This window comes from Bradyrhizobium sp. Ken01, from assembly GCF_055807355.1.
The window spans coordinates 1-57,671 of record NZ_JBVVPC010000020.1 but is presented as its reverse complement, the minus strand read 5'-3'; the positions used below and the strand labels follow the sequence as shown (position 1 = coordinate 57,671).

43 protein-coding genes, 1 tRNA gene and 2 pseudogenes (1 of these 46 running past the window's edge) are annotated in these 57,671 nt (G+C 61.7%); 26 read left to right on the top strand and 20 right to left on the bottom strand.

The features are described from left to right. From AC0L3S_RS19880 to AC0L3S_RS19855, 6 genes and pseudogenes are all read right to left on the bottom strand, one after another. Nucleotides 1-200, bottom strand: partial view of a TolC family outer membrane protein gene (locus AC0L3S_RS19880; protein ID WP_473280700.1) — the beginning only. 1,147 nt of this gene lie to the left of the window's left edge; the window shows 200 of its 1,347 coding nt (coding positions 1-200); its start codon is at nt 198-200; its stop codon lies off the left edge, out of view. Between the two features lie 68 nt (nt 201-268). Beyond that, the gene (locus AC0L3S_RS19875) at nt 269-3,427 is read right to left on the bottom strand and encodes an efflux RND transporter permease subunit (RefSeq protein WP_473280697.1); all 3,159 of its coding nucleotides are present in this window, start codon (nt 3,425-3,427) and stop codon (nt 269-271) included. A gap of 19 nt (nt 3,428-3,446) precedes the next feature. Further along, a pseudogene (locus AC0L3S_RS19870) lies at nt 3,447-3,722 on the bottom strand (efflux RND transporter periplasmic adaptor subunit); the annotation flags it as partial. Nucleotides 3,723-3,942: 220 nt separating this feature from the next. Next, nucleotides 3,943-4,707, bottom strand: coding sequence for an ImmA/IrrE family metallo-endopeptidase (locus AC0L3S_RS19865; RefSeq protein WP_473280695.1), 765 nt, complete (start codon nt 4,705-4,707; stop codon nt 3,943-3,945). A gap of 4 nt (nt 4,708-4,711) precedes the next feature. Then, the gene (locus AC0L3S_RS19860) at nt 4,712-5,140 is read right to left on the bottom strand and encodes a hypothetical protein (RefSeq protein ID WP_473280693.1); all 429 of its coding nucleotides are present in this window, start codon (nt 5,138-5,140) and stop codon (nt 4,712-4,714) included. Beyond that, nucleotides 5,140-5,667: a hypothetical protein gene (locus AC0L3S_RS19855; RefSeq protein WP_473280692.1), complete on the bottom strand. Its 528-nt coding sequence runs from the start codon at nt 5,665-5,667 to the stop codon at nt 5,140-5,142. Before AC0L3S_RS19855 ends, AC0L3S_RS19860 begins: the two co-directional genes overlap by 1 nt. A 144-nt stretch (nt 5,668-5,811) precedes the next feature. Between AC0L3S_RS19855 and AC0L3S_RS19850 the strand changes: the two genes are divergently transcribed. From AC0L3S_RS19850 to AC0L3S_RS19815, 8 genes and pseudogenes are all read left to right on the top strand, one after another. Beyond that, entirely contained in the window at nt 5,812-5,988 is a 177-nt protein-coding gene (locus AC0L3S_RS19850) for a hypothetical protein (protein WP_473280689.1), read from the top strand. After that, nucleotides 5,985-6,272, top strand: a pseudogene (locus AC0L3S_RS19845) (cyclic nucleotide-binding domain-containing protein); the annotation flags it as partial. The gene AC0L3S_RS19850 and the pseudogene AC0L3S_RS19845, both read left to right, overlap by 4 nt. Nucleotides 6,273-6,422: 150 nt before the next feature. Further along, nucleotides 6,423-7,097, top strand: a complete 675-nt coding sequence (locus tag AC0L3S_RS19840; protein ID WP_473280830.1) for an adenylate/guanylate cyclase domain-containing protein — start codon at nt 6,423-6,425, stop codon at nt 7,095-7,097. A 10-nt stretch (nt 7,098-7,107) separates the two neighbouring features. Beyond that, nucleotides 7,108-8,589: an adenylate/guanylate cyclase domain-containing protein gene (locus AC0L3S_RS19835; protein ID WP_473280686.1), complete on the top strand. Its 1,482-nt coding sequence runs from the start codon at nt 7,108-7,110 to the stop codon at nt 8,587-8,589. Between the two features lie 9 nt (nt 8,590-8,598). Continuing rightward, a complete protein-coding gene (locus tag AC0L3S_RS19830) occupies nt 8,599-9,366 on the top strand; it encodes an E2 domain-containing protein (RefSeq protein ID WP_473280684.1) in 768 nt (255 codons plus the stop codon). Next, nucleotides 9,300-10,574, top strand: coding sequence for a DUF1488 family protein (locus tag AC0L3S_RS19825; RefSeq protein WP_473280681.1), 1,275 nt, complete (start codon nt 9,300-9,302; stop codon nt 10,572-10,574). The genes AC0L3S_RS19830 and AC0L3S_RS19825 overlap by 67 nt, the downstream gene beginning before the upstream one ends. Then, entirely contained in the window at nt 10,571-11,704 is a 1,134-nt protein-coding gene (locus tag AC0L3S_RS19820; RefSeq protein ID WP_473280679.1) for a DUF2235 domain-containing protein, read from the top strand. The genes AC0L3S_RS19825 and AC0L3S_RS19820 overlap by 4 nt, the downstream gene beginning before the upstream one ends. Next, complete coding sequence (locus AC0L3S_RS19815; RefSeq protein WP_473280677.1) at nt 11,701-12,474, top strand: hypothetical protein; 774 nt, start codon at nt 11,701-11,703, stop codon at nt 12,472-12,474. The genes AC0L3S_RS19820 and AC0L3S_RS19815 overlap by 4 nt, the downstream gene beginning before the upstream one ends. Nucleotides 12,475-13,487: 1,013 nt before the next feature. Here AC0L3S_RS19815 and AC0L3S_RS19810 read toward each other — a convergent pair. Beyond that, nucleotides 13,488-14,009, bottom strand: a complete 522-nt coding sequence (locus AC0L3S_RS19810; RefSeq protein WP_473280675.1) for a hypothetical protein — start codon at nt 14,007-14,009, stop codon at nt 13,488-13,490. Between the two features lie 147 nt (nt 14,010-14,156). Then, complete coding sequence (locus AC0L3S_RS19805) at nt 14,157-15,413, bottom strand: hypothetical protein (protein ID WP_473280672.1); 1,257 nt, start codon at nt 15,411-15,413, stop codon at nt 14,157-14,159. 219 nt (nt 15,414-15,632) lie between these two features. Between AC0L3S_RS19805 and AC0L3S_RS19800 the strand changes: the two genes are divergently transcribed. From AC0L3S_RS19800 to AC0L3S_RS19790, 3 genes are all read left to right on the top strand, one after another. Beyond that, nucleotides 15,633-16,304, top strand: coding sequence for a recombinase family protein (locus tag AC0L3S_RS19800; protein ID WP_473280670.1), 672 nt, complete (start codon nt 15,633-15,635; stop codon nt 16,302-16,304). 2,116 nt (nt 16,305-18,420) lie between these two features. Continuing rightward, the gene (locus tag AC0L3S_RS19795) at nt 18,421-19,338 is read left to right on the top strand and encodes a hypothetical protein (protein ID WP_473280666.1); all 918 of its coding nucleotides are present in this window, start codon (nt 18,421-18,423) and stop codon (nt 19,336-19,338) included. 917 nt (nt 19,339-20,255) lie between these two features. Then, nucleotides 20,256-22,205, top strand: a complete 1,950-nt coding sequence (locus AC0L3S_RS19790; RefSeq protein WP_473280664.1) for a DEAD/DEAH box helicase family protein — start codon at nt 20,256-20,258, stop codon at nt 22,203-22,205. Between the two features lie 296 nt (nt 22,206-22,501). On the opposite strand, the gene AC0L3S_RS19785 is transcribed toward AC0L3S_RS19790, so the two are convergent. The 3 genes from AC0L3S_RS19785 to AC0L3S_RS19775 form a co-directional block, all read right to left on the bottom strand. Then, nucleotides 22,502-22,972, bottom strand: a complete 471-nt coding sequence (locus AC0L3S_RS19785) for a CC0125/CC1285 family lipoprotein (RefSeq protein ID WP_473280662.1) — start codon at nt 22,970-22,972, stop codon at nt 22,502-22,504. A gap of 506 nt (nt 22,973-23,478) precedes the next feature. Next, the gene (locus tag AC0L3S_RS19780; protein ID WP_473280660.1) at nt 23,479-25,311 is read right to left on the bottom strand and encodes a DUF6538 domain-containing protein; all 1,833 of its coding nucleotides are present in this window, start codon (nt 25,309-25,311) and stop codon (nt 23,479-23,481) included. 469 nt (nt 25,312-25,780) lie between these two features. Then, nucleotides 25,781-25,981, bottom strand: coding sequence for a hypothetical protein (locus AC0L3S_RS19775; protein ID WP_473280658.1), 201 nt, complete (start codon nt 25,979-25,981; stop codon nt 25,781-25,783). Between the two features lie 178 nt (nt 25,982-26,159). Here AC0L3S_RS19775 and AC0L3S_RS19770 point away from each other — a divergent pair, with 178 nt between their 5' ends. After that, nucleotides 26,160-27,674 (top strand): DUF2235 domain-containing protein, encoded by a 1,515-nt coding sequence (locus AC0L3S_RS19770; RefSeq protein WP_473280655.1) that lies wholly within the window; start codon nt 26,160-26,162, stop codon nt 27,672-27,674. 224 nt (nt 27,675-27,898) lie between these two features. Here AC0L3S_RS19770 and AC0L3S_RS19765 read toward each other — a convergent pair whose 3' ends face one another. Further along, a complete protein-coding gene (locus AC0L3S_RS19765) occupies nt 27,899-28,183 on the bottom strand; it encodes a hypothetical protein (protein ID WP_473280653.1) in 285 nt (94 codons plus the stop codon). Between the two features lie 144 nt (nt 28,184-28,327). Here AC0L3S_RS19765 and AC0L3S_RS19760 point away from each other — a divergent pair, with 144 nt between their 5' ends. Together AC0L3S_RS19760 and AC0L3S_RS19755 are read left to right on the top strand one after the other, a co-directional pair. Further along, nucleotides 28,328-28,861 carry a recombinase family protein gene (locus tag AC0L3S_RS19760; protein ID WP_473280651.1) on the top strand — a complete coding sequence of 178 codons (534 nt, stop codon included), beginning with the start codon at nt 28,328-28,330 and terminating at the stop codon, nt 28,859-28,861. Between the two features lie 8 nt (nt 28,862-28,869). Then, nucleotides 28,870-30,120, top strand: coding sequence for a recombinase family protein (locus tag AC0L3S_RS19755; RefSeq protein WP_473280648.1), 1,251 nt, complete (start codon nt 28,870-28,872; stop codon nt 30,118-30,120). A 256-nt stretch (nt 30,121-30,376) separates the two neighbouring features. Here AC0L3S_RS19755 and AC0L3S_RS19750 read toward each other — a convergent pair whose 3' ends face one another. After that, on the bottom strand, nt 30,377-32,530 hold the full coding sequence (locus AC0L3S_RS19750) for a 3'-5' exonuclease (RefSeq protein WP_473280646.1): 2,154 nt from the start codon (nt 32,528-32,530) through the stop codon (nt 30,377-30,379). A gap of 352 nt (nt 32,531-32,882) precedes the next feature. On the opposite strand from AC0L3S_RS19750, the gene AC0L3S_RS19745 reads away from it, so the two are divergent. Together AC0L3S_RS19745 and AC0L3S_RS19740 are read left to right on the top strand one after the other, a co-directional pair. Further along, a complete protein-coding gene (locus AC0L3S_RS19745; protein ID WP_473280644.1) occupies nt 32,883-34,028 on the top strand; it encodes a ubiquitin family protein in 1,146 nt (381 codons plus the stop codon). 1,168 nt (nt 34,029-35,196) lie between these two features. Beyond that, nucleotides 35,197-36,723 carry a site-specific integrase gene (locus tag AC0L3S_RS19740; RefSeq protein WP_473280641.1) on the top strand — a complete coding sequence of 509 codons (1,527 nt, stop codon included), beginning with the start codon at nt 35,197-35,199 and terminating at the stop codon, nt 36,721-36,723. Between the two features lie 163 nt (nt 36,724-36,886). Here AC0L3S_RS19740 and AC0L3S_RS19735 read toward each other — a convergent pair. The 7 genes from AC0L3S_RS19735 to AC0L3S_RS19705 form a co-directional block, all read right to left on the bottom strand. Then, nucleotides 36,887-36,962: transfer RNA gene (locus tag AC0L3S_RS19735), tRNA-Lys, on the bottom strand. A 188-nt stretch (nt 36,963-37,150) separates the two neighbouring features. After that, nucleotides 37,151-37,786, bottom strand: coding sequence for a Spy/CpxP family protein refolding chaperone (locus AC0L3S_RS19730; RefSeq protein WP_473260400.1), 636 nt, complete (start codon nt 37,784-37,786; stop codon nt 37,151-37,153). 194 nt (nt 37,787-37,980) lie between these two features. After that, the gene (locus tag AC0L3S_RS19725) at nt 37,981-38,985 is read right to left on the bottom strand and encodes a TRAP transporter substrate-binding protein (RefSeq protein ID WP_354128132.1); all 1,005 of its coding nucleotides are present in this window, start codon (nt 38,983-38,985) and stop codon (nt 37,981-37,983) included. A 293-nt stretch (nt 38,986-39,278) separates the two neighbouring features. Beyond that, nucleotides 39,279-40,841 (bottom strand): 2-isopropylmalate synthase, encoded by a 1,563-nt coding sequence (locus AC0L3S_RS19720; RefSeq protein WP_473280639.1) that lies wholly within the window; start codon nt 40,839-40,841, stop codon nt 39,279-39,281. A 373-nt stretch (nt 40,842-41,214) separates the two neighbouring features. After that, nucleotides 41,215-42,045, bottom strand: coding sequence for a hypothetical protein (locus tag AC0L3S_RS19715; RefSeq protein ID WP_473280637.1), 831 nt, complete (start codon nt 42,043-42,045; stop codon nt 41,215-41,217). Between the two features lie 182 nt (nt 42,046-42,227). Next, nucleotides 42,228-42,455, bottom strand: coding sequence for a hypothetical protein (locus AC0L3S_RS19710; RefSeq protein WP_473280634.1), 228 nt, complete (start codon nt 42,453-42,455; stop codon nt 42,228-42,230). A gap of 476 nt (nt 42,456-42,931) precedes the next feature. Then, entirely contained in the window at nt 42,932-43,192 is a 261-nt protein-coding gene (locus tag AC0L3S_RS19705) for a hypothetical protein (RefSeq protein ID WP_473280631.1), read from the bottom strand. Nucleotides 43,193-43,471: 279 nt separating this feature from the next. Here AC0L3S_RS19705 and AC0L3S_RS19700 point away from each other — a divergent pair, with 279 nt between their 5' ends. The 10 genes from AC0L3S_RS19700 to AC0L3S_RS19655 all read left to right on the top strand — a co-directional run bounded on the left by AC0L3S_RS19700 (nt 43,472) and on the right by AC0L3S_RS19655 (nt 57,501). Further along, nucleotides 43,472-44,692: an SMP-30/gluconolactonase/LRE family protein gene (locus AC0L3S_RS19700; RefSeq protein ID WP_473280629.1), complete on the top strand. Its 1,221-nt coding sequence runs from the start codon at nt 43,472-43,474 to the stop codon at nt 44,690-44,692. 198 nt (nt 44,693-44,890) lie between these two features. After that, nucleotides 44,891-46,075 (top strand): calcium-binding protein, encoded by a 1,185-nt coding sequence (locus tag AC0L3S_RS19695; protein WP_473280627.1) that lies wholly within the window; start codon nt 44,891-44,893, stop codon nt 46,073-46,075. A 10-nt stretch (nt 46,076-46,085) separates the two neighbouring features. After that, nucleotides 46,086-47,189 (top strand): NAD(P)/FAD-dependent oxidoreductase, encoded by a 1,104-nt coding sequence (locus AC0L3S_RS19690; protein WP_473280624.1) that lies wholly within the window; start codon nt 46,086-46,088, stop codon nt 47,187-47,189. A 252-nt stretch (nt 47,190-47,441) separates the two neighbouring features. Then, nucleotides 47,442-48,683 (top strand): ABC transporter substrate-binding protein, encoded by a 1,242-nt coding sequence (locus tag AC0L3S_RS19685; RefSeq protein ID WP_473280621.1) that lies wholly within the window; start codon nt 47,442-47,444, stop codon nt 48,681-48,683. A gap of 100 nt (nt 48,684-48,783) precedes the next feature. Beyond that, on the top strand, nt 48,784-49,659 hold the full coding sequence (locus tag AC0L3S_RS19680; RefSeq protein ID WP_007601104.1) for a branched-chain amino acid ABC transporter permease: 876 nt from the start codon (nt 48,784-48,786) through the stop codon (nt 49,657-49,659). 1 nt (nt 49,660) lies between these two features. Continuing rightward, nucleotides 49,661-50,587 carry a branched-chain amino acid ABC transporter permease gene (locus tag AC0L3S_RS19675; protein ID WP_473260415.1) on the top strand — a complete coding sequence of 309 codons (927 nt, stop codon included), beginning with the start codon at nt 49,661-49,663 and terminating at the stop codon, nt 50,585-50,587. Further along, a complete protein-coding gene (locus tag AC0L3S_RS19670) occupies nt 50,587-52,068 on the top strand; it encodes an ATP-binding cassette domain-containing protein (protein ID WP_473280619.1) in 1,482 nt (493 codons plus the stop codon). Before AC0L3S_RS19675 ends, AC0L3S_RS19670 begins: the two co-directional genes overlap by 1 nt. Nucleotides 52,069-52,107: 39 nt before the next feature. Further along, nucleotides 52,108-53,349, top strand: coding sequence for an ABC transporter substrate-binding protein (locus tag AC0L3S_RS19665; RefSeq protein ID WP_473280617.1), 1,242 nt, complete (start codon nt 52,108-52,110; stop codon nt 53,347-53,349). Nucleotides 53,350-53,523: 174 nt separating this feature from the next. After that, nucleotides 53,524-56,037 (top strand): excinuclease ABC subunit UvrA, encoded by a 2,514-nt coding sequence (uvrA, locus tag AC0L3S_RS19660; protein WP_473280614.1) that lies wholly within the window; start codon nt 53,524-53,526, stop codon nt 56,035-56,037. Nucleotides 56,038-56,190: 153 nt separating this feature from the next. Further along, complete coding sequence (locus AC0L3S_RS19655) at nt 56,191-57,501, top strand: ABC transporter substrate-binding protein (protein ID WP_018457488.1); 1,311 nt, start codon at nt 56,191-56,193, stop codon at nt 57,499-57,501. Nucleotides 57,502-57,671 lie beyond the last annotated feature (170 nt).

Here is a 57,671-nt window from a genome sequence, read left to right as displayed (position 1 = left end):
CTGACGGCCTGCAAGCCGGCGCTCAGGCTGGCCACGACCTGGGGCCGGTAGCCGACGAGAGCCTGTGGGACGTTCTCGTCCGTGCCGCGCTGGCGCGCCCGATCGGCGTTGAGCTGCGGGCTCGACTGGTAGGCCTTGACCATCGCCTCGGATAGCGTTTCCGCGCGCAACGGTCCGCAAGCCAGGAGCATCGCTCCCATCACGACGGCTCTCACTGTCAGCCCGCACTCCATCACGCGCCTCGTAACGCTCCCACGCACGCCCCACCTCATTCCGCCGGCGCCAACTGAGGCTGCGCCGCAAGCCCCGGCCGCGTCCGCCGCGAGAACATCGCAATCAACGCCGGCAACGTGACCAGGATAACGATCGGCGCGAGCATCATGCCCGCCACAACGACGACCGCGAGCGGCTTCTGCACCTGCGAGCCGATGCCACTCGACAGCGCCGCGGGCAAAAGCCCGATGCCCGCGACCACGCAGGTCATCAGCACCGGACGAAGCTGCAGCTCACCGGTACGAAGGATGGCCGCGCCGCGCTCCATGCCCTCATCGATCAGCGCGTTGTACTGGGACAGGATGATGATGCCATCCATCACCGAGATGCCGAACAGCGCGATGAAGCCGATCGCCGCCGAAACGCTGAAGGGAATGCCGGTCACGAGCAGGCCCAGAATGCCGCCCAGCACGGCCATCGGGATCACGCTCATGGTGAGGATGGTGTCGACCACTGAGCCGAAATTGAACCAGATCAACATCGCGATCAGCGCGAGGCTGATCGGCACCACGATCGACAGCCGCTTGATCGCATCTTGGAGGTTGCCGAACTCGCCGACCCATTCGAGATGCGAGCCCGGCGGCAATTGCACGTTGGCCGCGACCTTCTGCTGCGCCTCCTGGATGGCGCTGCCGAGATCGCGCTCGCGCACCGAGAACTTGATCGGCAGATAGCGTTCCTGCTGCTCGCGATAGATATAGGCGGCGCCGGAGAGGACCTTGACTGTCGCGACCTCGCTCAGCGGCACCTGCGTGACGCCGTTCGGCCCCTGCGCGCCGATCCGCAAATTCTGGATCGCCTCCGCGCTGCGCCGGTACTGCGAGGCGAGCCGCACGATGATCGGGAAATGGCGGTCGCTTCCCGGCTCATAGAGATCGCCGGCGCTGTCGCCTCCGATCGCCGTCTTGATCGTCGTGTTGATGTCGCCCGGCGACAGCCCGTAGCGCGCGGCGCGGGCGCGGTCGACGTCGATCTGGATGGTCGGTTGGCCAAGCGAAGTAAAGACCGCGAGGTCCGTGATGCCCTGCACGGTCGCAAGCTGCGCCTTGATCTTGTTCGCGGTATCCGTCAGGGCCTGGAGATCGCTGCCATACAGCTTGATCGAGTTCTCGCCCTTGACGCCGGAAACAGCCTCCGAGACGTTGTCCTGGAGATATTGCGAGAAGTTGAACTCGACGCCTGGAAACTTTTCCTGAAGCTGCGCCAGCAACGTGGCGGTCAGCGAGTCCTTGTCCTCGCCATCGGGCCACTCCTTGGCGGGCTTGAGCGGCGCAAAGAATTCGGCATTGAAGAAGCCTGCCGCATCGGTGCCGTCGTCGGGCCGGCCGTGCTGCGAGACCACCGACTCGACCTCCGGCCGCTCGGCAATCAGCTTGCGCATCTGGTTGACGTAGGAGTTGCCCTCCTGGAGCGAGATGGTCGGCGGCAGGGTCGCGCGGATCCAGAGATTGCCCTCCTCCAGCTTGGGCAGGAATTCCAGGCCGAGCAGCCGCACCGCGAAGACCGTGACCAGGATCAGCACGGCACCGCCGGCCAGCACGACCCGTCCATGCGCGAGCGAGCGCCCCAGCACCGGCATGTAGAGCCGGTGCATCCATCGCATCAGGAACGTCTCGGTTTCCTCGACATGCGCCGGCAGGATGATGGCGCTGAGCGCCGGCGTCACCGTGAAGGTCGCAAGCAGGCCCCCCGCGAGCGCGTAAGCATAGGTGCGCGCCATCGGGCCGAAGATGTTGCCCTCGACGCCCGACAGCGTGAACAGCGGCAGGAAGGCGGCGATGATGATGGCGGCGGCAAAGAAGATCGAGCGCGAGACGTCGGCCGCAGCGGTCAGGATGGCATGATGCTTGATGCCCATGATGGTGTGGGCCGAGATCGACGCCTGTTCGCCGGCCGTCAGCCGTTCGGTGTGTGACAGCCGGCGGAAGATCGCCTCCACCATGATCACGGTGGCATCCACAATCAGGCCGAAATCGATCGCACCGACCGACAGCAGATTGGCGGATTCACCGCGCAGAACTAGGATGGTCACGGCAAAGAACAGCGCGAAGGGAATGGTCGCGCCCACGATCATGGCGCTGCGCAGATCACCGAGGAAGATCCACTGCAACAGCACGATCAGGCCGATACCGACCACCATGTTTTCCAGCACGGTATGGGTGGTGGTCTGAATCAGGTCCTTGCGATCGTAGATGCGCTCGATCCGCACGCCAGGCGGCAGGATCGTCGAGTTGTTGATGGAAGAGACGAGCTCCTCGACGCGGGAAATGGTCGGCGAGCTCTGCTCGCCGCGGCGCATCAGCACGATGCCCTGGACGATGTCGTCGTCCTGATCCTGGCCAGCGATGCCGAGCCGCGGCTGTTCGCCGACGGTGACCGTGGCGACGTCGCGCACCAGCACCGGCGTCCCGCCGTTCGAGACCACCATGGTACTCTCGAGCGCGTGGATCGAGCGGATCAATCCGACGCCGCGCACCACGGCGGATTGCGGCCCGATATTGACCGTGTTGCCGCCGACATTGACGTTGGCATTGCTGATGGTCTGAAGCAGCTGCGGCAGCGTCAGACCGTTCGCGACCAGCTTGTTGAAGTCGACCTGCACCTCGTAGGTCTTGGTCCGCCCTCCCCAGCCGGTAACGTCGATGACGCCGGGCACGGTGCGGAAGCGCCGTTGCAGCACCCAGTCCTGCAACGTCTTGAGATCGAGCACCGAATAGTTGGGCGGACCAACCAGCCTGTAGCGGTAGATTTCGCCGATCGGGCTCAGCGGCGAGATTTGCGGCTGGGCGTTGTTGGGCAGCGGCGGCAATTGCGAGAGCCGGTTCAAGACCTGCTGGAGCGCCTGCTCGTAGGTGTAGTCAAACGAGAACTGGAGCTTGACGTCCGACAGGCCGTACAACGAGATGGTCCGGATCACCTTCATGTTCTTGATGCCGGCGACCTGGGTCTCCAGCGGGATCGTGATGTAGCGCTCGATCTCCTCGGCCGACAGACCCGGACTTTGCGTCACGATGTCGACCATCGGCGGCGTTGGATCGGGATAGGCTTCGATGTTGAGCTGCTGGAACGCGATCAGGCCGCCGACCAGCATGGCGGCGAAGAGGCCGACCATCAGGAAGCGGCGGCTGACTGCGAAGGCGACGAGGCGTTCCATGTGATCCGGCGATCCTTCGCTAGCTGCCGGAAGCGGCGCGGTCGATGAACAGGCTTCCGCGGGTGATGATCTTTTCGCCGACCTTCAGATTGCTGCGTGCCTCGACGAGGTCGCCATTGGTCAACCCAACCTGGATTTCGCGCAGCTCGACGGAACCGTCGTCGCGCGCCACCCAGACGCGCACGCGCTCACCCTCGTAGATCAGCGCCTGCTTCGGCACGCCGACCGAGGGTCGGTTCGCGCCGGCATAGACGGTGACGTTGGCAAACATCTCCGGCTTGAGCCCACCATCCTTGCAGCGAACTCGCAGCCCCCTAGGTCTCCGCCACAAGCATCAGACATGTCGGTCAATCGAGTATTCGCCGAACGGACGTTAGCTAATTTGTTCCAATCGTATCTAGTTCACCTCGATCATGCACTCCTTTCGAGGCCCTGCTGACTTGCGGACTCTACAAGCCGCGAGCGCAACAATGCGCTTCTGAAACTTTTTAGATGCCTCTCTCGGCCAGTCAGCGCTACCCATAGATATCGATCATCTTGGGATCCAAGATCCGCAGAAGAGTCAACGCTTCGCCCTCGATCGTCCGGACGCTTTGAACCTTGACATCGAATTGCTCGATATGTCGGCGATCAAACCAATAGCTCGCGGACTCCTTCTTGACAGGTCCGACCCGGTTGACGCCTGCGAGCGATAGGCTCACGCTCGATCTCAGGTCGATATCGTCCCGAACTCTTAGACCCCCAACCATGATCCCCGGCCATTGCCACTTCGTGCCTGCCAGATCCTGTGCGATCAGGATCAAAGGCTCTCGTGTAATCCGCATGATTCTTATGCCGGTAGCAGCCAGGCTTGCTTTGAACTCTTGAGAAAGCCCGACTACAGCGTCGAGCGAAATATCTCCGATCGCTTGAAGCTTCGGCTTGATGAGGTACGGAGGAAGGATGAGATCGGAGGAATAGACGTCGGCCATCCGTTCGGCATTTCGCGAGCGCTCGTCCAAGGGACGACCGATGTCGTCGGAACGGCAAACGAACGATTGACCTCGGTGATGATGCCAATGTCCAAGCTCATGACCGGTGCTGAACCTTTTCCTGTTCGGTTTAGCTCCGTCGCTCACATAGACGATCGCCCGGTCCTTAAAGCCGATGATCTGGGCTTCGCAGCCGACGAGCCGCCTGTACAAGACTTGCACGCCGACACAATCCGCGATGGCGAGGAGGTCGATTTCCTTGGCCTCGGAAATGCCGAGTTCGACGAGGAGCTGTTCGGCCGGGCGCAAGCTATCATTCCTTCAGCTTGCCGGACTCGTCGATAAGCCCGAGTCGCAGACAAGCCTCGAGGAAGCTGTCGAGGTCGTTGTCTGATTCGATACGCCGATTGCGTGCCGCAATGGTCATGTCGCCGGTGAGGTCGACCCTTTTGGTAACGGCAGAGTGGATCTCACGCTTCTTCGCCGGGTCGAATGATAGGACCATTGCGCTGAGGGGTGCTTGAGATTCGCGCGGACGCTGCCGGGCGGCCGCGAATTTCCGGCGCTTCGCAGCAATTTCGGGAGCCTGGAAAACCGCGTCGAAACTTTCCAGCAGATCGTTCGGATCCATGCCCAAGGTGATCAGATACTCGTCTAGTTCGGATCCTTCGAGCGACAGAATCTCCTGCTGGATCTCTTCCAGGAGCTCTTCGCGAAACGAGAGTTCACGATCGGTCTCCATCACAATTTCCCTTCCTTATAGAGGGAAGCACCCCACTTCTTCATTCTCTTCCTGACAGTTTCATAGTTCGTTACGTCCCATCCGGTTTCGGCAAGGATTTCCTCCCGCGTCGCGTTGTCGTCCAGGAGGAGCAGCAGCGTTTTTGCCTCCTCGTCGTCGCAGATCCGGTAGATCTGCTCGCGGAGGAATGCGGCATCCTGGGGAGGCCCCAGATCCTGCGCGAGTTCGATCGGGTCGGGCGCAGCGGCCGACGCGGCTACGAGCCGCTTTCCCTCGATACGGCGGACCGTTGCGCTTCGGCGCCGATCGTTTGACGCAATGCTGTTCACCGCGCCCAACAGAACTTCGAATGCATCGTCTCCGGCCTTCGAATCCGGATTTAGCCAACGTGCCCGAGCGCTCTGAAGGAGGTCATCCACTTGCAAGGTGGTGCCGCGCACCTTCACCCGCGCCAAAGCGACCAGCTTCTTCCGCTGGTCCGCGGTAAGCGTCAGCAATGCCGCCGCTTTTGGGGATTGATCGGTCAATCGGCTACCTCCGAAAGCCATAGCTCGCGAATCGAGCGAAGTCGGAAATAAATTTAGCGGAATTCCGCTTCCGACTTCTCACCGGTCGCGAGCTTTAGAAGGTAGGGGCTCACTTCGAGCCGGAATACATTAGGCGAGGCGAATATGACAGCCAGGCTGACCTTTTGTCCCCTTGTCAGCGCTGACCTCACCCGCATCGACATGGCCAACGGCCGCAAGATGCTGGTCGATTACACCGAAATGCGCAATCCCGCCGACATGTCGGATGCCCGCATCGACCTGCCCGAGGTGCTCAAGGCCGACCCGCGGGCCGCCATATGAGCCTTCCCGTTGCAGCAGAAAAGAAGTTGAGCTTCTTTCTTGAGCAATTTTGCCCAGATCCGGTGGCGATCCGGAAGGCGTTGGAACGCACCCGTCTCTGCACCGAGATCGACCGGCTACCGGGTGAAACGATCTGCAAGAGGGGCGACCGTGTCCAGGGCTGTTGGCTCGTCATCGATGGCCAGGTCGAGATCCGGGCCGACGATCAGATCGTTACCTTCCGCGGGCCAGGCGAACTTTTCGGTGAGCAGGGTCTGGTGCACGTCCTGTCCGGCAAGGATGGTGCCCGGACCGCGGACGTCAAAGCGATCGGGCCCGTCAAGCTGCTGTGCATCGACGCCTCGTTTCAGGAGCGACTCGACGACCGAGAGAAGGTCATCTGGACGCCCACGCTTGCGGGCGTGATCAACCACAAACTCGAGCAGGCAACCAATATGCGCTCCGAGTTGCGCAGCCTGGCCGCGCAGCATGAACTGCTTCTCCGCCGGTTTTCGGACGGAGACGCCCTCGGCCTCGTCAAGATGGCGACCAGCGGCGAAAGACCTTCGATTCAGAACCGCCGCGCGATCGTCCTGTTCAGCGACATCGCCGGCTTCAGCATCTGGTCGGCCTCGAAGGCCACGATCGAGGTCGCCGAACACCTCCGCAAGCTCGCGGCGATCCAGATCAACGCGATACGCGGATCCGGCGGCCAGATCGACAAGCTCATGGGCGACGGCGCGATGGCCTACTGGTTCGTCGACTCCGACGACCGTGAGCGGTGCGAGCCGACGTCCGCACTCGCCTGCGTTCTGAAGATCGCGTCGGAATGCAAAGCCTACTTCGAGCAGCATCGCCTCCCACTTGGCCTGCGGATCGGGCTGCATGCGGGCGACGTCTCGTTCGGCGACTTCGGCGCGGAGAACAGGATCGCCGTCACGCTGCTTGGCGCCGCGGTCAACACAGCGGCCCGGTACGAACAGGCGAAGTCGCCTGAACTCGGCGACATCAGGATCAGCCCGACCTTGCGCGACCTGATGGTCCGGTCGGGCACCAACCCCAACACCTTCCGGGGCCCGACGAGGGTGGCAGTGAAGCACGACGTCGAACTCGACGTCTATTCCATCTGAGGAGAAGGTCATGCCCTGGAATCAAGATCGCGCTAAATCGAGAATCCGCGAGCACCTGAAGACGGTGCCCGAAGTCGATCGCCAAGTTGCGCTCGACAGCGCCGTCCTGGCTAAGCGCGGACTGTTGAGCCGCATGCCGAACCGCGAGGCGTTCGTCGTCGAAGGCGCGCACCTGTACGGCCAGCTTCTCGACTTCGAAGATCTCGTCACGGAGCATGGTCAGGAGACTGAGGCGGCACACCGCCGCCTGCTGCGCTTTCTGAACATGCACTACCGGGTCTGGGACTCCATCGTCGACGGCGACGACGGCGACCGCATCGACTATCACGGCGCCCGTCTTCACGCGGTCATCGCATCCCCGCTCGGCAACCCCGCGGCGCAGATCGAGCGCGCCGTAGCGCTTGCCCGGAAACTTACGGAAGCCGCTCGGAAGGTCGGCGACGCGCACGGTTTTCCCTCGCGTATCCGTTTCGGCATCGATCACGGCAAATGCCTCGCCATGACCACCGGCCGCGGCGCGCACGAAAAAGACACCCTTTTCCTGGGGCGGCCCGCGAACCACGCCGCCAAGCTGGTCGCTTCGAGCTCCGAGCAGGGCGTCTTCCTCACCGACACGGCCCAGAAGCGCGGCGCCGCCGGGGCAATTCAAAAGCGCGCGGGTACCATGACGCTCGACGAGGCTTACGTCGAAACCGCAGCGAGGAAATATGCCTTCGACAGTCTCGATCGAACCGCCTCGGCCGTTGCGACGGATTTCTCGGAGCCGATGTTCCGCTTCAATCGCCCGACGCTGCCGCTTTCCACCGTCAAGTTCAGCGAGTTGTCACCAGCCAACTCGATCCGCATGGGCATGGCTTCGATCTTCGCGGACATCGACGGCTTCACCAACTTTGTTGACCAGTCGATCCTGGGCGGCTCCGAAAAGATTCGCGAGGCGGTCAAGGTCGTTCACGTCATCCGCGAGGAGCTCAACTCGGTCTTGAAGGAGGATTTCGGCGGCAAGCGCGTGCGCTTCATCGGCGACTGCATCCACGGCTGTGTGGCCGAAGGCGAGCGCGCCGACGATGCGGCGAAAAGCGTGCGCGAGGCGGTGCTGTGCGCCTCCGCCATGAGGTCTTCGTTCGATCTCTGTCTGGAGACGGTGCGTTCGGACGCCGCAATCGATTTGGCGGTCGGCATCGAATACGGCCCGACCCCGTTGACCCGACTGGGCCACCGCGGCGACGAGGGCGTCCGCTGCGCCGCCAGCCGCGCCACGATCGACGCCGAACGGACGCAGCAGGCCATCGAACATGGCGGCGTGCGCCTGGGCGCGGCCGCGGCCGCCGTCGCCGACCCAGCCGTCCGCAAGCACTTCTCGGCAGGCCGGCTGATGTCATTCGACTCCGCTTCGGACCTGCTTTGGACGGCACACGCACCCGCGGTGCAGATTCTCCGTAGCGAGCCGGCGGCGCGCTCCCATGCAACGCTTCCGAAGTCGCCGCGGGGATAGTCGCCGGTCATGTCGCTCGCCGCGCTCGCACAATGCTGTCCCACATGGGCGGAATTCCGGTCAGTAGACCGTCGCGAGGCGCACCTCGATGTCGTTGCGGTGCGCGCCAGCAAGACCTTCACCAGGCTCTTCGAGCTCAAGTTGCTGCACCTCGGCAGCGACGTCAGCGTGTTCGAGCGCGAGATCGGCAAGACACTGCCGTCGTGCTGCCCCGAGCGGCATATCAACCCGGACGGCTCGTTCTGCATTGGCCTGCGTGCCGGCGAAGGCATCACGGCCGAGACCGCACCGGCGTGGTGGGACAAACTGCATGCGTTTGCGCTCTGCCAGGAGACCGCCGAGGAGACCGGTTTCTGGCCAAACGAAGCTCAACTTTCCCACGGAGAAGCAGGCGAAGTGGAGCTCGCGGCGGAGAATGCGGCTGATCAACTCGGCTTGCGCGCGATCTATCGCGAGGCCGTCGCCTTCGATACTGGGCTCATCGCGTCCGGATTGCGCAAGATCGACCCTAAGACCGGAGCGTTGCGGAACGGGCGCAGCGCGTGCGTCTGCGGGCGCGCCGATCGGCACGGACGCGTCATGCTTCGCCGGGATTGCCGTCGTAGCGGGCTCGGCTGCCCGATCGTGTTCGAACACCGGCGCCGTGCCCTGGTCGACGGATTTTGGCGTAGCCTTCGGGGCCATGTGACCTGCTGCGGCACCATGCAGGAATGCCCGCTCAGAAAGACCGACGGCAGCGCCCGTCCCGTGACCGCAGCGCAGGGGGTTACGACGTGACCTCCTTCTTTGTGCTCACCTCGGCGGAGGCCATGGCTACAGCCGAGGCCATCGAAGCACTACGGCCGCTGTCGTGGTCGGCCGCTCTGCTCGAACGCGCGGGCGAGCGCGGCGGCCTGTCCACCAACAACATGGCGACGCTGTTCGAGGTCCGCTTCGGTCGCGCGCTGCACGATTGCGGCGTCGCGCCCATCTACGAACACGGCACCGGCGTCGGCGAAACCAGCGTTGACTTCGCCTTCGAGGGTTGGAACGTCGAACTGTTGTCGTTCGACGAGACCGACGCAGCGAAGGCCTCGACCTGGGAGAACGGGCCGTTCTTCGGCAGAATGCTGACCTCCCCCAAACCGCCGACGGCCGACGAGACGTCCCTTGACGAAGCCGAAAGACGGCGACGAAGCGACTTGAGGAAGCAGAGCCCCGAAGGCGAGACGTTGAAGGCGATCGAGAAGATCGTCGGCAAAGCGCAGAACAACGCGCGGCCGTCCAAGTTTCCCGTACCCGGCGGGCCGTCGAGATCGATGCTGATCGTCGATGCCCGCGCCCATGGCAGCCCCGACCGCATCGATTGCCGTCAGATCGCTTACGGCACCGGCGCCGTGCCAGAGTGGGCCGGATACCGCTGGATCGGCGACGACGGCAGAGAGTTTCCGATCGTCGGCGCCTTTGACCCGCGCAATCCGCTGCGGGGAGCCCGGCACTTCCGCGAGCGGGTCCATTTCCTCGGCATCGTGTCCGAAGAAACCTTCGAGCGGGAGGAGCTTCAGTATTTCATCCGGTTCTACCACAATCCCTCGCTGTTCGCCTCGGAAGACGATGCGCACTCGGTGCTGAGGACCTTCCCTCTATTTCAGCCGGAAACGACGCGCGCTCGCCGGCCCGATCTCTTCTTGCACGAAGTCTTCGAGGTGCAGGGTCCGATAGTAAAATTCGGCACGGTGATCGACGGCGCAATCACGATTTGCCGCGTCCACTGCGACCTCCTCGAGGACATTCTACAGCAAGGGCTTACTGCAGGATCCCAGCAGATGGTCGATGCGTTCCATCGGCATGAGGGACTGCTGCGCAGTCTGGCGCTGGAGAAGGCCGCAAGGGGCATGACTGAGCTTGACGGCACCATCTTCCTTGCGCCCAAGGATCTGGAACTGCGCGAGAGTCATGAGGTCATGGCGCGGCCGCGATCGGCGACGGTTCGGAGGCAACCATGAGACGACTTGCGATCTTCCTGGACGGCACCTGGAATACGCTGAACAACAACACGAACGTCTGGCGGCTGAAATCCTTGACGAGCGAGACCGCGGATCAGCGCGTCTACTACTCGCAGGGCGTCGGCACCAGGCGCAGCGAGTCCGCGCGCGGCGGCGTCTCGGGATGGGGCATCGACGACGAGATTATCGAGGCCTACACGTGGCTCATTCAAAATTTCGACGATGGCGACCAGATCTTCATCTTCGGCTTCAGCCGCGGCGCCTACACGGCGCGCAGCCTGTCGGGGCTGATCTGCAAATGCGGAATCCTTCGGCTCGGCGCGCCGCTATCCATCGAGCAACTTTACGCGCGATACCGCATATACGACGCGCCGACCATCAGGTCGCTGTTGGGCAAACCGTTGCCGGCAGATGCCTCGATAGAGGAACAATGGCTCACGAAATTCTCGCGCCCCACAAAGGTCCGGTTCGTCGGCGTTTGGGACACGGTCGGGTCGCTCGGGCTCCCGCTGGCTACCGCGGCCGGCAAAGTGCGTAAGTACCACTTCCTCGACACCCACCTCCGTCTCGACAACGAGTACGCCTTCCATGCGCTCGCGCTCGACGAACATCGCAGGAATTTCGAGCCGACCCTGTGGACCAGGACCGATAGGATCGGGCACGAAGCAGCCCCGGAACGAAAGATCGACAAGGTTGAGCAACGTTGGTTCGTTGGCGCGCATGCGAACGTCGGCGGCGGCTACGCAAGCGATCCGCTGGCGCAGCGCCCCCTGAAGTGGCTGATGGACAAGGCAGGCGACTTGGGGCTCGTCTTCCGCGACCAGGTCTCAATCGACATCTCTCAGATCGCGCCGCCCATCACGGATTCTTATCGCGACTTTGCTTGGGGCCTCTATCGCTTTGTCTCGCGACCGTTCTATCGTCCTGTAGGACAGGCACCTAACAAGGGCACGCAGGCCACGACTTCGCGAATCAACGAGACGGTGGATGGATCGGTGTTCGATCGCTGGCGTGCCGACGAGACGTATCGTCCGCCAAACCTCGCCTTGTGGGCGAAGCAGAAAGGCGTCGATTCCGCCAAGCTCGCCGGCGCTGTCCGGGCCGACGATCCGAAGGTGAAAGTACCGTGACACTCGACATCCTCAGAATGGACATCACGAAGAATCTCCTTCGCAAGATGGCGAAGGAGGAACGATGCCTCTTCCTCGCACTCGGTCATGCATCTAACCAGGTGAACGCGCTCTGGAAGCTGGTGATCGTCCTCACCAACGGCGACGAGACCGATCCCGTGAAGCAGCGGCTCGAAGGCGCACAGACGCAGGTGTATGTGAGGCTCGCCATTGGCGCGATGAGGGAGGCTTGGCGGCTCGTTGAGGACCGCTTCCTGAAGAGACCACTGGGCCGCGAATTCGTTCCGCTGCTGGATGCGCCGGCGGCAGCGGCGCTTGAAAGGCTTAAGCAGCGTTTCGGCAAGCTGAACCGAATGGCGATCATCCGCAACAACTACGCTTTTCATCATCCGGAGACTGACGAGATCGATGCTGCATTCGAAAAGGCGGCGGCCGCGGAAGGAAGCGAAGAAGCGGACTGGGCGATCTATTTCAACACCGCGCTGCTGAACACGTACTTTTTCGTGTCTGATTTCGTCCTGGTCCACGGCATGGCCAATGCCTTGTCCGAAGCCGACGTGAACGAAGCGCACCGCCAACTGCTCGGCGAGATGGCGCCGGTCGCGAACGATCTGTCCGAATTTACCTTCGGGTTCGCCGCCGCCGTCTTTGGGCGACACGTTGGAGCCGAGCTGACCATGACGCTGGTGGCGAGACTGGGGGACGCACCTGACATCGACGATATCCGATACCCGTTCTTCGTCGAAACGCCGGGTCTGCGAAGCGGCTAGGGGCTAAGCAAATACTCAGAACCTTTCGGTGGTCGAAATCGACTGAGTCATCGGGCGGCAGTGACGATCGAACTTGTCTCCACCAAACGGGAGTTTTTCGGGAAACGGCCGGAGACTTTCCGCGATTTCGTCACCGGTGTTAGGAGACCGGGTGCCCAGAGACCAATTCGATTGGGGAAAAAGCCGAGATTTCCGGCCTATTCTCGGGTCTATTCAGGAGCACCGTTGAACGCCGGACTGCCTGGCTGGGGCGGCAGATATCGAACTATCAGGTGTCGGATTGGGGACGTGGCTCCCTTAAGTCGCGCGTCCATTAGTTCGACATGTTGGTGTCAAGGAGCGCCAGAAGTGAGCGCACCACTACTAGTCGCCGGCGTCCGATCGTTGTCGTGACGATACGCCCAGCTCCTATCAACTCATAAAGCTTCGTGCGTCCCAAGCTGGTCGCTTCGCATGCATCGTCAATCGTGCAGGTGAGCCGCTGGGCGAACGGCATCGTGCTCGGTTCTGCGGCATTCGGAGCGGATAAACTGACTTGTGACTGTTGCCCGCCAGCTTTCTCTCGTCGATTGTATCTCACGTGGCCCTCCTGTTCGCACAAAGCTCGCAGAAGGGTTGATTGTGCGAGGAGCAACGTCAATGCGAGCATCCGAGGGCGCGCGCGTACGACAGCGCACGTCAGCGGCGGTTTGAATATTTCCGGGCACCACATGCGACGAGGAAATTTTTCGCGAAATGCGCCAGCGACAGTGAGGCTTTGCGCCGAGGCTAGTCTGCTAATGTCGGCAGCAAATTCCCCAAGCGTTCGCCGCTGTTCACCAGCGTCTTATTCAACCATTATTCAACGAACGCGGCTGACCGCAACCTAAGTGCCTGAGTTTGCTGGCGCTCCCTAGGGGAGACGAAGGGCGACCCGGCAACGCGCTGTAATCCAAACACAAATCGGCTTTGCTACTGCGCGGACGCTACCACCGTGTGCTACCACCAAGCAACCCGGAAGTGAAAGTGTCATGCTAGAGAGGTGGGAACGGATTGACGAATATTTCCGCGAGGAGCGTATCGATCCAAGGAGTAATGACTTTTGGGCAAGTAACGCGAAACTTGGCCTGCCTTTCGAAATAATCGATCGGCACCGCAATCTCTATTCTCTGTTGGCGCTGAACGTCACCTCGCTCGATATTGAACTTGCTCTTTTCGCTTTCAATCGCGAGAGGCTCCTTGGTGAAAAGTAGCTGACCGATACATCCTCGCAGTTCCGCCCCTCCCGACTTATCAATTACAAACACGATCCCGACCAGAACGTTGTGACGTTCCTCAGCGGACCATGCCCTTTGTTCGCTCTGCGTCCCGCGTGCATCTCGAATAGCTAGCCGGGCAGGCGACTGATCGCCCAAAAAGAGGCTAGCCGCACTTGTTACGGCTTCCTTGATATTCTTCAGATTTGTGGTGACACCGGCGATAGCAGCCAGAGCGGTTGCCGCCGCAGTCCATATCGCTACTAATCGAAACCGACTGCGTTTCGGACGTTCGCGCATTGCCCCTCGCATGATGCGGCTTATGTAAAGGACGAAATCCTTTTATCAACTCGGTTGGAGACGAGCCTTTTTAAGCCACGCTACCAAAGTGCCCGTGAGTTGGCCAATACTTGCGATGATAGCCCGTCAGGTCACCGCGAACACGCCTCAGCTCAGCTTTTCCAACGGTTGAAGTCTTCGAAACACCGCGAATTCGTTCGCACCCTTTAGCGCCTTCTCATCGGCGAGAACCTTACGAATAGCAGGCAAGTTTTCTTGTACTTTCCCGATCCCCCAAGCCGCGGCGGTCAGGGCTGCGGCGCTTAGACTCAATGGGAACGCAACGTGGAAGATCCCTCCGGCCGCGACTCCAGCTCCGGTCGTAGCTGCGATTTTCCCAACATCGAGAACCATGCGCCAACTGAGGGCCGAACGCTCAGTACGCAATTCGGCCAGCTTCTTGTCATACGCAAGCATCCTCTCGCGAACGCGCTCTCGAAACCCTTGTAGATCGAGGTTGGTCGCTTCGCTCGCCATGTCTCGAACATCGGCAAATAACCGCGTCCGCTCGTCGGCGGCACTAAACATCGCTTTCGTACGAAACCTGAGCAATTCAGCGGTTGGAACTACCGCTAACCGGTCATCCGGCATGATTTCTGCGACAACCATATCGAGAATGGCGGTACGGCGCGCCCAGTATGGATCATCGTCCGTGCTGTCGACTGCAGCCCGCGCGGATTGCCCCAGTCGGTCGAGAATCGAAGAACTCGGTTCTGGCAGGACCGGGACAAGCCCTCGCTGTTCAGCGACACCCCAAAGCTTCAGAGCGGTGGCAATTCTTGCTCGTGCGATAGTAGTGAGCGTCGCGCGCGTTCCCTCACGCTGCAAGACTCCTTCGAAGAGCGGAAGCGCCGGATCATTATTTATGCTCCCGTCCGCCTGACCCTGCTCGGCGAAGGATTGAGCATCGTCGCCGGAAGCAAGGTCGACCGCCAGCCGGTCTATCGCGTCGGTCAACAGTTCATTGTTGCGCGCCAACGCGCGGTAGTAATTCAAGACCGATTGGACATTGAGCTGGTATCCGCCCATGGGCACCATACCAATCGTTAAAGTGCCGTTATCTGTTTCAGCCCGATCCCAGGAGCTGGTGACCTCAAGAACACCTGCGTCAACAAGTGGCTTACAATCGCTCATCAGGGCGTCGAAATCCGAATCGTAGGTAGACGTTTTTCCCATCGGCCTAACTCGGCCTTGGCCGGGCATGGACATGATAGGAGGCATGCCCATTGCCATTCCCATGGCGGTGCCGGGAAATAAATCTCGATCACCTTGGTCCAAGATGAATACCTTCTCATAAGTGAGCGCTGCCCGCTTTATTTCGTTGAGGTCGTAGCCGCTTTCAGTGGGAGCAATCAGCGCCTGCATTCTCTTATCCTCGACTCATGCGTGCTGATGCTACCCGAGGGGCCATCACCAAGCGATAGGCGGACAAGCGCAAAAGCTTATCGGGTAAACCGATCCCCATCCCGGATGCCTAACTTCAGATATGCGCAACGGGAATCCCTCCGATTCTGAATTGTGCGTTGTATAAATCGTAAATGGTCGTATAGGTTCTTTACAGACCCGCTCTGGAGGACCTTCGACGTGCCCACGGCTCCCCTGATCACCTACATCCGCGTTAGCACCTCGGGCCAAGGCCGCTCAGGCTTGGGCATTGAGGCCCAGCGGCAGACGCTGGCTCACTTCGCGTCCTCCGAGGGATACGAAGTCGCCCGCGAGTTCGTTGAGGTAGAAACGGGCAAGGGCTCGGACGCCCTCGACCGCAGACCGCAGCTCAAGGCCGCCTTGGCCGCTGCACGGAAGCTCAAGTGCCATGTGGGCGTGGCCAAGCTCGACCGGCTCAGCCGTGACGTCCACTTCATTTCAGGCCTGATGGCGCACAAGGTGCCTTTCGTAGTAGCTGAGCTTGGCCCCGACGTAGACCCGTTCGTGCTGCACCTCTTCGCCGCCCTGGCCGAGAAGGAGCGCGCGCTCATCTCCACCCGCACTCGGCAGGCCCTCTCGGCCGCTAAGGCTCGCGGGGTCAGCCTGGGTAACCCAAAGCTCCACGTGGCCCGCAAGGGGGCCGTGGAAGCGGTGAAGGCCGAGGCAGAGCGCTACGCGGCCAATGTGCTGCCGACCATCCGTGAGGCGCAGAAAGCCGGTGCGAGCACACTCAGGCAGCTGGCTGACGCGTTGAATGCGCGGGGTATCCCTACGGCTCGCGGTGGGCAGTGGTACGCCCAGTCGGTAGCGAACGTCCTTGAGCGGGCATAGGGAGCGGACGCGATGTCATTGCTTGGAACACTGTTGGTGTTTTTCGGCTCGGTGAGTGTGGCATTCCAAGCGAGATGGGCACCACCGATCTGCATCATCGGCGGCCTATGGCTGATCTACCGCGCGGGTTGAGACCTGCCCGGCGCCTACGAGACACCACGCGAAAACTTTGGGTCCCCTTTCCGGTTAAGGGATCCTAATCTGGCACCAAGCCCCACCCCGACTTCAAGCTTCTTCGGCTTAAGGGGCGGCGGCGGCGGAGCTTGCGACTGTCGGGTGTTCGAAGCGGTGCGCAAATTACGAGGAAAGCAACCAATTGATCAGGCGCCAACCGGCCCATCCAATGGCGCCAACCCAAGCCAGCGTGGCTCCCCCGGCGAGGCCTAGGATGGCGACTCCGAAGAAGTAGCGGCCAATATTACTGTTAGCGGGATCCGTTTGCGCAGGGCTGTGAAACATGCGCTCTTTTCCCTCAGACACGTGCATATTGGATGCTCCTCGACGCAACAAACGCGGCGGGAAAAACCGGCAAAGCCCAGGGAGTTCCTATTTTTCCCGATGGGGTAGGGCACCGAGTGTTGTGCCAGTCGTTAAGCGGTGCGGCGGCGGAGCTTGGTGGCTGCTGGATCTTCTCTCCACCGCTTCCGCGGCCTGGCGTTGAGCCTCAATGGTCCCGGAGGTAAGGTTGCCACGGACCGGCTTGTGGGGGCGCACGTGGGCATTGGCATTGCATTCTGCCTTATACTTGGCTGGATTCTGCTGGAGGTGCTTGGCTATTCGAAGACTGAGATTTTCCAGAATCTCGTTTACTGGTCCTGCTTCCTTCTGGTCTGCGCCGTCCATGAGCTTTCGAAGCGGAGGGATAAGGCAGCCATGGAGATGAACGCGCTCCGTGGGGAGATTGAGGACGCGCGTGGCGAGATCCGTCGCCTTCAGTCCGATCTGGGGGGGCTTCAGGGCTCGCAGCCCAATGCCCTCCGGCTTTCCCCCTGGTCACCCGGGAAAAGCGTCCCTAGTGTCGCCTTGGCGGCCATTGCCTTGCCGCCTTCTACGGCCGCGGGCCCACGTGAGACGGCAGTGAAGGCAGCGTCCCCCACGAGGTCGTTTGAGGCATTGTGGGGCCCCGCCCTACTGGCTCTATTTTTCCTTCTGATCAAATTCTGGCCTGAAGTCGGCGCCTTGGTTCAAAACGTGCTCCAGGGTCCCGTGCGGTGAGCTGCTGTGTACGCTTCGAGCCCTATGGGTCCCCTGTTCAACGCTAGGATTCCTCGCGGGCCCCATCGGCCTCCGCTTGCACATAGGGCCCATTGATTTCGTTGGGTATCTCCGAGGCCATCAAGGACTTAGCGGCAAGTCACCACCACCTACACAGGAAGGCGCCTAGGTATACAGCGCCCACGACCGTCAGCCTCGATGCTCGACGTGCGGAGTAATGTTCTCTCGATAGCAGTGTAAGATGAAGGCGAACGCCGCGTTCCAGCTCATGAAGCGGAAGGCCGTGCGAGCTCCGCTGCACTCCTCCCAATGCTCTGTTGAGCCGCCAGCCCCGTGTGCTGCCGCATAAGCGTAGTTGCGCAGATCTTCGAGCGTGTCTTCATTTGCCCTAACAACTACCGCGTGGGGAGCTTCCGACATGTCCCTATTCTACAGGGAGCGGCGTTGAAATCATTGTCGGATTACACCAGCCATCAATGGGTTAGCGGTCAAGCACCACCACCTACACAGGAAAGCACGGCTACCGCCCCCCCGATGGGCACCAAAGGCGGCTCCTCGCTCTCACACTCCCCCTCAACTTCAGACGTGAAGACAGAACCATCGATGCCCACATCTACCGGGACTACAGCGGTGCCCGACTTCAAGAAAGTCCGCTCATATCTCCGCACCATCCAGCAACGTGAAGCCCTCGGTGGCTTCACCAAGGCCGGGTGGTCACCTGCTGAACTTGCCGAGTTCGCCCGGCAGCATTGCCCCGCTCCAGGCAAGTCCCAGCCCTCCGCCGCCGCCTATCGATATGCAATCGAGAGAGGCGCCGATCATCCGTCCGCGGTGGAGACCCTGGCGTCCCTCCGCAACCATCATCCGACAACGAAGCTACTTGGACTGACATACTGAACTCATGCCTTTAGAGACTGCCACTTTCATCTCTGATCTTGTTACCTCCAACCCAGCCGCGTCCGACCCTCTAGCCGGTGCCGACGACCACCTCCGTCTGATCAAGGCGGCCGCGAAGAATACCCTCGCCCACACAGGGCCCCTTACGAACACCGACAACCAGCTGATCCCCACTGATGGCACCAGCACCAAGCCGGCCTATTCGTTCGCCTCAGAGCCTACCTTAGGCCTCCAGCGCACCGCGGCCGGCGTTATGTCGGTGGTGGGCGGCAGGCTCAAGGGAGCAATCCCTGTCGGCCTGCTCTGCGTGTTCCCAAAGGAGCCCTCATCGCTCGCGAAGACAACCGCGGACAAGGGCAAGGATTACGTTGAGCTGAACGGCGCGACCTACAACGTTGTGGACTATCCCGATCTGGCGAACTTCTTCGGCTACACCGGATCCACATTCACCGTGCCGGATATGTACACGACAGGACGCTTCCCAAGGTCCCGCACTGCGGCTACCGCGGCGCTCACCGCCCAGGCGAACACCGTAGGGCCTCATACGCATCCCGATGTGACCCCTACGACCGCCGCGGAGACCCAGGAACACACCCACGCGTTCTCAGGAACGACCGGCTCGATGAACCGCAACGCGTCTCACAGCCACAACATCAGCAGCTCCGGTTTGGGCACTGTTAGCGCCTACACCACATGGCGTGGGGGCTCCGGCAGCGGCGTTGGTGGCGGCGGTGCATTCGGGCCCGGTGATACCATCTCCATCGTTGCGGCGAACACGGACCACGAGCACGCCTTTAGCGGCACTACGGCTGGGCGCTCGGCTACGCACAATCACACCGTGACTGTCAGCACCCCTGCTAACACAGGCAGCACCGAGACCCGGCCAGAGGCCATCTCTTTCGTGTTCACCGTGAAGGCCTGACGTCACCTGAGGCCCGCCCAGCGATCAGCCTGGGGAAATTAGCTACCCGCTGGCAGCTATCGGCCTCCCCTCGGCCATCCTGTGGTTCATTGCGGACCTTAGGAAGCCGAGGGGGGCTAGATGTCCGAAGCCGAGGGCCCACGCCTATCACCACAACAACAGCGGTGGACCGCATCGATGATGCTCGATATCGCGGACGTGTTCTACCGGTTGCGCAAGCGGATGCCGATATCATACGCGGCCACGTTCCTCCGTATTGCTCAAAAGGAAGGGCTCACTGTGTCAGAGCTGGCGGCTCGCCGTGGCGTAAGTGGCGCTGTGATGTCCAGGCACCTTGGAGAGCTTGGGGCCCGCAACAGACAAGGCGGGGCTGGCTTAGGCCTCATCGCCGTGGTCCAGAAGATCCACGGGGACCGCAGGGAGCACCGGGTGGTCCTCACGGACAAAGGGATAGCAGTTGCGAACCAACTTCAGAGCGTCGCGAGGGGCGAGGGCCCTTGGGTTCAGCGGCTACGGAAGCGCCGTCCCCCGCAAAAACCGGTGACACCCTAAGTAGGGCACAGGGGCCCTTGGGACACCAATGGCTCTCAGGGTCGCTACGGGAATCCCTGAGGCGTTCTAGGCGCTGGTGACACAGAAGAGGCCCACCGAGACTGAAGCGAATCCTGAGGCTCCCCTGTGAATCCTAGGGGCCACCAAGTGACGGCCCTCGGGAGAGGTAACACCCACCACGTTTGTTATAATACTTGTGCTCAAACTGGAGCACTTTCAGCGGCATCTACACCACGGATGCACACAGTAGTCGGCACGGTCACACCCAGTGACCCCATGTGCCACCCGTCCCCTAATGGGGGGCCAACGTCTAATAGACTATTCTTTAGATGGTTCACCCCCATTAAACTTCCGAAAATTCCTAGATGACAAACCATATCGGCCTGCACGGGCAGTATGCCCTCGTGTCGCCGCAATACTTTGTCGATCGGTTCACCCTTCATTGGACCGAAGTATTCGACATGCCCGCCAGCGAGCCCCTGAGGAAACTCTGGCGCACTATGGCCAACACCTATCAGCAATCCATCATCGCTACCGCTCAAGATCAGCCCTCTAGGTGGCGTGTTCTCCAACCACCTACTGGCTCAGGGAAAACCATGGGCGCTGTGGTCTACTCTGGGCTCCAAGCTGAGCTTAATGCCTCTGTGGCTGCCGGTGTCATGCCGGTGGGGCTTATGATTGTAACTCGCCTCAAAGCTCAGGTTGATGAGGTTGTCTCAGACATCAACGCTTATGTTGGACGTGAGGTGGCCATCGCGGACCACACGGACCATAGGGCCACCCCAGAGCAGCTTCATGGTAGTGATATCGTGGTCATCACGCATGAGGCCTACACCAAGGCGAAGAAGACCCTCTCCGGCGTTAAAGCAGAGCGATGGGCAAGGCTTACCCATTGGCGTGGTGGAAAACGGCTTCTCACCATCGTTGATGAGGCCTTGGCCAATGTCGTAGAGCATAGCCAAGTCAAGCTCGATGATCTCTCCTTCCTGATCGGCCACATACCTCACGAGATGCGACTGGCCCATACTACCGAGGTGGAGGCCTTAGAGGTGCTCAGAGAGAACATGCTGACGCATGCGGGTATCAATGACGGTTTTCAAATCGGCACCTCGCTGGCGTGGTTGGCGGGCGAGGCCCCTGTGTCAGCCGATCTCGGTGCCCTGAGAGCAGCCATGCTCAAGCTGCCCTACGACAAACAGATTGGACGAGAAGACGAGAAGGAGCGACAACGCCTTGCACAGCGCTATGACAAGGTGCTCAGGGACGCCGAAGCGCTCCTGGACCAGCACGCCTTCATGGCCCTCTCAGGTAACCAACACTCGATGAACTCAGCGGCGCTCGCGGTGCCTCTGGAGCTACCCGGGCCTGTGGTGCTCGATGCCACTGCGGGTGTCGACCTCATGTACCAGCTAATGGAAGATCGGGCCGACATCATCCCAACGCCGCCCGGTGTTCGTGACTACAGCAACGTCACTCTTCACGTGGCCCGCACTGCGAGCATCGGTAAGACCAAGATGGAGGAGTTGGCGGCCACACGGTTTCCTCAGTTGCAGGAAAATCTCGCTGAGCGGCTATCGCCTGACCGGAGCGTGCTGTTCTGCGTCCACAAGCGGGTTGAGCATCTTGTCCCGGCGCAGGGAGACCTCGGGGTGAGAAAAGTCGCATCAGCTCATTGGGGCGCAATCGACGGCAGCAATGCTTACAAGGACTTCGACACGGCTGTAATCTTCGGCCTTCCTTTCCGGGACCGCATTTGGGGCACCAACGTGTTCTTTGCGTTCCAGGGGGTCCGCGATGACGATTGGCACGACAACCCGTCTTGGAAAGAGCACACGAACGTCAGAGAGCTGTTGCAACGCCGGCACCTCGCCACGTCCATCATCCAGGCCATGGGCCGTGTACGCCTTCGGAAGGTAATTGACGGACAAGGGCGGTGCGCGCCCACTGACGTGTTCATCGTGCTGCCCACTGGCGAGCGCGGTACGGAAATCCTTCGATACATCCGTCAAGAGCTGCCGAACATCTCGGTGCAGGATTGGGCATTGGATCTCGACGGCCCTAAGATCCGCGTCAAACGCAGCGGGTTGCCCCATGACCGCTTGGTCACCTTCATGGCCAATCGGAGCCCAGGGCGCACCTACATGAACCTCATCGGCCGCGAGTTTGGCCTGAAGCCTCACCAGCGTAAGGACCTCCAAAAGACGCTCCGTGATGAGAACCATGCCACCTCGCTGGCGCTGAAGGCACTGGGGGTCACTTATGGGTCGGAGGGCAAGGGCAAGGGGGCGAAGAGCTTTCTGGTGAAGGCAGCATAAGGGCCGAGAATGTCCTTTCGCTTAGCGACTTGGTTGCTGCCGCGCCTCGTGTGAACGATCCATCAACGAGCGGATAGCCGTTCCTTTCGCTGCCGCTTCTGGCGAGCCCTCGGCCACGTTTTCAGGTGTGCATTTCGTCGATGGAGGACTTCCACACTGGCGAGCCAGAGCTTCCCAGCCAACGCACTTGCCAGATTGGTTTCGGTATCCCGGGCCGCCGTTGTCACCGCAGGCCGCGAGCGCCATTGGCGGCATCAAGGCTTGCACGGCGAGGAGCAACAACACGGCCTTCGAGATCATTTTGGCCGCTCCACACGGGAGCCGACAAACTGCGCTATTTCGGCGGCCGAATAGACGCCCTGCGGCGTGGGGCCAGGCGGCAGCTTCAAGACCCTCACATAAACATCCTGGCCCGGTCTAATCACAGTATCGACGCTACCGGGTGAGTTGGTGGTGAAGGCTTGATTGCCTACGAAAGTTGTTGAACTGGTTCCCGGGGTGACAATCGTGGAGGCACGGCTCGCATCGGCTGCGCTGATGATCTGGAAGTGCGTCCCTCCAGCTGCTTGGGTTGTCTCTGCAGCCTTCAAGAGAACGTAGTCTTGGACGGTCGAAGAGTTGGTGTAGGCATTGCCCCGCGCTTGAATCCGCCATGTGTCGGCAGTCATCTGCTGCGCTGCCACGCCTCCGGTAAACCCCATGTCTTGATATTTGGTCCCGCAGCCACCTACCGCGAGGCACATCCCCAAAATCGCAGCCAAACGCATCAAACTCTCCCCCCAGCAGCGACTATCCAAGCGCAACTTGGGGAAGAGATCAATCAGACCTTCGCCGAACCAACGGAGTAGCAAAACTTCAGCCCTCCTCCGGCGCCATCAACGGCCGCACCAAAGGTTCCTCGGGTGCGGCCATTTTCCCAACTCGCGTTCTCACGCGCGAGACGCGCGGGCAATCATCGGCTCCAACACGTCATTGAGTATGTCGACGCCGATCCTAGGCGCGATGCGGCCCGCGAAGGTCTCCAGTGCCTCACCAGCTGCACTAACGCATGCACAGAGCCTCCACAGGGCCGCGGGCGCCCATAGTGGCAAGGAGGCCAGCCGTGCGTCCCAGCGGACCCCCGCGTTACCCAAGGCCCATCCGGTGGTGAGAGCTGTGCGGACGAACGCAGCGGCGGCGTACTTTGTGGTGATGCTAGTGATCATGATGCGTGATGCTTTCTGTGTATCCCGGCAGCGACCCTACCGGCGGTACGCACTCAACTAGAACCTTATCAGCGCTTGCGGCTTGCCCGCGCTTTGGCTTCATGGCCCGTCTTCACCTTGGACAGGTCGAGGCCAACGTATTCGATGCTAGAGACGGCATCGCGCAGCACCTGCACACCCCAGCGCTCCAGCATCTCGTTGGCCCCGTAGCCTCTACTGACTGCTGACGTAGAGCCAGAGTGCCCCAACAGTGCCTCGCGGGCTTCCACATCCACCCGGCCCCTACGCAAGGCATCCTTCACGCCGTGCCGGAATGAATGAAACACGCGGTCAGTGTCGGTGTTGCCAACCGTTGTGCGTAGGTAGCGGCCCCACCACTTGGACCACGCGGCTAAGGCTCTGCCTTGATCCGGTGCGACGGTAGGAAATAGCCAAGCGTTCTCGCCATGGCGTCTGCGCTCTTCAACGTAGTCTAGGAAGCCCAGGCGCACGAGTTGAGGATGCACCGGGATCACGCGCTCCGAGACCTTCGTCTTCACCCGTTTGCCTGTCTTCCGGTCGGCGACAATGAACAGGAGCGGCGTATTCGCTTCTTGCCTGATGTTCGACGCCTTTAGGCCAGCAAGCTCGCCCTGCCTCGCCCCGTTGAACAAGGCCAGCAGGGGAAGCCAGACACCAGCGGCCCCCTTGGCCCCGGCCGGGCTCTCCTGACGTGTGAACAGCGGCGCATCGAATATCGCTTGAAGCTCCTTGATCGCGAACGGGCCGCGGCCGGATTGCTCTTCCTCCACGCGCATCTTCTGAAACGGGTCGGACCAAGGGACATCATCAGGGATCACACCATTGTGGTGGGCCCATCCTGCAATGGCTTGCACCGCCCCTAACTGCTTGTTCACGGTACCCGAAGAGACCTTGGGCGCCTCTGGGTGCGTCCGGCCCCATTCGCTCAGCTCGGGCAGACTGGCGGTGCGCAACGCTCCACGCCGAACGTTGGGCACCAACTGAAGCGCCTCACGGAAGGACCGTGCGTGGCTCTTCTTGATTTCAGCCACAGGCAAGTCCCCGTGGAGCTGAACAAACATTTCGATTGCGCGCTTGTATTCGTGGACTGTGCCTGGGGGCCGTACCCGCTCCTTTTCCCAGCCCTCCACCGCGCTTTTGAGCGTGCCGCCTGAACCGGGGGCTGCCACAGGTCCAACCGCGAGGGCCGGTGTATCCACGGGCTCCCCTGTGTTGCGCCGTCCGATATCCTGCAGCGCCTTCACGCGGGCTGCGAGCACTGCCATCCCCAGCCGCCTGTACGAGTGGCTCTTAGGGTCTAGGTTCACTTGAAACTCTTCGAGCGTCTCCTCGATGCTGAAGCGCACGTGGGTTATATCTCCCTTGGCCAGCGCTAGCTTCGCGTCTGCCAAGTCCCCAGCTAACGCGTGCTCCCGCTTGAACACCTCGCGGTCCGACAGACCCGCCTCGGGCAGTTCGCCCACTTCGAACGGAGTGTTGAAGGCTATCCCCGCTGCAGTGAGCTGGGCCGCTACACTCTGGAAGATTGGCTCAGAACCTGTGCCCTCCTGCCGCTCCTCATCATCAACGGACAAGAGCGAGGCGTAATAGAAGTCAGCCATCCGCTTAATCAGCGCATCGGTGAGCGACGGGATTACGGGCCGTTCTTTGAGCAGGGCCTCGGCGCTGAAGAGCGTCCTATTGAAGTCTGCCAAGACGTGCGTGGCGACAACGTTCGCCTCTTTCAGCACCTTGGTGCCGAGCGACTTCTTGAGGAAGACCTGCTTGGGCTTGGCGGAGCTGAGGACACGCGCAACGGCTTCTTGGAGGCGTTTGGGCACCTTCCGTTGGACGTAGTAAGTCCCGTGTCTATCCTTGATCAGTCCCGGCATCGCGCGCATCAAAAGCTACTACTTCCTGCTACCACCTGACAGCAGACAAAGCCATGATTTGCGTGATGTTTTTGATATCTCAGCGCTTCTAGAGCCGCTGGCGCTCCCTAGGGGAATCGAACCCCTGTTTCAGCCTTGAGAGGGACAACGGTCTGGTTGCTGGTTGGAGGGGTGCCGCACACATCGGGAAACCGTTCGCCCTTGATTTTCGACTAGACCAGCCTCTTTTACCCCGCGGCTTTGAAGGCGCCATTGCGTCGCACGCTTGAACGCCGCGCAATAGCTCGCCACTAGATGGGCTTCTTTTCTGCTCAGTCTTCCAGGATATTGCTCCGGTCAACCGCCAATTGCGGTTGCCCAGCTGAAATCGTCGTGAGCGCTCAACAACTTCATTGCAACAACAGCGACGAGAACGCAGATGATTTGCAACAACGTTCTGGTCGAGAACACTCTATTGACGAGCGCCATAATGCCGCCTTTAGCGCTGGTGACCGAGTCTGATTCCAAGCTTGAGTGCCTTTTGGCGGAGTGAGCCTTCGGAGCGCTTTGTGAGCTTCGCGATTTTTGCAACGGGCGTCTTTGCTTTCGAATGAGCACGCAGCTCTTTCACGTCAGCCTTCGTGTATTCACGGCGCGCAGTTTTCTTCTTTGTAGCCGTCTTCTTTGCGTTCTTCGCCACTTTAAGCTCCTCGATTCGAGAGTGGGCGTACTAGCACAGCCGCATTGAGGGGCAACTCTCGATCAGTTGTCTCTGAACCCTGGTCCGGGCGCGCTGTCCGCAAGTGGGCCAGCTCACAGTTGGGCTTACGCAATCTGTGATAGATTGGCTTTTTGCGCACTTTTGGGGGATGGTGTGAATGCCGAAGAACATTGTGATCTTTTCCGACGGCACAGGTCAGGCCGGCGGCATCAATTTCGACGAAGCGCGGACAAACGTTTACAAGCTCTACCGCGCCGGCCGCGTCGGCCCGGACAAGAAGGTCGAACCATCCGAACAGGTCGCCTTCTACGATGCCGGTCTCGGTTCTGCGTCTGATGGCGGTCATTTCAAGATTGGCTGGATGCGATGGCTGTACAATCTCGCCAGCATGGCGACGGGCCTGGGGATCACTCGGAACATTGTCGATTGCTACGCCGCTATCATCGCCCTGTATGAGGAAGGCGATCGGATCTTCCTGATCGGTTTCAGCCGGGGCGCCTACACGGTCCGATCGGTTGCCGGGGTCATGACGCATTGCGGCGTCCCGCGCCATATGCCCGATGGCTCGCCCTTGCGCCGCGATCCAAAGAGCATCCACAAGCTGGCCGAGCATGCGGTCAAGGATGTCTATCAATTTTGTCCATCCTACTCGCGTAAGATTCTTGGATACCGGCGGTTCCTGCTGGAGACTCGAGATGCAATCGCTGCACAATTTAGACGGCAGTACGGCAGTACAACCACCGTCAACGGCGCCGAGCACGCGAACGTCTTCCCCTACTTCATCGGCGTGTTCGATACTGTCGCCGCCCTCGGCCATAAATATCTGGGCGCGGCGCTCGTGACCGCCGGCATTGCGCTACTGATCGGGTTGCACTGGCTCGGTGGCTTCCTTCAGCCGGTCTTTCCATGGGCCGGATGGGTGGCCTGGATTCTGAGCTACCTCGGCATCGCCATAGCGCTGATTGCTTTTCTCATGAACTATCTGAAGATCGCGCCATCCTTGCCCGGCTATGGATTATGGAAGCGCCTCCAAACCGTGCATTTCGCCCCGCCGAAGCACAAATTCTACGACACTAGCCTCAATCCCAACGTGGGCTACGCCAAACATGCGATCTCGATCGACGAGAACCGCGCCGATTTCAAGCGGGTCGGCTGGTCGCCCACAGCCGAGAAGCAGGACCAACGAGACGCGCACGGTAATCTTTACTTCGAACAGGTCTGGTTTCCGGGCGTGCACGCCGATGTCGGTGGCGGCTATATCGAGAACGAGGCTCGGCTCTCAGACGTCGCGCTCAATTGGTTGCTCGCCGGAGCTTCGCTCATTCCGGGCGGCCTGAAACACGACGGCAGTGTCCTACGGCTGTCACCCGATCCTACCGGCCCCCAGCACAATGAGCAGGCGGGTGGCTTCCTCAAGGCGGCAGTTCGCGATCTTCCCATCGATCCCGAGACTGAGGAGTCGAGATCACCGATGCATAAATCGGTCTATCAGCGCTTCGAAGCAGGATCGGTTCTGCTCTACGACCGCAAGGCCGCCTATAGGCCGGACAACATGCGGATTCACGTCGACTTCAAACATTACTTCGACGGAAGCTCTGCGCAATTGCCCCAATGCGTCGCCGATGACATAGAACAGAAGTGGGAAAATGCCGGCTATGTCGGGCGGCTCTGACCCAGAAACAACAAGGAAGCGGTTCTGTCGGCCACTCTTCGAGTCGCCTTGGCCTCCGACGTGACTAGTAGAGTAGTTCACAATACCGCGAGTGGACTCGCCGGCCGGCCGCTAAAAACACCGTTTGAAAAACCGTTTTAGTTCGGTCGTCTCAAACGGTTCGCGAGGGTAAGTCATTGAAAGAGTTGGTGGGCGCACCAAGGCTCGAACCTGGGACCCGCTGATTAAGAATCAGCTGCTCTGAAACCGTCGCCGGTGGATTTACCCTGAATCGGCAGCGCCAGGCTGGCTCGAAGCTGGACCTCGGCGACAGCCTGGTCCGGAGACAAGCCGTCCGGAGGCTCCTGCCTCGCGATGTCCAACGCGCGCTCCCGGGCGTGAGGGTCGGCCCGCTCCTTTGCCCAGCCGTGCTCCTCGCATTCGTGGATGGCGCCCAGTTCCTGCAGCACGCTGAGCGCCCATCCGCGCAGCGTTCGGATCGCCGGTCGTCTTTCCTTCGTCATCAGCATCGAGCTTGCTCCTGCCGGGACGAATCCTTCGCCCGTCTTCTCGTTCCCGGCGGTTAGCACGCAGCAGGGATTCGCAATCGGCAGGGCTGAGGTTTGTCCCCGTGTTCCGCGGCGCTGTGCACAGCGCCACCTTCCGGTGCCGGCATGAGGCGCGGCCCAATGCCGTGCAGGCTGTTCGGCATTGCTATCCCGACGGCGGAAGGTGTAATTGCACTCGCGGGTACCCTGAAGTGGCAGGAGGGGTGCATGAGTAATTGGCTGGTTGTTCTAAAAGGGACAAGCTTGGCGAAGCGGACCCGAGCGCGCCGTGCTGCGCAGTACGTTCGAATGTCGAGGGAGCTCCAGCGCTACTCGCTCGCGAACCAGATGGCGGCTAGTGCAACCTATGCCGAGGCGAACACGCTCACGATCGTCCGCACATATCGCGGTGAAGGCCGGAGCGGGCTCCGGATCAAGGGACGGCCTGGTCTGATCGAACTGATCGAAGACGTTCAGTCGGGCCGAGCCGATTTCGACCACATCCTCGTCTACGACATCAGTCGCTGGGGTCGGTTCCAGGATGCGACGAGAGTGCCTACTACGAATTCCTGTGCAAGCGGAACGGCGTCCAGGTCGAATACTGCGCGGAGATCTTCAAGAACGACGGCACCTTTGTTTCCGGGATCGCGAAAAGCCTGAAGCGCGGCATGGCCGCCGAGTGGAGCGGGGAGCTCTCCGTCAAGGTGCACGCCGGACACTGCCGGGTCGCGAGCCTTGGATACCGCGTTGGCGCTCCCGTCGGCTACGGCCTCCGACGCTTGATGGTCGACGAAAGCCAGCATCCGAAGGCCTTTCTCGAAAAGGGGCAATTCAAGGCTCTGCAATCGGATCGCGTTCGGCTGCAACACGGCTCGACCGAAGAGGCCGCCGTGATCCGGGAAATCTTCGATCAGTTCGTCAACTGCCGGAAATCCTACAGCGACATCAGTCGCCAACTGAACGACGCGGGCATCGCCAATCACAACCGTCGGCCCTGGACCGACGGTATGATACCCACCATTCTCGGGAACGAGAACTACATCGGCAACACCGTCTACAATCGCACCTCAAGACGCTTGGGCCAGAAGCTGGTCAAGAATCCGGATAACGCTTGGGTCCGTGGCGCTGCGGTGATCGAGCCTATTGTGGACCAGGGCGCCTTCGCTCGCGCCCAGAAGCTGCTGGCCGAGCGCCGCGTGGAGATTCCGGAAGAAGAGATGCTGTTGCGCCTTCGTCTGACGCTCCGCCGGCGCGGTGAGCTCAACTCGCACATCATCAATACGACGCTGGGTCTCAATCACGTCTCCTCGTACGTGAAGCACTTCGGTTCGCTGCGGAAGGCCTATTCGCTGATCGGATACGTGTCGCCGCGCGACTGCGACTGGATCGATACCCGGGAGTTTTGGGCCGCCGAACAAGCAAGGCATGCCAGCGAACTCGCGGAGGCGCTGCGTGCCGACCTTGGCCTCCAGGTCGATCTTGTTCCGGACGGTATAGGGCTTGATGTCGGAGGCACGCGCGCGGTTTCGTTTCTCGTCGCGCGACGACTGGCGCATCGTGGAAAGGATCACGCTACGCAATGGAAAGCCTACCGAAGGAAGATCTCATCCGGCCTTCTCGCCGTGATGCGGTTGGATGTGGCGAATCGGGGGATCGAGGACTACGTGCTGTTGCCTGCCCCGCTGAGTTCGGGACGCTACGTCTGGCTCTCATCTGATTCCCTTCGTCGGCGTCGGGGCGCGCTTTACGAGGAAAAGGGGGCATTGTTCTGTGCCATTAAGGCAACGCTGGCAAAAACCAACCGTGCCGCCCCAACCAGCTCAGAACCGTCGAAAAAGCGATCGAAATCAGGCCGGCCCAAAGCCAGGGGCTTCGACGGGCGGCGCTCACGGTCCGGAGATACAAAACCGCTCCGATGAGCGTGCCGTAGTTCCTTCGGAAGTCACCATTCAATTTCGCAATCTTCGACAATTCCGAGGATGTATCGACGTCATTTGCCATCGGGCTGGCTCCTTCGTCTTACTAGGACCAGCGTCTTATGAACCACTGTTTTGCCCGACGGAGCAAGTAATATTTCGTCTTATCAGAAATAACATGATCGCAGTGGAACTTGGCCGGAAGCTTTAGAATTCTCAGATCCGGCCGCAGTCCAGGCACCTGCTTGGTTATGAATTGCTACGCTGCTTCGCGGTACCCCTCTTCGCTCCGCTTCTTGTTGATGAGGTTCAACAACTGCGCGGTGGCCCGCGCATCGCATAAGGCTCGATGATGATTGTCGAGCGAGATGCCATATATCTCGCAAAGCTTCCCAAGTCCGTAGGACTTGTGTCCCGGATAGCGCCGCCGCATTCCGGCGCACGTGCAGAGCTTCGGGAATCTGAAGCGCCGCGCAATCCTTTCGAATTCGTAGGCCATGAAACCATAGTCGAAGCTGACATTATGGGCGACGAAAATGCCGTCCCCCATGAACTCCATGAATCCGTCCGCCACCTCCGCGAACAAAGGTGCGTCCCGAACCATTTCGTTCGTGATGCCGGTCAGCTGAACGATCTTTGCGGGAATGGAACGTTGAGGATTGATGAGAGAATGCCACTCGTCGACGACACAGTGATTGCGAACCTTCACCGCGCCGATCTCGGTGATGCGATCGCCATTCGACCAGGAGCCGGTCGTCTCGATATCGATCACCACGTAGTCCTGCTGGGGGTCGAAACGATAATCCACCCGACCGATCTCGGCGATGATGCCGGCCGCGCCGAGCTGGCGGAGACGGGTCAGCTGGTTGCGGCGGATCACGTCCCCCTCGGCCTTGACCTCCATGAAGGACGCTTTGCGGTCCTGCACCAGCATCAGGTCGGGGAAACCGTCCCGCATGCCGCGGAAATCGTCGCACATGCTGCGGATGATGCTGGCTATGGCCGTCGGATCGCATCCCTCGAGCAGCGCGCGGAGCGCCTCGACTTGCACGTGATCCCAACTGAATATCCCATTCGGGCGGCCCCATTTTGCTGCGACGGTGCGGAGGATCAACGGAAGAGAAGCTCCGGATGCGATGGCGGCCAGTTTCTCGTCGATCGGCACGGCGAAGAGCCGACGGAAGCTGCGGTCCTTCAGGCAATGGGGTAGCCAGTCGAACCCGCTGGGCATCCGGGTGCTCTCGAAGAGCTCGTCCCAGAAGAGAAGGCCGAAGAGGGTGTGCCACAGCACATTCTCGGTGAAGAATACCTTGGTGCCTTCGCGCCGCAGAACGCCGGCGACGCCTGCTTCTGGATTGCCGCGATGGGTATCGTCGACAGTGATCGTTCGCCCGGACCGCAGCAGTTCGGTGTAGACGCCTGCGCGCCTCCCTCCGAACTTGCGGGCGTAAAAGTCAGTTGCGAAAACGTGCTCCCCGTCGCTGGCGGGATCATCGATCATCCGCTGCAGCAGCTCTTCGGCTCCGGTGCGATCCCCGGTATTGTAAAGCAGGCGAACCAGACGCTCGTTGCAGTCCGGCGAGCACCCCGCGCGGTAGAGCTGACGCGCAAGATCGCTCTCGCCCGCTTTCTCGAAGAAAAATCCGGTCTGATGAGCCGCTCGGCTGCGCAGGTCGTTGGCGTACTGTGTCCCGCAGGCAGGCCCGGACAGCACGTCGATGGCGGCCCGCCTGTGGACAGGCTCCGATCCGTCCTCAAGGCTGTCGAGAATCTGGCTGTAGTGGAACGAGGCAAGCGCCTCCTCGGCATCGGTGAAGCGTGCGCTGAACGCGGTCTCGCGATTAGTGCGGAGGATACCCAGGTCCCGCAGCGCAAAGTTCTTGAGGTTCACCTCGGTCTTGCCGAAGTAGAGATAAAGCAGGAATTCGATCGGCCGGGTGCCGTCGAGAGCGATGAATTTCCTGGCGCTGCAGTGCTGCGCGGCCGTCGAGAAGGGGATCTGCTCGAGATAATAGTCGATGAACTTGGCTTTGGCCCAAGACTTGCGGACGTCTTTACGCCCAGCCGCCTGTGCCCCCGTGAAGAGGACATCCTTGGGAAGACACGCGACGAACCCGGCATAGTCGACTTCGCCGAGCACCCGGGCATGACCGACCATCATCAGATCCGACGTCGCCTGCTCGATATCGTCGATCTCGGGGTACTCGAACAGGGACCGATTGAATATCGCACCACGCCGATTGATCATGCGGATCAACAGGCATCGGGCATCTCTCGAGAGGCCCTCGAAGCGCGCTATGAACGCGTGATGATCCGGGCCAAGAACGGGTTCGTACGTTCGCTGCACGAACCCGAGCATTTCGGCGAAATGGTCGAGATAATAGTAGACGGGCAGTTGCGGCAGTTTAGCCAAGCGGACCTTCGCGGTGGGAATCGTTTGTTCTATTTTTGTTCGAATGATATGGGTGAAGTCAAGCGGAGACGATGAGCTGTATCAGCCCCCGTGTCATTTCGCGGAATGTGTGTGGCTCGCAAAGCCGGAGTCTGGCTTAGCGATGCAGAGCCACTTCTCACTGTCGCTGCCGACTAACGGCCGCGATGCACAAGGCCCGGTATCGATTTTCGTAAAATTTAGCGGATGCGGCCCGCGCCACGATTCAAGCCGTCTTTGGAAAATCTACTTAGGATTGGTCGCGCGACATTAGCCGACGAACGAGTGCCTGCTGGAGCTAGCGACGGGCACCACAGCCAGCCCCGAGGGATGAATGATACGCACAGTCGTGTTCTTCTTTGCCGCGCTCTGCGTTTCCGGCGGCCTAGCGGCGGCAGCATGCGCTTCGGAAGCGAATGCCCCGCGCTGTCAGCAGTTCGCCGAAACCCGACTGTGCGGCGAACCAGCATTGGAGTTGCCGGCGCAGGTCGTGGCAGAGGTTCGCGACCTTGCTGACCAATGCAAGGAAGTCGGCGGCAAGCCTCTTTTCGGCCCAGCAGTTGAACACGGTCGACTGACAAGCGGTCCCGAGTTCTGGACCGTTGATGAGGTTACGCTTGAGTGCGAGGGCGCCTGGGGTCTGTTTTCGAATGCTCACGGCTGGAATTCGGCAATCTTCGTCACCCCGTCAGGGGGAGCGATCAAGCGTTTCGCGGTGCTGGGCTTCGGGATCAAGTCGGAGCCCGGCGCAGATTCGTCAAAACTGTGGGCGGCCGTGGCCGGCGCGAATTGCGGTCAGATGCACGCTCGCAGCACCGCCGAGATGATCGGCTGTGAACGCGAGCTCTTGTGGCGCGCGGACTCTCAACGGTTGGACTTCGCATCCCTGTCTCAAGCCCGCTTCACGACTGCTTCCACGCAAGAAAACCCGCCTGCGCCTGCGGCCCCAAAGGCGGACAATGTTGCACAATTGCGTCTCGCGGCGCTCTCCCCTGCGGGGCCTGTAACGCGCGTCTACACAAAAATCAATGACGTTCGTGCAGATCGATACGGGATCTGCAAGGTCGTTCAACGAAGCGGCACCAGCGATAATCCGGTTCTGGAAGAGCGTTGCCCGCCGGGTCCGGATGGCTGGACCGTGAGCATGTTCTCTGCTGATGCTCGCGAGTATGTGCACTTCGGGCGCACGGCTAAGGGCGGCAAAACCGTCTCCGATGCATTGGAAGGGGCGTTCGCCGAGCCAAACAATGTAATTGAATGGAGAGTTCTCAACGGCAAGCCCTTCGCCGCGATCCATAGATACTTCCTCGACAATCGTCAGGTGCTGACGATCCACCGATTACAAGCTGACAAGACCTCTTGTGTGGCTGCGCTCGTCACCGTCCGCAAAGGCGTGGATGCAAACGACCAGGCCATAAAGATTGCGGACAGGCTCGGAACCGAATTTCAATGCAGCCGCGATCCACTCGTAGTGGGTTGAGGCGAGATGCCGCTTACTTCTGCGACACCCCTTAAACGAACTTGCCCTGAGAAGCCCCTCTGACGCAATGTCGCGGTTTCGATCGGAGTAGAACTTCGGCTCGCCCCAAGTGGCCTTGGGCTTGCGAGCCGGCGTGGTTAGTTTCGCCTTTCGGGCTCACCACGGTGTCCAACTTCTTAGAGATCGGCTAGAGACCGTGCGTGAGCAGCCGGTGCCCGCCCTCAGTATCGATTACTGGGCGCTACCTCATATGTGAGGTGCCGCTATTGGGTGCCGCTAACGCCGTGCTTGCTGGCGCTGCCTAGGGGAATCAAACCCCTGTTTCAGCCTTGAGAGGGTAAATTCGATCCGCTTGATGATTCTTGTGAGGAGAGCTCTGCGATAGGACTTTGGGATATCAAGCCGGGCTCGGCTGCATGAGCAGGCGCTGCTGCACCAGTTTCGCCCCAGAAACGACCCTGCCGAAGCGCAACGAACCCGACCCGATTCAAACAAAACCTCAGCAAAATCAGCAAAGCCGATCGTTATCCCGCCGCTCATAACGGTCTGGTTGCATGTTCGAGTCCACTGACCGACCAGAGGAATCCGCGGCCCCACGAGGCGAGGGTCGGTTCGCCGCACCAGTTACGCGCCTATCTTGAATCCCGAGGGCGGCGGACAAATGTCCGCCGGGGTATCCTGTTCGTACGCCAAAGAAGCCAAATTCCCTACGCGCAGTGAGGAATGCTTCCCGCCTGTACCTTTATCCGTTCATTTTGCTTGGCCAACTTCGCTCAAAAAGCCAGAAGTGGCGAGGCATTATGCGTTTGCGTCCCCAGAGCATGCAGCCACCCTATTCTTCGACCGAGGTCGCGACAGCGATTGGCGTCTCTCTAGACACGTTCTATCGCACGCGCCGCCTCAGGCACGAGCGCGATGGCTTGCCTTCGCCGATCAGCGAGCGAGGACCGCTGAAATGGGAACGCACCGGCTTCGATGCTTGGCTTACCCGACACCATCCTATGCGCCCAAAGACGATCGCTAATGACGCATTCGCGCCACCGCCGACAGCAAGCGACGAGGAACACCGCGAGCGCCTGCACAGAGCCTACGGCCAGCACAGCGCTTGACAGACTAGATCGCGCTAGATTCCAATGGGTGCCATCTCCTACTGGCACTGAGGCTCTTTATGGCCGATCCCAAATTTCCCCATGTGAAGTGGCGTGATGGCCGTCCTCGCTCGTCGCACGGCGCTTATGCCAGGGCACTCGGCTTTGTCGACGCCGACTTGCGCCATCCGCCGTACGATGGAAAAGGACGTCCCGTCGGTGCGTGGTTCAATCTCCAAGAAGCCTCAGACTTTTCAGACAAACGAAAGTCGGAAATCGAGGCGGCTCGCCGTGCCGGCAAGCTGCCGAAGAAAATTACGATCCGGAAGCGTTCTACGATCGAAGATCTTTTGGACGATTGGAGCAAGTCGGTGGAGTTCAAGGCGTTGTCGTCCGCCTCGCAATCTTCTTATCGCAAATGTATCTCCGCTATCTTGTACCGACCGCAATCACGCGAATCCGCGGCAAAGATGCGTGCCGAAATCCGTGCCGCCAAGCTGCTCGGCGTAGCCGAGCCCGCACGAGAACTCGAGCCGATTGCGACTGCCACTCCGACGTCAATCGGCAAACCGGAGTTCCGCGCCTTCTATAACTATGCAAAATCGGCTCGCGGCCATCATATGGCGCTATCGATGATAGCCACGCTCTCAGCGGCATTCAGTTGGGGACAGGAAAGCGTCTTGTGGCGTCTCGGACCCAACCCGCGAGAAGGCATGGAATTCGATCATCCAGAGGGACGTATCGTACAGGTTGCGATGTCCGAATTTTCCGCGTGGGTCGCAGCGGCCGATGCGATCGAACGGCCTTCGGTCGGGGACAGCTTCCATCTGGCTTTGTTCACGGGGCAGCGCCAGACTGACCGTCTAATGATGCGCAACGAGAGCGACGTCGAGGGCCGGCACGCGTTTCGGCAGAGCAAGACTGGTGAGCTTGTCGACATCAAGGAGGCGCCACAACTCAGCGCACGACTAAATGCCTCGCGTGCACGAATAAAGGAACTCAAGCTTCGGCTTCAGCTGGATAAGGTGCCACCCGAGCTCGTGGTCAACGAGGACAATGGTGAGCCTTATGACGAGAGTACCTATCGCCATTGGGTGTCGACGGCACGGGCCGTCGCTATCTTCGGCTTTCTCGCGCGCGACAACGCGCGCCAGGCAATTGTCCGTGCAGAGCGACTGAACGCCGAACTGATTAAAAACGTCGACAAGCTGTTCGCCCCCTTTCCTCTCGATGAGGAGAATAAGGCGCAGCGCGCTCGAGCGGTCGATCAGCGCAAGGGCGCATTATCGGAATGGCTGGATGCGCAGACCACACGCGACAGCAATGGGCATGAGACAGCATGGCGTCTAAAGCCTTGTCCCGCGCTGATGTTCGTCAACGGCGCCGGCGAACTCGACCAAAAGCACGACCAAGACCTCCGTGATACCTGCGTCATGCTTCTCGATCGGGCTGGCTGCGACTTGCTGACGATCTGCGACATCACTGGGCATTCATACCGAAGTGCGCAGACCATCGTGAAGCACTACCGCGCCCGCAATGCGGCTCGCGCCGATTCCGGTATCGACAGGCTTGAATTGCAGGTGCGGAAGGAAGGCATGAAGAGCTGAACGCAGACCGGTGGGTCTCGTGCTACAGTGATGGATGGGCTTCGGTCCCAATTATCCGACTCGTCGCACGGCGTGCGACGTACGACCATTAAAAGCGTCGCACGAGACCCGGTTTGTTCTGCCTAGGAATTTAAAAAAGCCCTTGCGGGCCAATATCTTAGGATGGTGGGCGCACCAGGGCTCGAACCTGGGACCCGCTGATTAAGAGTCAGCTGCTCTACCAACTGAGCTATGCGCCCGAAAGGCGGTTAAAGCCTTGCGAGGCCGGTCGTTTAGCAAAGCGATCCGGGTCTGGCAAGCGATGGCACGTAAGTTTTCCAAGGCTATGACAAGGGTATGCCAAGGGCGTGCCCACCTCCCCAAAAAAGCGAAAAGCCGCTGGATTCCAGCGGCTTCGCCAAGGGTGACCGGAGCAATCCTTGCAGGCTCAGAGCCGGCCCTCGCGGTCCCGGTCCGGGCCGCCGTCGCGGTCGAAACGGTCACGGTGGAAATGGTCCATGCCGCGCTCCATCATGCGGTCCATGCCACCCTCCATGAAGTGGCGGCGCGGGCCGTCTTCGCCGCCGCCGAACGGGCCGCGGTGGCGGGTCAGCACGGCGAGGCGCCGCTTCTGGCCCTCGTCCAGGGTCTTGTAGAGCGGATCGGCGGCATCGGCGATCTTCTTTAGGGCCGCCGACGTCGCCCCCATGTCCTCGGCGCGCTGGCGTAGGCGGGCGACCGGATCCTCCGGCCTGTCGGCATCCTTGTTGGCGTCTCTATTCGCGTCCCTGCCGGCATCGCCGGGACCGGCATTCATCCGCGCATTGGCGCGGTCGATGCGCAGCTTGGCGAAGTCGCGCACGGCGGCCTCGACCGGCGGCCACAGCTTTTCCTGGTCGGCGTTGAGCTTCAGCCCGGCATGGACGGCGGCGATCCGCGCGTCGACCATGGCGGCGCGATCTTCCGGGTTCATCCGGATGTGGCGCATGTGCTCGTGCATCCACGGGCGATGATAGTGGGCATAGACCGCGCCCGAGCCGGCGATGCTGAGCACGGCGATGGCGGCGATGGTGAACTTCCTCATGCGAACTCTCCTCTGGAAGGATGCCGTGAGGATGGGCGCAGCGCAGCTTACGTGCAACTTACAAGTTGGACAGGGAGCGCTTTCTTTCGAAGATACAACGCTCCTGAATTTTCATTCAGTCGCAATCGGAAATCATTCGCAACAAAAGGGGCTCCGCGCCCGGCACGGAAGCCCCCATTCATCGTCCGTTCAAATCAGTTCGTCGTGCTCTTCGCTTCCTTTTGGAACTCGTCGATCAACGGTTGGCCGATGCGGCCTGCGGCGTCCTTGTAGACCGGCTCCATGGCCTTGCGCATCGCCTCGTCCTGCTCCGGCGTGAGCTTGATGATCTCGCTCTTGCCGCTCTTCCTGATCTCGGCGAGCGCGTCCTCGTTCTCCTTCTGCGACTGCGTATTGTTGAAGTCGGTTGCTTCCTTCATCGCCTTTGTCAGCTGGTCGCGGATGTCGGCCGGCAAATCGTCCCAGAACTTCTTGTTCACGATCACGACGTAGCCGATATAGCCGTGGTTGCTCTCGGTGATGTACTTCTGCACCTCGTGCATCTTCTGGGTATAGATGTTCGACCAGGTGTTCTCCTGCCCGTCGACCACGCCGGTCTGCAGCGCCTGGTAGACTTCGCCGAACGCCATCACCTGCGGCAGCGAGCCAAGCGCCTTGAACTGGGCCTGGAGCACGCGCGAGGACTGGATGCGGAACTTGACGCCCTGATAGTCGGCCGGCGTCACCAGCTTCTTGTTGGCGCTCATCTCCTTGAAGCCGTTGTCCCAATAGGCAAGGCCGGTGATGCCCTTCGGTTCGAGCAGCTTGAGCAGCCTCGCGCCGAGCGGACCTTCCGTCACCTTCCGCAGCGTCTTCAGATCAGGGAGGATGTAAGGGAGATCGAATACCTCGAACTCACGGATGCCGAGCGGGCCGAACTTGGAGTTGGACGGCGCCAGCATTTGCACGCTGCCGAGCTGGAGCGCCTCGAGTTCTTCCTTGTCCTTGTAGAGCGTCGAGTTCGGATAGATCTCAACCTTGACCTTGCCGCCGGTGTACTTCTCGGCGAGCTCCTTGAATTTCTCCGACGCCTTGCCCTTCGGCGTGTCGGTGGCCACAACGTGGCTGAACTTGATGATGATGGGCGCTTGGGCCGATGCCGGCCCGGTCAAGCCAAGAGCCAGGACCGCCATGGACGCAGCGATCGCGAAGGTACGCATAATCTCTCCCTTTGTTATTTGGGCCACTCCTCGCGCGGGTGGCCGATCCTTATGCAGGTTGCATCAATAGCGGCTGGGAGGCGGAGCCGCTATTGGCCCTTAGCAGGGCAGGTATTCATCATGAATACCGCTGCGCTGCCTCGCCCGCTTGCGGGAGAGGCATGAGGCCAACAGTACCTCCAGGTCGGGACACGCCCCGCGTGGAGAGAACTCTCACCGGCAACGCCTGGGACGATGCGTCGCATCACCCAGGCGTGTCGCCCTCTCCCCCAAGCGGGAGAGGCGAAGTTAAGTCAGCTCGCCGCCGCGGTCGTCACGGTGTCGCGCTGGCGTTTCATGACGATCTTGTTGAGCGCGCCGAGATAGGCCTTTGCCGAGGCCACCAGCGTATCCGGATCCGCCGCGCGCGCGGTCATCGCACGTCCCTCATGCGACAGCCGCACCGAGACTTCGGCCTGCGCGTCGGTGCCCTGCGTCACTGCGTGGACCTGGTACAGCTCGAGCTTGGCTTCGTGCGGCACCAGGCGCTTGATGCAGTTGAACACCGCGTCGACCGGACCGTTGCCCTCAGCCTCCTCGATCTTGATCTGACCGTCGACGTCGAGCTTCATGGTCGCGCGCTGCGGGCCATGGGTGCCGGCGATCACGGTCAGCGAGGTCAGCTTGATGCGGTCGTGCGAAGCCGCCATCTCCTCGTCGACCAGCGCCTCGATGTCCTCGTCGTAGATGTCCTTCTTGCGGTCGGCCAGCGCCTTCATCCGGGTGAACGCATCTTCCAGCTGGTTCGGGCCGAGCTTGTAGCCCATCTCCTCCAGCTTGTGCACGAAGGCGTGGCGGCCGGAATGCTTGCCCAGCACCAGCGAGGACTGCTTCAGGCCGACCATCTCGGGCCGCATGATCTCGTAGGTGGAAGCGTCCTTCAGCACGCCGTCCTGATGGATGCCGCTCTCATGCGCGAACGCGTTGCGGCCGACGATCGCCTTGTTGTACTGCACCGGGAACGAGGTCGCCGCCGACACCACCTTGGAGGCGCGGGTCAGCTGCGTGGTGTCGATCTTGTTCCAGAACGGAAATTTGTCGTTGCGGACGTTGATCGCCATCACGATCTCTTCCAGCGCGGCGTTGCCGGCACGCTCGCCGATGCCGTTGATGGTGCACTCGACCTGGCGCGCGCCGCCAATGACGCCGGCCAGCGAGTTCGCCACCGCCATGCCGAGGTCGTTATGGCAATGCACGGAGAACACCGCCTTGTCCGAGTTCGGCACGCGCTCGATCAGCGTCTTCATGAACTGGGTGTATTCGTCGGGCGTGGTGTAACCGACAGTGTCCGGAATATTCACCGTGGTGGCGCCGGCCTTGATGACGGCTTCGACGATCCGGCACAGATAGTCCATCTCGCTGCGGGTGCCGTCTTCGGCCGACCATTCGACGTCATCGATCTGGTTGCGGGCGCGCGCGACCATGGCAACCGAGGTCTCGAGCACCTGCTCCGGGGTCTTGTTCAGCTTCACCCGCATATGCAGCGGCGAAGTCGCGATCACGGTGTGGACGCGGCCACGCTTGGCGAATTTCACCGCCTCTGCGCAGCGGTCGATGTCGGCCGGATGGGCGCGCGACAGACCGGCGATGACGGCATTCTTGGAGCGGCGGGCGATCTCGCTGACCGCCTGGAAGTCGCCTTCCGAGGTAATCGGGAAGCCGGCCTCGATGACATCGACGCCCATATCATCCAGCATCTCGGCGACCTCGAGCTTCTCCTCGAAGGTCATGGTGGCGCCGGGGCACTGCTCGCCGTCGCGCAGGGTGGTGTCGAAAATGATGACGCGGTCCTTATCGGACTTGTTCACGGGGGCCATTTCGAAAATTCCTTTTGAGCTTTTGCGCCGTCAGTCTTCTGGGCGCTTGAGGTGTCCGGTGATCTCGACCAACCCCTGAGCGCCCAGGCGCATCGCGCCCAGCCGGCCCTCAGGGGCAGGTAAGAAGAAGCCCGCCAATCAGGAGGGTGGGCAGCGGCGCGGCCGGGATCGTGGCGGCGGCCAGAGCCACCTCCCCCGAAATCCCATCGATTTGGCCGCGAATCAGCATTGCCAGACCCTTTGAGCCCTCTAATCCTCGGTCAAAACCGTTGACGGTTGGTTGCCGGGAGGCTCGATCTGCCGTTTCTAGACGACAAATGGCAGCAACCGCAACGCCAAAAGATGGACAGAAGGATTGACCTGGTTTCCCCGGCTATTGCCGGGGGGGCGGCACGAGGTCGAGCAACCGCTTGCGGACGCTCACTTCCAGAGGCGCGTTGCAGACCGGCCGATTGTAGAAGCCGCTGCTGCGACACAAGGCGGGCGTCGGACCGCGAAGATCGCCGGCCTGGCAGGCAAGGCAAATTCGGAACGCCGCCGCCTCGAGCTGGAGCGAATAGTCGAGCGTCGATGCAGCCGGCTCGGACGGTTGGAAGAGCTGGCTGCCCTTGATGTTCTGGAACCAGGTGTCGATGTGGCCCTTCACCTTCGCAGAATTGGCGAGGTCGTCCATGTTGAAGCGACTGTCGAGCAGCCCGATCGAGGCGCGCGGCGTGCGCGCCGCTGAGTGACACGACAGGCAGGATGAGCGGATATTGTCGGCAGGTCCGTTGGCGCGTCCCATGAAGCCCATGGTGAGACGCTGGTCCCAGCCATAGGTCACGTTCCGCAAATCGGGATTGATCCAGCTCTCACGGATCGCGCCGTCGTAGACACCGGGATCGTTGCCCCATTGCAGCGATACCGGCACGAGATTGTCGAACAGGGCGTCGCCCTTTGCCGGGCCGCGCCAGACAAACGTCCCGAACACCCATCCGGTGTCCAGCGACCGACCAGTCTTCGCTGAATCCTTCACTGAAATATCGACCTGAAGCAGGCGCACCGACCGGATCGTGCGGGTGCTGGGATCCTGACCGCCGGAGCCAGCGCCCAAATTGTCGATAAAGGCGTCGTATTCCGGTGCGCCCTGGAGGTAGGCAACTTCGTCGGGTGAGGCATCGGTGAACAGAAATTTGACGGAGACAGTGTCATTCGGAAATTTCATCGCGACCGGGAAAGACGGATTGCAGGGCTCGGCGAAGACCTCCCCGAAGACTGCTGCTCCCGGCCGGTTGTAGAAGCCGACCGCCCAGACCTGGGAACCCGTGCGTTGGTCTTGGACAGATCGCCGGGATCGGGGCCGCGTTCCTTGGTCAGCCCCATCAACGGCTCGCGCCCGGAGTTTCCTTAGTCGAGCCATTGCGAGATCCACCACTCCTCCTGACCGGTGCCGACGAGCTTGCGATCCGCGATCTTGAAGGACGTCTTCGCGGTACTGAGCACGGCATTCATGTAGTCAGCCGGCTTGGTGCGAAAATCGACCGATTCCCAAGGCTGCGGATCATTGGGATTGGGGCGCACCGGCGGATAGTCGACTCGCCACTTGGCCGGAGCAACCGTGCCATTCGCCTTCATTGTACTCGCCGAAAAGCTCTGACACTCATCGGCCTGGCATGACGAGCCCGCAATCATAGCCAGAACGACGACAACCCCTGCCGCTCTCATGACGGGCTCCTTTGCGCCTGCCGGTGAATCCAGTCGAGCCACGATTAGGCGCATTGGGACATCAGGTGTGTTAAATGGTTCACACAACCTGGGAGAATTGCGCGAGCAAATCGCCGCATGTCGGGCAAGGTGGCAGTGCACACGCGCTTTCGCCGGCGGCCCACTTGGCGACATGATGACCCGCGCCGCCCCGGGACTGCTGCCGCCGACTCGGTCATCTTGCTCGCAACGAGCCTATGACCGGCACAAGAGCGAGCGCCGCAGTAACACCCGACGCGTTCGTCTTTTGCTTTCCGGGAGGTGGACTCGATGCGCAGACACGCCTCTACGCTCCGAGCCGCTCGGGACCAGGGGTACAGACGATCAGCCATCAGGCGATCTGGCCGCTACCCAACGCGGCGAGCGCGAGCCCTGCTCTCCCAACGGTTCAGCATCTGACCGAGCTCGCCGGTGGCGACCGGCGCAGCCTTGCCGGCGATGGCGATATCGTTGGTGTTGGCTGGGGCGTTGGCGCCGAGCCAATCCGGCTCGCTGTACTCCCGCCAGCGGCGCGCCTCGGCTCGCCTTTTGCGGGAGACGTAGTCGCGGCTGAAATAGCCGGCCGCAAATGCAATCCCGAGCAGCAAAACCAGTACGATGACAGCCACAGCGAACTCCGACTTACGCCCGGGATGACGTTCTGCCAGCCTCGCGCAGGAGGTCAAGGCTTGAAATGCTCCACAGCTTGGCCATGCCCCGAGCGCAGTTCCGGTAACCCGTCACGCCGGATGAATTTGTCGTTTCCATGTTCGAGGTTGCAGCGCTTTTGCCGCCCCGATATCTCGCTGAGGATGCGTACCTCCCCCTCGCAACCGTCATCGGACCGGACTAACCTTGCCCTGCTCGGCCGGATCAACCGGCCAGCCGAACATGACCGGGAGGACGCGATGACACGCCAAAAGCAGCGTGACCATGATGCCGCGCTTTCACGACGAACGCTCGTTCAGGGGCTTGCGCTCGGCGCCGCCACAATAGCCGGCGCCGGCTCCGCGCGGGCCCAGACCGGACCTGCCGCGCCGCCGACGACGATTACCACCCCACCACGCGATTTCGGTCCCAACGGCGCGCCGACCACCTATTTCTGGGACCCGGACGTCATCGCGGTCGATCCGTCCTTCAACGATCTCGCGCAGCCCAACACGGCGATCAAGCGTCTCTATACGGGCCTGCTGTGGGCTGAAGGCCCGGCCTGGAGTGCACAGGGCCGCTATCTGCTCTGGAGCGACATTCCCAATAACAGGCAGATGCGCCGGAGCGAAGACGACGGTCGCGTCAGCGTGTTCCGCTCGCCGTCCAACAACTCCAATGGTAACTCGTTCGACTTCCAGGGCCGTCAACTCTCCTGCGAACATTTGACCCGGCGGGTGACGCGTTATGAACATGACGGCACCGCGACCGTGCTTTGCGACAATTACAACGGCAAGAAGCTCAACTCGCCGAACGATGTCGTCGCCCATCCTGACGGCAGCTACTGGTTTACCGATCCACCCTATGGCGGCCAGCTCTACGAAGGTGAGCCCGACGCCGCGGGCGGTCCGAGCAATTCCGGCGGCAAGCTCAATCCGCGGATTGGACAGCCGGCCGGCTTCGCACCGGGCAAGCGCGAGCTGCCGACCAATTGTTATCGCATCGACCCTAGCGGCCGTGTCGACCTCGTCGTCACCGAGGAGCAGGTGCCGGATCCGAACGGGCTGTGTTTTTCGCCGGACTTCAAGAAGCTCTACGTCGTCTCAACCGGCAAGGGACCCGGCGATACCGGGCCCGGCGGCAAGGGCGAGATTTTCGTGTTCGACGTCGGCACCGACAACAAGCTCACCAACCAGAAGCGGTTTAGCGAGTGCGTGATCGACGGTGTGAAGTGCGGGCCGGACGGCGTGCGCTGCGACGTCAACGGCAATGTCTGGGCCTCCAGCAATGCGGGCCGCGCCGTCGGCTACAGCGGCGTGACGACGTGGTCGCCGGACGGCAAGCTGCTCGGCCGCATCCGGCTGCCCGAAGTGTGCGGCAACATCTGCTTCGGCGGCCCCAAGCGCAACCGCCTGTTCATGGCCGCGAGCCAGTCGCTCTATGCGGTGTACACGGCCACGCAGGGCGCAGGCCCGGGCTAAGCCCGCGCGAGAGACCACAAGCACGGGCGTCGGCGTGGACCGCCGGCGCCCTCGGTTCCCTGATCGCAATCAAGCTACGCCCCGGGCAAATCTCCGCCATCAATCCAACGAAGATTGTATCGCGCGGAAGGGCCGCAGCGCGGTGCGAAGGCATGATGCCCTTCGTTCCCGCGCCCGACTTGAACGGGGAGTTGCGCGATGCGCCGTATGCCAAACGACACCATCATCGTCAGCGTTGGGTCCCAGCAATTCGTGACCGAGTTCGGAGACCCGGGCCTGCCGAACGACGCCCGCGGCGGCAGCGACAAGATGATCGCGACCGTCGACGGGGGCAACGCGGTCCTGACATTCGTTGGCGACGACCAGACGCTGCAAGGACATTCCCGCGGCGGAAACGACCATCTCGCTGCAACCGTCACAGGCTTCGGGGACTACGTGTTCCTGGACGGCGATGCGCAGGCGATGTCCAACGACGCCCATGGCGGCAACGATGTGCTTCATGTCGATGCATCGACATCGATCTACGCGACCCTCGGTGTTTTTGGCGATGCCGAAACCGCCATGTCGGCCGACACGGGCGGCGGCAATGACGTCGTCATTGCATCGATGGGAAACAGATCGTCCGGCGCGTTCAGCGGAGACTCCGGTAGTGCCATGAGCGATCATGCGCATGGCGGCAATGATATCCTCAGCGTGACCCAGGTCGGCAGTTACGGCGGCGCTTCGATATCGGGCGACGCCCTCGTCTCCATGAGCGGCGATGCGCACGGCGGCAACGACATCCTCAGCTACACCGTCGGTGCCGCAGCCCAATCTGGCGGCGCGTCTCTGGTCGGAGACGCCGGCTACATGAGCGACGATGCCCGTGGCGGCAACGATATCCTGATCGCGGCTGTCAACGGCAACCCGGACTCCACATCCATCGTGCTCGTGGGAGACGCCTCGAACATGTCAGGCAATGCGCATGGCGGAGATGATATCCTCCTCGGCAGCAGCCGCGACGATTTGCTGTATGGCGATGCACAGACCTACGCCCCGTTCACGGCCGGCTCGATCACGGGCGGCAAGGACATGCTGAACGGCGGTCGCGGAAATGACCAGTTCTGGGGCGGACCGAACGACGACGGTTTCGTCTTCAACAAGGGCTCGGGCCTGGACGTGATCAACGATTTCGACCAGGGCAACAAGGCTGTCGGCAGCACGGCGCGAGAGCATGATTTGATCAATTTGCACGATTACGGCTTCGCAGACTGGGCGGCGCTGAAAAGCCTGATCAGCGATAACAGCACAGGAAACGCGGTGATCCACCTGACCGCGACGGATACGATCACGCTGGAGGGGGTCCATACCGCGGATCTCCATGCAAAGGATTTCATTGTATGAGAGAGCATTCATGCGCGTTGTGATCTGCGGCGGCGGCGTGATCGGCGCCTGCACCGCCTGGTTTCTCCGCCGCCGCGGCATCGAAATCATCGTCGTGGAGCGGACGGAGGTGGCGGCCGCAGCGTCAGGCAAGGCGGGCGGCTTCCTCGCGCGTGACTGGTGCGAGGGCTCGCCGCTCGATGCGCTGGCGCGACGGAGCTTTGCGATCCATGCGCAACTACCGGAACAGATCGCAGGCGATTGGGGCTATCGCCCGATGACCGCTTATAGCGGCCTCGTTACTGCTGATGGCCATCCACGCCGGAATGCACCGTCCGCGCTCGGCTGGCTCAGCGACGGCGTAATCATCGCGCAGCGCATCGGCACGATGGAGACCACCGCGATCGTTCACCCCAAAAAATTCACTTCGGCCGTGATGAACGCGGCGCTCGCGCTAGGCGCCGAGCTTCGCACCGGCCAGGTGACCGGCATCATGCGCGATGCGAACGGCACGACCGCGACGGGCGTCGAGGTCGACGGCCGCATCGTCGAGGCGGACGCCGTCGTGATCGCGATGGGACCATGGTCGCTGCTCGCCGCGGAATGGATGAGCCTGCCCGCCGTCTACGGCCAGCGCAGCCCGAGCATCGTGTACGACACCGGCACGGATGCGCCGGCCGATGCACTGTTCCTGGAGTCTCAAGAGAATGGCAGCGCCGTGTCGATCGAGGTCTTTCCTCGCGCCGACGGCAGCACGCATATCACCGCTCTCTCCGACATCGCGCCGCTTCCGCTCGATCCGGCTGCCGTGACGCCGGACCACGACGCGATCGCGCGCCTGCAAACCATGTCCGAGCGGCTGTCACCGCTGTTCCGCTCCGAGAGGATCATTGCGCAGCAGGCTTGCTTCCGGCCGGTGACACAGGACGGCCTGCCGCTGATCGGCAAGGTGCCGCAAAGTGAAGGTCTCTATGTTGCGACCGGGCACAATGTATGGGGCATCCTGAATGCGCCCGCCACGGGCGAGGCCATGGCGCAACTGATCGCGGAGGGTGCGACGAGCAACGTCGACATCTCGTCCTTCGATCCGGCCCGCCTCTCGCCACTCGATCCATTGCTGCTGCGAGCGCGCTGAGCCAACGCGACGGCATCGCAATTCAGCGATCAGGTTGCTGTGCGCCCGCGATAGCTGCGCATGCCTACCAACGAAATCTGCATGCCTGCGCGTGAAACGGGTCCGGGAGCTTTCCTGCCCGCTATTTGCGCAGCGCTAGACTTTAGTCCGTGCCTCACAATCCTGAACGCGGTTTCACTTGCCGAGAATGTCTCCGCCGGTATAGTCGCGCGCATAATGGCTCATAAGAGGCCGGTTAAGGGAGAGAACAAGATGAAGAAACCGCTCTCTGTTGCGTTGCGAATAGCACTCGGTACCGCCGCAACCGCTGTGTTGATGACCTCAGGCGCGGCACTCGCGGCCGACCCGATCAAGATCGGCGTTATCGCGGAAGCGCAGGCGATTGCCGGCGCCTCCATCCCCCAGGCGGCACAGCTCGCCGCCGACGAGATCAACGCCAATGGCGGCGTCGACGGCCGCAAGATCGAGATCGTCTCTTACGACAATCATTCCTCCTCGGCGGATTCGGTGCGCGCATTCCAGCGCGCGGTAAACGAGGACAAGGTCAACGCGGTCATAGCCAGCTACATCAGCGAAGTGGTGCTGGCACTTGAGCCCTGGGCCTCGCGGCTGAAGACGCCGTTCGTCACGCCCGGTGCCGCGTCCAACGAGATCAGCAAGAGCGTGCATGCCGACTACGAGAAGAACAAGTACACCTTCCACGGCTATCTGACCTCCGCCGCGCTGGCGCTTTCCGTCTGCGACGGCGCCAAGGACCTGCTGGTCGACAAGATGCACATGAAGACCGCCGTCATCATGAGCGAGGACGCCGCCTGGACCAAGCCGCTCGACATCGGCTACGAGGAATGCCTGCCCAAGATCGGGCTGAAGGTGCTCGACCACATCCGCTTCTCGCCGGATACCACCGACTTCACGCCGATCTTCAACAAGATCGAGGGCGCCAAGCCCGACGTGATCATCACCGGCATCTCCCATGTCGGCGTGCAGCCGACGGTGCAGTGGAAGAACCAGCAGGTGCCGATCCCGATGTTCGGCATCGCCTCGCAGGCGACCAACGAGACTTTTGGCAAGGACACCAATCAGGCGGCGGAAGGCGTGCTCTACCAGGGTGTCTCCGGCCCAGGCGTCGCGGTGACACCCAAATCGGTGCCGTTCGCCGAAGCCTTCAAGAAGAAGTTCGGCAACTATCCCTCCTATGCCGGCTACACGGCCTATGACGAGGTCTACTACATCGCAGACGCCGTGAAGCGCGCCGGCTCGACCGACGCCGACAAGCTCGTCGATGCGCTGGAGAAGACCGATTGGGAAGGCACTATCGGCCGCGTCCAGTTCTACGGCAAGAACGATCCGTTCACGCATTCGATCAAATACGGCAAGGGCCTGATCACCGGGCTGATGCTGCAATGGCAGGGCGGCAAGCAGAGCGCGGTCTGGCCCAAGGAAGTCGCCAAGGTCGATATCAAGTTCCCGAGCTTCATCAAGCTCTCGAACTAGCAGGACACGCTCCCGGGACCAGCTCCCGGGAGCTTCCACATGCGGCCCCGCACGTTGCCCCAGCAACATCGTCTCTCATAAATCAGATTGCCAATTCTAGATGCGTGCTTTCCAGATTCTGATCGATGGCTTTGCCATCAGCGCTCTCTATGCTCTCGGTGCCACCGGCTTCACGCTGATCTTCGGCGTGTCCGGCGTCCTCAACCTCTCCCACGGGGCCATCATGGTGGCGGCAGCGGTGGCGGCCTGGGCCGCCGCCAGCATCCTGAATGTCGGCACCTATGCCGGCGCGCTGATCGGGGTCGGCGTCGCGCTCCTCACATCCTTTGCGACCTATTTCGCAGTGGTGAAGCCGATCCAGGATTCCCGGCGCATCCCGAATGAAGAGAAGGAGATCTTCGTCCTCACCGGCACGCTGCTATGGGGGATCATGATCCAGGAGGTGATCGCTTATTTCTTCACCAACAACGCCAAGACCGTGCTGCCGATCGTCGAGGGCGTCGTCGAGATCCTCGGCGTACGCACGCCCAGCAATGAGATCTTCACCGCGATCGTGTGCTGCTTCGTCATCGCGCTGTTGTGGCTCCTGGTGAACCGCACCCGTACCGGCAAGGCGGTGCTGGCGGCCTCGATGAACCCGCGCGGTGTCACTCTGCTCGGCCTCGAGCTCACCAACATCTACGTTGTGGTGTGGGCGATCTACGGCATCCTCGCCGGCATCGCCGGCGTGCTGCTCGGGATGTTCCTCGGCGTCAGCTCCTACAGCGTCGGACCGCTGACCGCGAGCGCGTTCTCGATCGTCGTGCTCGGCGGCCTCGGCAGCGTCTCCGGCTCGCTGATCGCGGCCTTCGTGGTCGGCTATCTCGAAACACTCACGGCTTACCTGGTCTCGCCGGCCTACCGCACCATTCCGGCGCTGCTGCTGCTCGTGTTCGTGATGTACATCCGGCCCCAGGGCCTTCTAGGGAGGCGCTGAGATGGCCAGCTTCTTTACGACACGCCTGTTCTTCGTCTCGCTCGCGCTGGTCGTCATCGCGGCGACGCTGCCGCTCTACGTCTCCGGCTACGTGCTCGGGCTTCTCACCGTCGCCTTCTATTTCGGCGTGTTCGCGATGGCTTGGGACTTGCTGTTCGGCTTCGCCGGCGAGGTCAATTTCGGGCCGACCTTCCTGATCGGCGTCGGCGCCTACACCGCCGGCATCCTCAATGCCCAGTTCGGCTGGTCGGTTTACGCTTGCATCGTGCTCGGCGCGCTCGCCTCCGTCATCGCCGGCCTGCTGCTGGCGCTGCCGGCGCTGCGGGTGCGCGGACCGTATTTCGGCCTGACCACGCTGGTCGCGGTGTTGATGCTGCAGAATTTCATCGTGGTGTTCGCCGATCTCACCGGCGGCGAGATCGGCCTGACCATCCCCGACGTCATCTCCATCAATGCCGGCGTCAATTACTGGATCGCGCTCGGCTTCATGACGATCTCGGCGGCCATTCTTTATGGTCTGTCGCAATCGCCTGTTGGCCTGGTGCTGCAAGCCAGCGGCCAGGATCCGGTGCAGGCCGGCGCGCTCGGCTTCAACATCGTCAAGCACAAGCTCGCCGCCTTCATCGTCAGTGCGTTCTTCTCGGGGCTGTCAGGCGCGCTGCTGGTGTTCTATTTTGGCACCGCCTCGGTCGGCACCGTCGTCGACGTCGCGGTCGGCGTCAACGTCATCGTCTCGGCCGTGCTCGGTGGCCGGCGCACCGTGCTTGGCGCCGCGCTGGGCGCGATCTTCCTGATCGTCGCCGGCGAGTTCTTAAGGCCGACCGGCGAGCTCGCGACCTTCATCGTCTCGGCCGTCGCGCTCCTCGTCGTACTGTTCTTCCCTGGCGGCTTCCTCGGAGCGGCCCTCTCGCGTGAGGCGCGCTCGTGATGGATATGCGATCTTCAAACCGGGCCGTGCTCGAAGTCCGTGGCCTGACCAAGCGCTTCGGCGGATTGACGGCGGTGAAGAACCTCGGCTTCGAGGTCAATAGCGGCGAGATTTTTGGCCTGATCGGGCCGAACGGCTCGGGCAAGTCGACCGCGATGAAGAGCGTGATGGGCATCGAGCGCCCGACATCAGGCGAGGTGATCTTCGAGGGCGAGGACGTGGCCGGCCTTCCCGCGCACAAGATCGCGCGCAAGGGCTTCGGCATGGTGTTCCAGCATTCGCGGCCGCTGAACCGGCAGACCGTGCTGGAGAACATCATGGTCGCGCTGCTGCCGGACAGCCTGTTCATGCTGTTTCCGGACAAGGCGCTGCTCGAGCGCGCCAAATGGATCGCCGACCGCGTCGGGCTCGGCAGCGTTATGAACCGTCGCCCGCCGACGCTGCCCTTCGCCGATCTGCGCCGGCTCGAGCTCGCCAAGGCGATCGCGCGCGATCCGAAGGTCGTGCTTGTGGACGAGCCCTTTGCCGGGCTGACGCGCGCAGAAGTCGACGTTTTCTCCGACCTGATCCGCAGCTTTCGCGACGAGGGCCGCGCGGTGATGCTGGTCGACCACAACGTCAAGAGTGTCGCGGCGCTGGTCGACCGCGTGCTCGCGATGTATCTCGGCGAGGAGATCGTCACGGGCAAGGCCGATGACGTCATGAAGAACGAGACGGTGCGGCGGGTCTATCTCGGCGGCGCCATCGAGACCCATGCGCGGCCCGAGACCAGCTTCAAGGACAAGGTGCCGCTGCTCCAGGTCGAGAACGTCAGCGTATTCTACGGCAAGGCGCAGGCGCTGGAGAACGTCTCGATCCACGTCCACGAGGGCGAGTTCGTCTCGATCGTCGGCCTCAACGGCGCCGGCAAGACCACGTTGTTCAACACCATCTCCGGCTTCCTGCCTTATACGGGCGAGATCGTGCGCAGCGGCGAGAAGCTGCGCGGCACGACGCCGGCGAAGATCGCCCGCAGCGGCCTCGTGCAGTGCCCGGAATCGCGCGAGCTGTTCGGCGAGATGAGCGTGCGGGAAAACCTCGACCTCGGCGGGCAGCATCTGGCCGACGACAAGCGCGCGGCACAGCTCGCCTGGCTGTTCGAGCTGTTCCCGATCCTGAAGGAGCGTCAGGGCCAGATGGCGCAGACGCTCTCCGGCGGCGAGCAGCAGATGCTTGCGATCGGCCGCGCGCTGATGATGCAGCCGCAGATCCTGATCCTGGACGAGCCGACGCTGGGCCTCGCCCCCGTCATCCTCGAACTCCTGTCCAAGGCCCTGACGAAGTTGCGGCAGACGACGTCGATCACGGTGCTGCTCGGCGAGCAGAACGTCACTTTCGCGCTGCCGCATGCCGACCGCGTCTATGTGCTGGAGCATGCAAGGATCGTCTGGGAGGGCGATCCCGGCCGTTTCGCCGCAGAGGCCGGCGCCGATTTTCTCTAGTTCGCATATCAACAACAAAACAAGCAAAGGGAAACGACCATGCGACCATCGATGAATTTGAACAGCAGCTTTCTCCTCGCCTCCGCGCTGGCGCTGTGCCTTGCCGCTCCCGCCTATGCGCAGTCGAACGATCCGATCAAGATCGGCGTCATCGCCGAAGTGCAGTCGATCGCTGGCGCCGCGACGCCGGGCGGCGCGCAGATCGCCGCCGACGAGATCAACGCCAAGGGCGGCATTCTCGGCCGCAAGATCGAGATCGTGACCTACGACAACAAGAGCTCCTCGGCGGACTCGGTACGCGCGTTCCAGCGCGCGGTGAGCGAGGACAAGGTCTCCGCCGTGATCGCGAGCTACATCAGCGAAGTCGTGCTGGCGCTCGAGCCCTGGGCGGCGCGGCTGAAGATGCCGCTGATCACCCCCGGTGCCGCCTCAAACGAGATCACCAAGGCGATCCATAACGACTACGAGAAGAACAAGTATACCTTCCACGGCTATCTGACCTCGGCGGCGCAAGCGCAGCTCGTCTGCGACGCCGCCAAGGATCTCCTGGTCGACAAGCTCAAGTTCAAGACGGTCGCGATCATGAGCGAGGACGCCGCCTGGACCAAGCCGCTCGACGTCGGCTACGAGGCTTGTCTTCCGAAAGCAGGCCTCAAGGTGGTCGAGCACGTGCGGTTCTCGCCTGATACCACCGACTTCACGCCGATCTTCAACAATATCGAGGCCAAGAAGCCGGACGTGATCGTCACCGGCATCTCCCATGTCGGCGTGCAGCCGACGGTGCAGTGGAAGAACCAGCAGGTGCCGGTCCCGATGTTCGGCATCAGCGCGCAGGCGCTGAGCCCGACCTTCTGGAAGGACACCAATGGCGCCGCCGACGGCGTCCCGTCGCTGGCGGTCGCGACGCCCGACGTCGCCGTGACCTCCAAGACGAAGCCGTTCGCGGCGGCGTTCAAGGCCAAGTTCGGCTCGCCGCCGGCCTATACCGGCTACACCGCCTACGACGAGGTCTACTTCATCACGGAGGCGATCAAGCGCGCGGGCTCGACCGATCCCGACAAGATGGTCGCTGAACTCGAAAAGACCGACTACGAGGGCACGATCGGCCGCATCCAGTTCTACGGCAAGGACGACGAGTTCACCCACGGCATCAAGTCCGGTCCGACGACCGTATCCGGCCTGGTCTTCCAGTGGCAGGACTCCAAGCAGGTCGTGGTCTGGCCCGAGAAGATCGCGGAAGGCAAGCTGAAGTTTCCGAGCTTCGTGAAGCTGTCGCAGTAACACGCCGGACTGGGCACCGGCCCCGTCCCGAGCGCCCCCATCGCCTTTGCAAGGCCCGTCGCTCCAGCCGCGACGGGCCTTTGTTTTGTGCAGAACGCCATTGGTACGCTGTCATCGGTGGACCCATCTTGCGATCCTGCCGTTAACCTCCCATGCGTGGGCCGGAGCAGCGAGATGGACGACCGATCAAGACAACCAGATGGCCTGACGCAGGATGACGGCTTCGTTCGCGTGCGCGGCGCGCGTGAGCACAATCTCAGGAACGTCGACGTCAGTATTCCACGCAACGCCCTCGTCGTGTTCACCGGCGTGTCGGGCTCCGGAAAATCCTCGCTCGCCTTTGGGACGATCTACGCCGAGGCGCAACGGCGATATCTGGAATCGGTGTCGCCTTACGCGCGGCGCCTCTTCCACCAGATGCAGATCCCTGAGGTCGACGACATCGAAGGCCTGCCACCCGCCGTCGCGCTCCAACAGCAGCGCGGCGCGCCGACGACGAGGTCGTCCGTCGGCAGCGTGACGACCCTCTCGAACCTGCTCAGGATGCTCTATTCCCGTGCCGGCGATTACCCGCGCGGACAAAAGATGCTCTATGCGGAGTCGTTCTCGCCGAACACGCCGGAAGGCGCCTGCCCGACCTGCCACGGTATCGGCCGGATGCTCGACGTCACCGAAAAGTCCATGGTGCCCGACGACACCCTCACCATTCGCGAGCGCGCCGTCGCGGCCTGGCCGAGTGCCTGGCAGGGACAGAACCTTCGGGACATCCTGACGACGCTGGGTTACGACGTGGACAAGCCTTGGCGTGAGCTGCCCAGGAAGGACCGCGACTGGATCCTGTTCACGGAGGAGCAGCCGACCGTTCCGGTCTATGCCGGTTACACTGCGGCAGAAGTCAAACGAGCCCTCCGCCGCAAGGAGGAGCCGAGCTATCAGGGCACGTTCTCCGGCGCCAAGCGCTACGTGATGCAGACCTATGCCAAGTCCGAGAGTGCGATGATGAAGCGCCGCGTCGCGCAATTCATGATCACCCAGGACTGCCCGACCTGCCATGGCACGCGATTGAAGCCCGAGGCGCTCAAGGTCAAGTTCGCCGGTCTCAATATCGCCGAAATGTCCCATCTGCCGCTCAAGCAGTTGCAGGAGGTGATGAAGCCGTTCGCAAAGGCTTCGACGGATAACGCATCGGAGAAGACTATCGTCGCCAGGCGCATCTGCGAGGACCTGTCGGCGCGGCTGGCCGTCCTGCTCGACCTCGGCCTAGGCTATCTCGCCTGCGAGCGCAGTACGCCGACGCTGTCGCCCGGCGAGTTGCAGCGGCTGCGTCTTGCGACACAGGTTCGCTCCAACCTGTTCGGCGTCGTCTATGTGCTCGACGAACCATCCGCAGGCCTGCATCCCGCCGACACCGAGGCGCTGCTGCGGGCGCTGGACCGGCTGAAGCACGCGGGCAATTCGATCTTCGTGGTCGAGCATGAGATCGAGGTGATCAAGCATGCCGACTGGCTGGTGGATGTCGGGCCGGATGCGGGCGAAGGCGGCGGGAAAATCCTCTATAGCGGACGCCCCGCAGGGCTCGGGCAGGTCGCGCAATCGCGAACCGCCCATTATCTCGCCCATCCACGAAAGCCGCTGCCGACGGTCCGCCGCGAACCGAAGGCGCATCTGAAAGTCCGGGGTGTGACCCGCAACAATCTACGCCGTCTCGACGTCGATATTCCGCTGGGGGTTCTCGCCAGCGTGACCGGCGTGTCGGGCTCGGGCAAATCGAGCCTGATCAGTCAATTCCTCGTCGATGCCGTGGCGGAGCATCTCGGCCATACACGGGCTGTGGACCCGGACGACGACAGCCTGGCACCCGCGATCGAGACATTGGGTGGCAAGATCGTCGCCGGCCTCGATCAGGTCGATCGCCTCGTGGTGGTCGATCAGAAGCCGATCGGCCGCACGCCGCGATCCAACCTTGCGACCTATACCGGCCTGTTCGACCACGTCCGGAAGCTGTTCGCCGCGACGCCGCAGGCAAAATCCCGCCGCTACGATGCCGGGCGCTTTTCCTTCAATGTCGCAAAAGGCCGATGCAGCACCTGCGAGGGCGAGGGATTTGTCTGCGTCGAGCTTCTGTTCCTGCCCAGCGTCTACGCACCCTGCCCGACCTGCCAGGGCGCCCGTTACAACGACAAGACGTTGGAGGTGAAGATCCGCGGAAAATCCATCGCGGATGTGCTGGCGATGCGCGTCGACGAGGCCTTCGAATTCTTCCGCGAAGATCCAACACTGAACCGGTCGCTATCGGTCGTCCGCGAGGTCGGCCTCGGCTATATCCGCCTCGGTCAGTCCGCCACCGAATTGTCGGGCGGGGAAGCCCAGCGCATCAAGCTCACGACCGAGCTCATGCGTCCGCAGCGCGGTCACACGCTCTATGTCCTGGACGAGCCGACCACCGGTCTTCATCCCAGGGATGTCGAGCGGCTGATCGCCCAGCTCGAACGTATCGTGGACGCCGGCAACAGCGTGGTCGTGGTCGAGCACGATATGGATGTCGTCTCTCACAGCGACTGGATCATCGATCTCGGTCCCGGCGCCGGCGATGAGGGCGGCCGTATCGTGGCATCGGGGATACCGCGAGAGGTCGCCGAGGCCGGCGGCAAGACCGCCGGCTATCTCGCCCGTCGCTTGAAACAATAGCGCGCGGTCTCGTCACTCATTTCGCAATTGCGTTCTGCGTCGCGGAGGCCGGACCCCGACTTTCGCCATGTTGACTTTCCGCCGCCCCGCTCCCCATACTTTGAAAAAAGATAACAAGACCAAATCCTAAAACGGTTTTTGAGGGAGGATAGGATGCCGACTTCACGCAGGCAGCTGCTGAAGAGCTCGGCGGCTGCCGCCGCCGCACTCAGCCTTGATTGGACACGCGCCCAGGCGCAAGCCGAGAATTTACGCATCGGCCTGATCTACGACCTCACCGGCCCGTTCGCCGCCGGCGGCTCGGTCGCCTCGTCGGTCGGTGCCCAGATTGCCATCGACCTCGTCAACGAAAAGGGCGGCATCGGCGGCAAGACCAAGATCGTGCCGGTCGCGGCGGACTCGCAGAGCAAGGCGGACGTGGCGATCAACGAGGCCGAGCGGCTGATCAGCCAGGAAAAGATCGACATCATCAACGGCGTCTATTCCAGCGCGCATGCCGTGCCTATGGCCGCGAAGGTCGAGCAGCAGAAGAAGATCCTCTGGATCACGACCGCGGTCTCGACCGCCGTGTTCAAGGACAAGAACCTGCAATACGTGTTTCGCGCGCAGATCCATTCCGATCAGTACGGCCAGGCCTTCGCGGGCTTCGTCGCCGAGCACGCGCAAGGCAAGCTCGGCATGGACCCGAAGGACGTCAAGGTTGCGCTGATCCACGAGGACGGCCCTTATGGCGTCGGCGTCGCGGCGGCCGACGAGGCCTATGCCAAGCAGGCGGGCATCCAGGTGGTAATGCGCGAGGGCTATTCGGCGTCCGCGCCCGATCTCTCGGTGCTCGTGACCAAGCTCAAGCGCGCCAAGGTCGATGTGATCTCGCATGCCGGCTACAACCCCGACATCACCCTGTTCCTGCGTCAAGCCCGCGAGAGCGGCCTGCGCTTCAAGATGCTGTTCGGCGCGGGCGCCGGCTACAGCCAGCTCGACAAGCTGCGCGCGACCTTCGGCCCCGACATCGACAATTTCTGCAACATCGATCCGGTGCCGGCCCAGCTGCTCGATGCCTCCAAGCTCGCGCCTGGAATCGGCGATCTGACCAAGACCATGGTTTCGCGCTACCAGGCCAAGACCAGCGCCACCGACGTGCCGCCGCACTGCTCGATGGGTTTCAACCAGACCTGGATCCTGCTCAACAACGTGCTGCCGGTCGCCAAGGAGAAGTACGGCAGCTTCGAGCCCGAAGCGATCCGCAAGGCCGCGCTCGACGTCGACATTCCCGCCGGCGGCACCATCCAGGGCTATGGCGTGAAATTCTTCCCGCCGGGCACGCCGATGTCGGGCCAGAACGAGCGCTCGACCCCTGTCGTGATGCAGAACGCCGGCGAGCACATCTCGGTGGTGTGGCCGACGAACATCCGGACGCGGGACCCGGTGTTTCCGCTACCGAAGGGATCGACCTACGGGACGTAATGGCGGCGTGCCGAAATGGATTGTCCGCGTCGGCGCCATCTTCCCCTCTCTCCTTGCGGGAGAGGGTGGCTCGCCGCGAAGCGGCGAGACGGGTGAGCGACTATCTCTGTTGTCAAGTTGCATTGGCGTAGGCGGTGCGCGCATCGCGTGCCTTGGCGTTGAGGCGGACC

Excerpts from the sequence above, each read along its gene's own strand:
- AC0L3S_RS19875 (WP_473280697.1), bottom strand. The coding sequence starts at position 3,427 with ATGGAACGCCTCGTCGCCTTCGCAGTCAGCCGCCGCTTCCTGATGGTC.
- AC0L3S_RS19860 (WP_473280693.1), bottom strand. The coding sequence starts at position 5,140 with ATGGAGACCGATCGTGAACTCTCGTTTCGCGAAGAGCTCCTGGAAGAG.
- AC0L3S_RS19850 (WP_473280689.1), top strand. The coding sequence starts at position 5,812 with ATGACAGCCAGGCTGACCTTTTGTCCCCTTGTCAGCGCTGACCTCACC.
- AC0L3S_RS19840 (WP_473280830.1), top strand. The coding sequence starts at position 6,423 with ATGCGCTCCGAGTTGCGCAGCCTGGCCGCGCAGCATGAACTGCTTCTC.
- AC0L3S_RS19835 (WP_473280686.1), top strand. The coding sequence starts at position 7,108 with ATGCCCTGGAATCAAGATCGCGCTAAATCGAGAATCCGCGAGCACCTG.
- AC0L3S_RS19830 (WP_473280684.1), top strand. The coding sequence starts at position 8,599 with ATGTCGCTCGCCGCGCTCGCACAATGCTGTCCCACATGGGCGGAATTC.
- AC0L3S_RS19825 (WP_473280681.1), top strand. The coding sequence starts at position 9,300 with ATGCCCGCTCAGAAAGACCGACGGCAGCGCCCGTCCCGTGACCGCAGC.
- AC0L3S_RS19820 (WP_473280679.1), top strand. The coding sequence starts at position 10,571 with ATGAGACGACTTGCGATCTTCCTGGACGGCACCTGGAATACGCTGAAC.
- AC0L3S_RS19810 (WP_473280675.1), bottom strand. The coding sequence starts at position 14,009 with ATGCGCGAACGTCCGAAACGCAGTCGGTTTCGATTAGTAGCGATATGG.
- AC0L3S_RS19805 (WP_473280672.1), bottom strand. The coding sequence starts at position 15,413 with ATGCAGGCGCTGATTGCTCCCACTGAAAGCGGCTACGACCTCAACGAA.
- AC0L3S_RS19795 (WP_473280666.1), top strand. The coding sequence starts at position 18,421 with ATGCCTTTAGAGACTGCCACTTTCATCTCTGATCTTGTTACCTCCAAC.
- AC0L3S_RS19790 (WP_473280664.1), top strand. The coding sequence starts at position 20,256 with ATGACAAACCATATCGGCCTGCACGGGCAGTATGCCCTCGTGTCGCCG.
- AC0L3S_RS19785 (WP_473280662.1), bottom strand. The coding sequence starts at position 22,972 with ATGCGTTTGGCTGCGATTTTGGGGATGTGCCTCGCGGTAGGTGGCTGC.
- AC0L3S_RS19780 (WP_473280660.1), bottom strand. The coding sequence starts at position 25,311 with ATGCGCGCGATGCCGGGACTGATCAAGGATAGACACGGGACTTACTAC.
- AC0L3S_RS19770 (WP_473280655.1), top strand. The coding sequence starts at position 26,160 with ATGCCGAAGAACATTGTGATCTTTTCCGACGGCACAGGTCAGGCCGGC.
- AC0L3S_RS19765 (WP_473280653.1), bottom strand. The coding sequence starts at position 28,183 with ATGCTGATGACGAAGGAAAGACGACCGGCGATCCGAACGCTGCGCGGA.
- AC0L3S_RS19760 (WP_473280651.1), top strand. The coding sequence starts at position 28,328 with ATGAGGCGCGGCCCAATGCCGTGCAGGCTGTTCGGCATTGCTATCCCG.
- AC0L3S_RS19755 (WP_473280648.1), top strand. The coding sequence starts at position 28,870 with ATGGCCGCCGAGTGGAGCGGGGAGCTCTCCGTCAAGGTGCACGCCGGA.
- AC0L3S_RS19745 (WP_473280644.1), top strand. The coding sequence starts at position 32,883 with ATGATACGCACAGTCGTGTTCTTCTTTGCCGCGCTCTGCGTTTCCGGC.
- AC0L3S_RS19740 (WP_473280641.1), top strand. The coding sequence starts at position 35,197 with ATGGCCGATCCCAAATTTCCCCATGTGAAGTGGCGTGATGGCCGTCCT.
- AC0L3S_RS19730 (WP_473260400.1), bottom strand. The coding sequence starts at position 37,786 with ATGAGGAAGTTCACCATCGCCGCCATCGCCGTGCTCAGCATCGCCGGC.
- AC0L3S_RS19725 (WP_354128132.1), bottom strand. The coding sequence starts at position 38,985 with ATGCGTACCTTCGCGATCGCTGCGTCCATGGCGGTCCTGGCTCTTGGC.
- AC0L3S_RS19720 (WP_473280639.1), bottom strand. The coding sequence starts at position 40,841 with ATGGCCCCCGTGAACAAGTCCGATAAGGACCGCGTCATCATTTTCGAC.
- AC0L3S_RS19715 (WP_473280637.1), bottom strand. The coding sequence starts at position 42,045 with ATGAAATTTCCGAATGACACTGTCTCCGTCAAATTTCTGTTCACCGAT.
- AC0L3S_RS19710 (WP_473280634.1), bottom strand. The coding sequence starts at position 42,455 with ATGAAGGCGAATGGCACGGTTGCTCCGGCCAAGTGGCGAGTCGACTAT.
- AC0L3S_RS19700 (WP_473280629.1), top strand. The coding sequence starts at position 43,472 with ATGACACGCCAAAAGCAGCGTGACCATGATGCCGCGCTTTCACGACGA.
- AC0L3S_RS19695 (WP_473280627.1), top strand. The coding sequence starts at position 44,891 with ATGCGCCGTATGCCAAACGACACCATCATCGTCAGCGTTGGGTCCCAG.
- AC0L3S_RS19690 (WP_473280624.1), top strand. The coding sequence starts at position 46,086 with ATGCGCGTTGTGATCTGCGGCGGCGGCGTGATCGGCGCCTGCACCGCC.
- AC0L3S_RS19685 (WP_473280621.1), top strand. The coding sequence starts at position 47,442 with ATGAAGAAACCGCTCTCTGTTGCGTTGCGAATAGCACTCGGTACCGCC.
- AC0L3S_RS19680 (WP_007601104.1), top strand. The coding sequence starts at position 48,784 with ATGCGTGCTTTCCAGATTCTGATCGATGGCTTTGCCATCAGCGCTCTC.
- AC0L3S_RS19675 (WP_473260415.1), top strand. The coding sequence starts at position 49,661 with ATGGCCAGCTTCTTTACGACACGCCTGTTCTTCGTCTCGCTCGCGCTG.
- AC0L3S_RS19670 (WP_473280619.1), top strand. The coding sequence starts at position 50,587 with ATGGATATGCGATCTTCAAACCGGGCCGTGCTCGAAGTCCGTGGCCTG.
- AC0L3S_RS19665 (WP_473280617.1), top strand. The coding sequence starts at position 52,108 with ATGCGACCATCGATGAATTTGAACAGCAGCTTTCTCCTCGCCTCCGCG.
- uvrA (WP_473280614.1), top strand. The coding sequence starts at position 53,524 with ATGGACGACCGATCAAGACAACCAGATGGCCTGACGCAGGATGACGGC.
- AC0L3S_RS19655 (WP_018457488.1), top strand. The coding sequence starts at position 56,191 with ATGCCGACTTCACGCAGGCAGCTGCTGAAGAGCTCGGCGGCTGCCGCC.